34 protein-coding genes, 1 tRNA gene and 2 pseudogenes are annotated in these 47,187 nt (G+C 70.6%); 31 read left to right on the forward strand and 6 right to left on the reverse strand.

What is annotated here, in order from left to right; translation table 11 throughout:
- The 6 genes and pseudogenes from A949_RS0106755 to A949_RS32715 all read left to right on the forward strand — a co-directional run.
- On the forward strand, positions 1 to 641 hold a 641-nt coding region (locus A949_RS0106755), incomplete at its 5' end, for a sensor histidine kinase (RefSeq protein WP_019355240.1).
- Positions 641 to 1,276 carry a response regulator transcription factor gene (locus tag A949_RS0106760; RefSeq protein WP_019355241.1) on the forward strand — a complete coding sequence of 212 codons (636 nt, stop codon included), beginning with the start codon at positions 641 to 643 and terminating at the stop codon, positions 1,274 to 1,276. The genes A949_RS0106755 and A949_RS0106760, both read left to right, overlap by 1 nt.
- 148 nt (positions 1,277 to 1,424) lie before the next feature.
- A complete protein-coding gene (locus A949_RS32710; protein ID WP_019355242.1) occupies positions 1,425 to 1,826 on the forward strand; it encodes a protein-tyrosine phosphatase family protein in 402 nt (133 codons plus the stop codon).
- A 324-nt stretch (positions 1,827 to 2,150) separates the two neighbouring features.
- Positions 2,151 to 3,309, forward strand: a pseudogene (locus A949_RS36230) (IS3 family transposase).
- Positions 3,310 to 3,493: 184 nt separating this feature from the next.
- Entirely contained in the window at positions 3,494 to 4,870 is a 1,377-nt protein-coding gene (locus A949_RS0106785) for a hypothetical protein (RefSeq protein WP_019355246.1), read from the forward strand.
- 8 nt (positions 4,871 to 4,878) lie between these two features.
- On the forward strand, positions 4,879 to 5,655 hold the full coding sequence (locus tag A949_RS32715; RefSeq protein WP_237735762.1) for a 2'-5' RNA ligase family protein: 777 nt from the start codon (positions 4,879 to 4,881) through the stop codon (positions 5,653 to 5,655).
- 186 nt (positions 5,656 to 5,841) lie between these two features.
- Here the strand turns inward: A949_RS32715 and A949_RS0106795 are convergent, their stop codons facing one another.
- Positions 5,842 to 6,327, reverse strand: coding sequence for an ATP-binding protein (locus A949_RS0106795; protein ID WP_019355248.1), 486 nt, complete (start codon positions 6,325 to 6,327; stop codon positions 5,842 to 5,844).
- Between the two features lie 441 nt (positions 6,328 to 6,768).
- On the opposite strand from A949_RS0106795, the pseudogene A949_RS0106800 reads away from it, so the two are divergent.
- From A949_RS0106800 to A949_RS0106835, 8 genes and pseudogenes are all read left to right on the forward strand, one after another.
- Positions 6,769 to 7,224 (forward strand): annotated as a pseudogene (locus A949_RS0106800) (methyltransferase, FxLD system); the annotation flags it as partial.
- Positions 7,225 to 7,365: 141 nt separating this feature from the next.
- The gene (locus A949_RS0106805; protein ID WP_051019406.1) at positions 7,366 to 8,118 is read left to right on the forward strand and encodes a TnsA-like heteromeric transposase endonuclease subunit; all 753 of its coding nucleotides are present in this window, start codon (positions 7,366 to 7,368) and stop codon (positions 8,116 to 8,118) included.
- Entirely contained in the window at positions 8,115 to 10,292 is a 2,178-nt protein-coding gene (locus A949_RS0106810) for a Mu transposase C-terminal domain-containing protein (protein WP_019355251.1), read from the forward strand. Before A949_RS0106805 ends, A949_RS0106810 begins: the two co-directional genes overlap by 4 nt.
- Positions 10,289 to 11,431, forward strand: a complete 1,143-nt coding sequence (locus tag A949_RS0106815) for an ATP-binding protein (RefSeq protein WP_026004407.1) — start codon at positions 10,289 to 10,291, stop codon at positions 11,429 to 11,431. Before A949_RS0106810 ends, A949_RS0106815 begins: the two co-directional genes overlap by 4 nt.
- Positions 11,428 to 14,091: a TniQ family protein gene (locus tag A949_RS0106820; protein WP_019355253.1), complete on the forward strand. Its 2,664-nt coding sequence runs from the start codon at positions 11,428 to 11,430 to the stop codon at positions 14,089 to 14,091. Before A949_RS0106815 ends, A949_RS0106820 begins: the two co-directional genes overlap by 4 nt.
- A gap of 187 nt (positions 14,092 to 14,278) precedes the next feature.
- A complete protein-coding gene (locus tag A949_RS0106825) occupies positions 14,279 to 15,637 on the forward strand; it encodes a dsDNA nuclease domain-containing protein (RefSeq protein ID WP_019355254.1) in 1,359 nt (452 codons plus the stop codon).
- On the forward strand, positions 15,634 to 16,206 hold the full coding sequence (locus tag A949_RS0106830) for a hypothetical protein (RefSeq protein ID WP_019355255.1): 573 nt from the start codon (positions 15,634 to 15,636) through the stop codon (positions 16,204 to 16,206). Before A949_RS0106825 ends, A949_RS0106830 begins: the two co-directional genes overlap by 4 nt.
- Positions 16,206 to 18,143, forward strand: a complete 1,938-nt coding sequence (locus A949_RS0106835; protein ID WP_019355256.1) for an AAA family ATPase — start codon at positions 16,206 to 16,208, stop codon at positions 18,141 to 18,143. Before A949_RS0106830 ends, A949_RS0106835 begins: the two co-directional genes overlap by 1 nt.
- Before the next feature lie 123 nt (positions 18,144 to 18,266).
- On the opposite strand, the gene A949_RS0106840 is transcribed toward A949_RS0106835, so the two are convergent.
- Complete coding sequence (locus A949_RS0106840) at positions 18,267 to 19,064, reverse strand: DUF5677 domain-containing protein (protein WP_019355257.1); 798 nt, start codon at positions 19,062 to 19,064, stop codon at positions 18,267 to 18,269.
- A gap of 397 nt (positions 19,065 to 19,461) precedes the next feature.
- Here A949_RS0106840 and fxlM point away from each other — a divergent pair, with 397 nt between their 5' ends.
- The 5 genes from fxlM (at position 19,462) to A949_RS0106865 (ending at position 25,962) form a co-directional block, all read left to right on the forward strand.
- Positions 19,462 to 20,343: a methyltransferase, FxLD system gene (fxlM, locus tag A949_RS32720; protein WP_078565357.1), complete on the forward strand. Its 882-nt coding sequence runs from the start codon at positions 19,462 to 19,464 to the stop codon at positions 20,341 to 20,343.
- A 55-nt stretch (positions 20,344 to 20,398) separates the two neighbouring features.
- Entirely contained in the window at positions 20,399 to 20,590 is a 192-nt protein-coding gene (locus A949_RS0106850; RefSeq protein WP_019355259.1) for an FxLD family lanthipeptide, read from the forward strand.
- Positions 20,591 to 20,684: 94 nt separating this feature from the next.
- On the forward strand, positions 20,685 to 23,744 hold the full coding sequence (locus A949_RS0106855; RefSeq protein WP_026004409.1) for a lantibiotic dehydratase: 3,060 nt from the start codon (positions 20,685 to 20,687) through the stop codon (positions 23,742 to 23,744).
- Complete coding sequence (locus A949_RS0106860) at positions 23,741 to 24,964, forward strand: lanthionine synthetase C family protein (RefSeq protein WP_019355262.1); 1,224 nt, start codon at positions 23,741 to 23,743, stop codon at positions 24,962 to 24,964. Before A949_RS0106855 ends, A949_RS0106860 begins: the two co-directional genes overlap by 4 nt.
- Positions 24,946 to 25,962, forward strand: coding sequence for a thiopeptide-type bacteriocin biosynthesis protein (locus A949_RS0106865; RefSeq protein WP_037705968.1), 1,017 nt, complete (start codon positions 24,946 to 24,948; stop codon positions 25,960 to 25,962). Before A949_RS0106860 ends, A949_RS0106865 begins: the two co-directional genes overlap by 19 nt.
- Positions 25,963 to 26,251: 289 nt before the next feature.
- Here A949_RS0106865 and A949_RS0106870 read toward each other — a convergent pair.
- A tRNA-Arg gene (locus tag A949_RS0106870) sits at positions 26,252 to 26,324 on the reverse strand.
- A 340-nt stretch (positions 26,325 to 26,664) separates the two neighbouring features.
- On the opposite strand from A949_RS0106870, the gene A949_RS0106875 reads away from it, so the two are divergent.
- The 8 genes from A949_RS0106875 (at position 26,665) to A949_RS0106905 (ending at position 38,330) form a co-directional block, all read left to right on the forward strand.
- A complete protein-coding gene (locus tag A949_RS0106875) occupies positions 26,665 to 28,710 on the forward strand; it encodes a GTPase domain-containing protein (RefSeq protein WP_078565359.1) in 2,046 nt (681 codons plus the stop codon).
- Positions 28,711 to 28,715: 5 nt separating this feature from the next.
- Complete coding sequence (locus tag A949_RS38915) at positions 28,716 to 32,801, forward strand: GTPase (RefSeq protein ID WP_019355265.1); 4,086 nt, start codon at positions 28,716 to 28,718, stop codon at positions 32,799 to 32,801.
- Between the two features lie 238 nt (positions 32,802 to 33,039).
- Complete coding sequence (locus A949_RS35460) at positions 33,040 to 33,600, forward strand: single-stranded DNA-binding protein (protein WP_019355266.1); 561 nt, start codon at positions 33,040 to 33,042, stop codon at positions 33,598 to 33,600.
- A 192-nt stretch (positions 33,601 to 33,792) separates the two neighbouring features.
- The gene (locus tag A949_RS39590) at positions 33,793 to 34,530 is read left to right on the forward strand and encodes a thioester domain-containing protein (protein ID WP_337463069.1); all 738 of its coding nucleotides are present in this window, start codon (positions 33,793 to 33,795) and stop codon (positions 34,528 to 34,530) included.
- Complete coding sequence (locus A949_RS39595) at positions 34,452 to 35,285, forward strand: LAETG motif-containing sortase-dependent surface protein (RefSeq protein ID WP_019355268.1); 834 nt, start codon at positions 34,452 to 34,454, stop codon at positions 35,283 to 35,285. Before A949_RS39590 ends, A949_RS39595 begins: the two co-directional genes overlap by 79 nt.
- Positions 35,286 to 35,580: 295 nt before the next feature.
- Positions 35,581 to 37,245 (forward strand): energy-dependent translational throttle protein EttA, encoded by a 1,665-nt coding sequence (ettA, locus tag A949_RS0106895; protein WP_019355269.1) that lies wholly within the window; start codon positions 35,581 to 35,583, stop codon positions 37,243 to 37,245.
- Between the two features lie 4 nt (positions 37,246 to 37,249).
- Positions 37,250 to 37,675, forward strand: a complete 426-nt coding sequence (locus A949_RS0106900; protein WP_019355270.1) for an acyl-CoA thioesterase — start codon at positions 37,250 to 37,252, stop codon at positions 37,673 to 37,675.
- Positions 37,656 to 38,330 (forward strand): hypothetical protein, encoded by a 675-nt coding sequence (locus A949_RS0106905; RefSeq protein ID WP_019355271.1) that lies wholly within the window; start codon positions 37,656 to 37,658, stop codon positions 38,328 to 38,330. Before A949_RS0106900 ends, A949_RS0106905 begins: the two co-directional genes overlap by 20 nt.
- A 203-nt stretch (positions 38,331 to 38,533) precedes the next feature.
- On the opposite strand, the gene A949_RS0106910 is transcribed toward A949_RS0106905, so the two are convergent.
- The 3 genes from A949_RS0106910 to A949_RS0106920 all read right to left on the reverse strand — a co-directional run bounded on the left by A949_RS0106910 (position 38,534) and on the right by A949_RS0106920 (position 40,832).
- Complete coding sequence (locus A949_RS0106910) at positions 38,534 to 38,938, reverse strand: globin (RefSeq protein WP_026004411.1); 405 nt, start codon at positions 38,936 to 38,938, stop codon at positions 38,534 to 38,536.
- 95 nt (positions 38,939 to 39,033) lie between these two features.
- The gene (locus tag A949_RS0106915) at positions 39,034 to 40,110 is read right to left on the reverse strand and encodes an ABC transporter permease (protein WP_019355273.1); all 1,077 of its coding nucleotides are present in this window, start codon (positions 40,108 to 40,110) and stop codon (positions 39,034 to 39,036) included.
- Complete coding sequence (locus A949_RS0106920; protein WP_019355274.1) at positions 40,107 to 40,832, reverse strand: ABC transporter ATP-binding protein; 726 nt, start codon at positions 40,830 to 40,832, stop codon at positions 40,107 to 40,109. Before A949_RS0106920 ends, A949_RS0106915 begins: the two co-directional genes overlap by 4 nt.
- 472 nt (positions 40,833 to 41,304) lie before the next feature.
- On the opposite strand from A949_RS0106920, the gene A949_RS0106930 reads away from it, so the two are divergent.
- The 4 genes from A949_RS0106930 to A949_RS32745 form a co-directional block, all read left to right on the forward strand.
- On the forward strand, positions 41,305 to 42,744 hold the full coding sequence (locus A949_RS0106930) for a hypothetical protein (RefSeq protein WP_192817125.1): 1,440 nt from the start codon (positions 41,305 to 41,307) through the stop codon (positions 42,742 to 42,744).
- A 14-nt stretch (positions 42,745 to 42,758) separates the two neighbouring features.
- Entirely contained in the window at positions 42,759 to 44,066 is a 1,308-nt protein-coding gene (locus A949_RS32740; protein ID WP_019355277.1) for a transporter substrate-binding domain-containing protein, read from the forward strand.
- Between the two features lie 116 nt (positions 44,067 to 44,182).
- Entirely contained in the window at positions 44,183 to 45,508 is a 1,326-nt protein-coding gene (locus A949_RS0106940) for a hypothetical protein (protein ID WP_026004412.1), read from the forward strand.
- Positions 45,505 to 47,187, forward strand: a 1,683-nt coding sequence (locus tag A949_RS32745) for a serine/threonine protein kinase (RefSeq protein ID WP_019355279.1), incomplete at its 3' end; no start/stop codon positions are given. The genes A949_RS0106940 and A949_RS32745, both read left to right, overlap by 4 nt.

Genomic DNA, 47,187 nt, shown 5'->3' on the forward strand with positions numbered 1-47,187 from the left:
GCGAACACGAAGTCCTGCAGCGCCGTATCGGCGAACTGGCCGCCAGCCGCGCCGGGGTGGTCGAGGCGGTGCACGACGAACGGAGACGAATCGAACGCGATCTGCACGACGGCGTGCAGCAGCGTCTCGTGGCGCTCGGCATGCTGCTGGGCCGGGCACGCCGCGACACGGACCCGGCCAGAGCCCGGGAACTGGTGCTCCAGGCGCACGCCGAGTCCCAGCAGGCGCTGACGGAACTCCGGGAGGTCGCCTGGCGCGTGTACCCCGCGGTACTGGACGAGGACGGGTTGCCCGAGGCGCTGGAGACCGTCGCCGCGCGCGCGGGTATCCCGGTGCGGCTCTCCGCGCGCGTGGGCGACGGCCTGCCCCGGACCGTACGGACGGTGGCGTACTTCGTCGTGGCCGAGTGCGTCACCAACGCGGTCAAGCATTCCGGGGCTTCCTCCGCGTCGGTGCACGTCGAGCAGCGGGGCGACGGGCTGGAGGTGCGTGTGGAGGACGACGGCCGCGGCGGCGCCGACCCTTCGGGCGGCGGTCTGCTCGGCTTGGCCCGGCGCGTGGCCGCCCTCGACGGGCACCTCACCGTCCACAGCCCCGCCGGCGGCCCGACCCGCATCACCGCGGAGCTGCCGTGCGACTGATGATCGCGGAGGACTCGACACTGCTGCGCGAGGGTCTGGTGCGGCTCTTGGCCGACGAGGGGCACGAGATCACCGCCTCGGTCGGCACCGCGACCGAACTGCTGGCCGCGGTGGAGAGCGGACCACCCGACACGGTGATCCTCGACGTCCGGATGCCCCCCACCCACACCGACGAAGGGCTGCGGGCCGCCCTGGAGATCCGGCGCCGCCTGCCGGGGACCGGCGTGCTCATCCTGTCGCAGTACGTCGAGCACCGCTACGCGACCGAGCTGTTGACCACCGATGCCACCGGCGTGGGCTACCTGCTCAAGGACCGGGTCGTCCAGGTCGACGAATTCCTGGACGCACTGGAACGCGTCGGCTCCGGCCGCACCGCCTTCGACTCCGAGGTGGTGCGGCAACTCCTCGCCCGCAGCAGCCATTCCGACCCTCTGCAACGGCTCACGCCGCGGGAGAGCGAAGTCCTGGCCGCCATGGCACAGGGGCACACGAACGCGGCCATCGCCGCCCAGTTGTACGTCTCGCAGAGCGCGGTCGAGAAATACGTCAACGCCATCTTCGACAAACTCGATCTCGACCGTTCCACTGCCTACAGCCGCCGAGTCCTGGCAGTGCTGCGCTATCTCGGGTCGTGACGGCCGCGACCCCGACCGCCATGGCCGCGGTGCGCGGCGACCCGCATTCCGTGGCCGTCGATCCAGGGGAGGGGAAACAAGGGAAATCATGAGCAGTGACGTGTGGGAATCCGGAGCCCCAGGGGTGCTGAGGCTCCCCTCGGGACGAATGGTCAGGGGACGGGGCCTGCGGTACGACCTGCCGGCCGGTCGGACACCGGCACTCACCGTGCACCTCACCGGCCGGCGGCCGCCCGAGCCGTCCTGGGAGTCCCTGTGGATTCCCTGGCGCGACTTCTGGCTCCCCACCGACCCCGATACCGCGCTGCGCACACTCCGCCTCGCTCACCGGCGGGCCGCGAGTGAGCGTGTCGAGGTGTGTTGCGGCGGAGGAGTCGGACGGACCGGAACGGCACTGTCGGCGATGTGCGTCCTCGAGGGCCTGAACCCCGAGGAGGCCGTCGCCTGGGTACGGGAGAAGTACCACGCCCGCGCGGTCGAGGTGCCCTGGCAACGACGGTTCATCCGCCGTGCCCTGGCCCCCCGGGTGCCCGACCCGCAGGGGCCGTGAACCGGTCCCCTTCCCGCCACGCCGGAGGCCGCTCGCCGGATGACGCCGGGCCGGGGGCCGGCTCCCCATTCGGAGGAAGACGGGCGAGCCGGACCGACTCCCGCGGCCGACCTCGGTACGGGGCCGGCCCGGCGGGCTGCGGCACCGGGCGCCCGGCCGGGCGCTGAGTGGGTGCCCCCGGTAGGAGCCGCACGCAAGGGCTGGTGGTGATGCAGCCGCTGGGGCCGGGTCTGCCGCACGATCGGGTGACATCTTGACCTGCCCCACGTCCTGGGTTCCAGATGTGGTCGCTGACTGGCAGCCCTTCACGGAAGGCTGTCAGTCATGCCTCGTCCCTGTCCTCCGGAGTTCCGGGCGCGTGCCGTCGCGCTGGTCCGTGCCGGCAAGCGGGCCAAGCAGACCGCGGTCGAGCTCGGTGTCCATCCCGTCACGCTGTCGAAGTGGTTGCGGCAGGACGACGTGGACAACGGGCGGCGACCGGGAACTCCGTCGAGCGAGTCCACTGAGCTACGGGCTGCCCGTCGGCGGATCCGCGAGCTCGAGACCGAGCTGGGCATCGTCCGGCAGGCGGCGAAGTTCCTCGGCGAGGACACACCCCGCCCAAAAGGCTCTACCCGGTGATCGACCGACTCGTCGACGCCGGGGCTCCCCTCGACAGGTGCTGCCGGATCCCCGGGGTCGCCCGGCAGTTCCTACTACAAGCACAAGCGCACCCCCAGCACGCCCCGGCAACTGCGCCGCGAGTGGCTCACGGGCCTCATCCGCGAAGTCCACATGGCATCCCGGGGCACCTACGGCTACCGCAGGATCCACGCCGAGCTCACCATGGCCATGGGAATCCAGGTCTGCGAGCGGACCGTCTCGGTCCTGATGACACAGGCCGGGATCCACGGGCTCCCCGGGCCGCCAGGGTCAGACGCCTGCGGAGCGTCGCCACGGCCGAGGACCTGGTCAACCGCACCTTCCACCGCATCCGCCCCAACGAACCATGGATCACCGACATCACCCAGCACCGGACCGGGAAGGGCGGCTCCACTGCGCCGCGGTACTCGACGCCTACAGCCGCAGGATCGTCGGCTGGTCCATCGACTCCCGCCAGGACTCAACACTCGTGGCCAACGCCCTCGACATGGCCATCCGCAACCGCCGGCCCGAACCCGGCGGCATCGTCCACGCCGACCACGGAACCCAGTTCACCTCCTGGGTCTTCGGAGAGAAGATCCGCTCCGCCGGCCTCCTGCCCTCCTTCGGCACAGTCGGCGACGGCCTGGACAACGCCATGATGGAGAGCTTCTGGTCCCCAATGCAGACCGAGCTCCTCAACCGCAAACGGTGGAAGACCAGAGTCGAGCTGGCCAACGCGATCTTCGAGTACATCGAGATCTTCCACAACCGCCAGAGGCGACACTCGGCACTGGGCTACCGCACCCCTACCGAATACGAACTACGCTCCGACAACAACCCCATCCCGGCTGCCAGTTAGCCACCGAGACTGGAGCCCAAACGGTGGGGCAGGTCAAGAAAGTGGCGGACAAGCAGCAAGAGAGCGCATAGCCTCAGGGTGCTGCTGGCGGCGCTGATCAACGCTCGTCCAGCCTTCTGCGATGTGCTGTCGCGATTGTTCGGTGACCGATGGCGGTACTCGGGCGGCAGGGGAGCTTGTGCCGATGCAGATGACGCTCTTTCGTCAGCTCGTCCATGAGCGTGGCTGGACGACGGTGGAGACCTTCGCCGTGCACTTCGCCAGAGCCGCTCGGGAGCTCGCGGAGCAGTCGAAGGAACCGTGGTTGGCGAGCGTCAGCGTGGCTCGCCGCAGCTTTGACCGCTGGGTGGCCGGGAACCTGAAGACGATGCCACAGCGGGACACCCGGAGAGTCCTGGAGCATCTGTTCCAGACCCCCGCCGCGCGGCTCTTCGCTCCGCTCGACGGTGATCAGTCGGCGGACTTCTCCATCCCGCCCCAGGAATCCGTTGGTTCTCCAGCGCCCCTGGCTCTGCCATCGCCCCCTCCCCATCAGGGCTTCGACTCTCCGTTCGAGGTTGCCACCCAGGCTCAGAACTTAGCCCGTTCCAATGCCGACAGCGCGCTCCTGAGTCAGGTACAGGTTTCGCTCGACAGCATCGTCGGCCGGTACGAAGCTCTTGGGCCTCAGCACTTGGTCGGAGAGACCCGGCTACTGCGAACCATGTTGCACACCTTGCTGGGCGGACAGCAGCCGCCCCGAGTGCGCGCCGAGCTGTTCGGGCTGGCAGGACGTGCCTCGGGCCTCTTGGCCTACATGGCGGTCAACGCCGGCGCGGGACTGCAGGTGGCGGAGGCGTACTGCGGAGAAACCGAGACCCTCGCGCGAGAAATCGGGGACACTCGCCTGCAGATGTGGGCTGCCGGGACGCGGTCGCTCGGTCTGTACTACCACCGGCACTACGCGGACGCGGACGCCGCGGCAGCAGCGGGTATTGCTCTGGCTCCCAACAGCGGACAGGCCATCCGCCTGCTTGCCAACGGGCGAGCGCGCGCCCAAGCGCGCTCGGGGGACAGAAGCGGGGCGGAGAAGTCGATCGGGCGAGCGCTGGAGCTCTCCGACCGTCGGCCCTCGCTTCCTGCGGGTCTTACTCCCTGCATCGCTTTCACTGAATACAGCCCAGCCCGCACACTGGCCAACGTGATCACTGCCCGGCTTTCCCTCAACGACACACGCGACGTGTTGTCCTGCGCCGCGGAGATCGAGGGCTTGGTCGAGCAGTCGGATTCCGAATGGAGTCGTGCCCTGGTGCGCCTCGATGTCGCCACAGCGCTCCTCCAGCAGCAGCGGCCCGAGGTGGAGCACTCCATGGAGCTCGGTCGTAGCGCTCTGCGGGCAGGCACCACCGCGCCGATCAAATCGGTGTGGCAGCGTGCGAACGAGCTGTACGAACGCGCCCAACGCTGGCACACCGAATCCGCGGTAGGGGACTATGCCGATGAACTGCGAGCTTGGCGCTCCAAGCCCCAAGCTGAGCTGGTCGTCTCCGGGCCGGGCGGGGTGTCCGTGCCGGAGAAATGAGGAGACACGTGGCAACACCGTTGGAGGTCGACCCAAGGGCATTCCCTTCCAGCCCGCCGGCCGATCTGGACGACCCTGAACTGATCGTCAAGAACGACTGGCACGCCTTCGCTGCCTTGGAGCGAATGACCGACCACTGGGCCCGTCCTGGTTGGTCCGATGGCAGCCGGGCGTACTACTGGATGCTCACGTTCTCCGACTGCCCGCGCTTGCTCAGCCACGCCCAACGCTGCCAGAACGAACTGGCCGACCTGGGCATGGACCCGGTGCCAGACGGTGGTCTGCACGTGACCATGGTGCGTATAGGGGACACCTCACAGGTCACCAACGGCCAACTGCACCGTCTCACCGACTTGGCGGCACAGCTTCCCCTCGCACCGTTTCGCATTCGCGCGACGCCCCTTGCCGGCTCCCGGGGCGCGATCCGCTACTCGCTCTCACCCTGGATGGCGCTGATACGCCTGCACGCAGCCCTGAGCGCGATCGGCCGCCAGACGGGCGTTCCCGGAGGGAAGCCCACCGCCGCCTTCCGGCCACACCTCGGTATTCAGTACAACAACCGCGACCGACCCGCAGCGCCTGTGATCGCCAGCGTTGCGCACTTGCGTACACTCCCGCCCGTGCATCTCGACATCACCTCGGTCCACCTCGTTGAACTGCGCCGGACGAAGGGACAGCAGCGGGCCTACCGATGGGATGTGCAACGGACGATCCCCTTGGGCCACCGCCACGGCCCTGCCGCTCAGGGAGGCGTCGTGCCCTTCCTGTCGGCGGGGGAGCAGTAGGCCTGGGGCTGTTTCCCCAGTGCCCAGCCTTCTGACGATCGCGCGGACAGCGGGCGGATACCGTGCCGATGGTCGTCTCGCCTCTGTCCGGATGGCCGGGATCACCGAATGTGAGAGCCCCATGACCGAGTCCCTTGGCCTCACGCAAGCGCAACCGGCAACTCCGTAGGCCGTTGCGGTTCGTGGTCACGTGGCCCTACTGGGCAGAACGAATACGGCAATCGAGGCCTTGCCGATCTCGACTCGCTTGTCCCTCCAGGCTGTGGCGCACTGCGCAACGATGAACAGACCATGGCCGGTCTCGGGCAGCGAATCCACGTCGATTGCGTTGAGCCTCAGCTTGTCCTGACCGACGAGTGGGGTGGATGGCGCTGAGGGGATGACCGCGGTGTCAGTTCCTCGATCGGTGACCTCGATCATGGCCCCGTGTTCGTAGACGCCGAGGGCGAGGGACACTGCGCCTCCGGCATGGCGAACAGCGTTACCCACGATTTCGTCAGTGACCAGAACGGCGTCGTCGACCCGGCCCTTCTCAGCCCGGCCGTTCAGCGCTTCCCGTACTGCTCGCCGGGCCAGCGATTCGGGTGTGGCGAGGTGGCTGAGGTTGAACTGGCGAGTGTCGACCAGCCTCCCCAGGGCCGGCTCCTCGATCAGCTTGGTTGTCGGAGTCATTTCTCGTATCCCCATGTCGATACGCCTGTGGCGCGGGTCGTGAGACCGACCCGGCCGCCACTGTCTCCGGATCACCGGTGGCACCGGTACGCCAGAGCGCTGCCGCATTGAGGCCGTCTCCGGGAGCTGGCATGCGACAGCACGGTCTCTCACAAACCGCTCACCCCCGCCCAGGGCCGTGTTGCTCCTCCCGTAGGCGAGTCGCTGTTCCGCGATGAAAGTGGCTCCGCATCGAAGTGGCGCAGTTATGGCTGCGCTTTGGCGTACTGGTGCCGTCGGATCGCGGCCATGGTTGGGGTCGTCCAGGGGGCTGATGCGGCTCCGCGCGGCGCGTAGCCGCCCTTAAGGGAGACGTCCTGGCTAGCGTCGCAGCCGACCGATGGGCCAACGCGCCTGCTTGATCGACCAGTTGCCACCGAAAGAACTGAAGGTAGCTCTTCCATGACCGATGTGACCGTGGACCCCGACGAGGCCGCACAGCTCCGCGCCAAGATCATCGACCAGTTGCGCGGCGAGGACTGGATCACCTCCCCTGAGGTCGAGACGGTGATGAAGAAGGTGCCCCGCGAGCGGTTCTGTCCCGCGGACACTCCGCTGGAGAAGGTCTACGACCCGTACTCGGCAGTCTTCACCAAGGTCGACGAGCACGGCGTCCAGCTCAGCAGTGTCTCCGCGCCGCAGATCCAGGCGCTGATGCTGGAACAGGCCGAAGTGCGTCGCGGCATGAGTGTCCTGGAGATCGGCTCGGGCGGCCTCAATGCTGCGTACCTGGCCGAGCTCGTCGGCCCCGACGGCGAGGTGACGACCGTCGACATCGACCCAGATGTCACCGGTCGCGCAGCGCGACTCCTCGCCGAGAATGGCTACGACCACGTGCGTCTAGGATCCGCGAGCGCGTGAGCATTTCCGCGTGACCATGAGCAGGGTCCGAGCAGATTCGGGCGATTGTGAGCACTGGTTACGTTCAGTAGTGAACACTTGTCGGCTCCTGTGGTCTTTCGACTGGGGCGGGGCGGCTTCCCTCGTACGGTCCAGTCCATGGCGGTAATGAGTTCAGGCAAGGAACGAAGTTGGGGCCGGGTACCCATGGTGTCGGTCCGGTACGTGGACGGGTCGACGCGCGACATCCCGTTCGCGCGGCTGCGGGCGGCGGACTTCGCGGAGTCCCAGCCGTGGCGTCGGGTACGGTCCGTTCACGGCATGCTGCACCACTCGGGGGATTACGCGTCGGCGACGACCGGCGGGCAGGTCGTACATGAGAGCCGGTTGGAGCTGGCCCGGCTGCTGCTGGCGGACTTTGACCCGGGCGTAGCGGATATCTTCGCGCAGCCGTGCCGCGTGGTAGCCCATGTTAACGGTCGTGTGCGCAGCCATGTGCCGGACTTCTTGCTGATCATGCGGTCGGGGACGGTGCGCGTGGTCAACGTCAAACCGGCGGAGCGCGCTCAGAATCCGACGATCGCCGAGGCGCTGGCGTGGCCGGGGCGGCTGGTCGAGCGGCACGGCTGGGAATACGAGGTCTGGACCGGCGCGGATTCGGTGCTGATGGAGAACGTGCGGTTCCTGGCCGGCTATCGGCATCCCGGCATCGTGCCCGCCGAAGAGATCGAGCGGGCCTGGCGTGAGGTCGTTGACGGCGAGGAGTTGGCCGTCGCGGAGCGGCGCCTGGCGGGCGGCGGCCCGAGGGAAGCGGCGCGGCCGCCATTGATGGCCCTGTTGTGGTCTGGGCGGCTGACTACGGACCTGGCTAGGCCGCTGTCCGGTGAGTCCCTCCTGCGGAGGTGCGGATGAACGAGTGGACTACGTCGCTGCGGACGGGGCTGCCGATCGCCTACGACGGTGAGCAGTTCACCGTGGCGGAGATCGAGGGCCGTCGGATCCTGTTGCGGCAGACCGGGGTGGTTGGGGCACCGAAGCTGCGGCAGGTGGATATCTCGGCGCTGCTGGCCCACCCCAGCACGGAGATCCTCGTGGCGGCCCCGGCCGAGGAAGCAGCGCCGGCGGCTGTTCTGGGTGGCCTGACCGACGACGAGGACGACGAGCTGACGCAGAAGGTCCGGCACGTGCAGGAGGTGCTGACCGGATACCGCTTTGGGGATGCCGTCCTCGCCCTGGACGGGGAACCGCGGGGGGACTACGCGCCGGGGACCCCGATGCTGCATCGCTATGCCGCCAAAGCCGCAGAGCTCAAGGTCGGGGAGAGCACGATTCGCCGCTGGATTACCGCTTTTCGCACGGCTGGTCCGGCTGGGCTGGTGCACTACCGCCCGACGCGCAGTGTCGTGGAGCGGGCCGATGCGCGCTGGGTGGAGATGGCCCGGTCGGTTCTGGACAAGCGGGTCAAGTCGAGTCGGCCGGTGCGAAATCTGATCCTGGCCGAGATCGCGGAACGCCTGGTGAAGGAGTACGGGAAGGGCACGGTCCCGCTGCCTGGCCGCACCACCGGCTATGAGTTGCTGAAGCAGCTTTCCAAGGGGACGAATGCGTTCGAGGGCAGCACGAAGGGCAAGCGGTCGATCGCTAACGCTCCACAGGGTACGTACGGGCGGCTGCGGGCAACCCGCCCGGGCGAGTACGTGGTGCTGGATACCACCCCGCTGGACGTGTTCGCGATGGAGCCGGTCACCTGCCGCTGGGTGCGCTGTGAACTCACCGTCGCCATGGATCTGTACAGCCGCTGCATCGTCGGCCTGCGGCTGACTCCGGTGTCCACGAAGTCGGTGGATGTCGCCGGGGTGCTGTTCGAGACGGTGCGGCCGCGCGAGGGGCATGAGGCCGGTCCGTTGCCGTACTGCGGGGTGCCGTCCACCGTGGTGCTGCAGGCGGAGAAGCTCGTCGACCGGGACGGGCAGCCGCTGTTGCCGTCGGTGGCGGCCGAGACGATCGTCTTCGACCACGGCAAGATCTACGTGTCGAACCACATCCAGAGCGTGTGCGCCAAGTTTCGGATCTCGCTGCAGCCGGCGCGGCCGATGACTCCAACCGACAAGCCGGTGGAGCGCTGGTTCCGCACGATCAGCCAGGGGCTGCTGGCCGCGCTGCCGGGATACAAGGGCTCCGACGTCTACAGCCGCGGCGAGAGCGTCGAGGACGAGGCGTACTTCTTCATCGATGAGCTTGAGATGATCATCCGCGAGTGGATCACGTTGGTGTATCACCAACGTCACCACCGCGGGCTGTGTGTGCCGGAGGTGCCGGGGCTGAAGCTGAGCCCGTTGGAGATGTTCGAGCACGGCGTCACCCGTGCCGGGCCGCTGAGGATCCCCGCCCGTCCCCATCTGGCGCTGGAGTTCCTCGAAGAGATCCGCACCACCATCCAGCACTACGGCGTGGAGGTCGAGGGCCTGCGCTACAACGGCGACGGTCTCAACGACTACCGCAACCAGCCCAGTCCGTATCGCGGCGTCGAGGCCGGGAAGTGGCCGATCGCCGTCGATCCTGGCGACATCACCAAGGTGTACTTCCAGGATCCGAAGAGCCGAAAGTGGCATGTGCTCGACTGGGAGCACGGCCCGGCCGTGAACGGACCGGTCAGCCGCGAGGCGTTGGTCTACGCGCGCAAGCTCGCAAAGCGCACTCATCGGTTTCCAGACACCCAGCGGGCGTTGATCGAGTTGCTGGACCGCTGGGGGGTGGGACTGACGCGCGATGGTACCGAGCGCCGTATGGCGCTGCGACTCTCCCAGCAGCGGCTGCGTCTCGTGGGCGAAGACGACGCGCCCGCCGACGAGGACGTGACCGCCGCGCTCCCGTCCTTGCGGCGGTTGGCGGAAGCCGGCGGGCCGGGAGCCCCGACCGCGGAGGAAGCAGCGTGCCCGGCCTTGCACGTCATCGACGACGTCGCCGTGCCGCCCGGCGGGGATGACGACGAGAGCGATGAGATCGACGCCGCCTTCCCCGGGGACGACATCAAGGTCGTGCCCGACGAAGAGGACTACTACGCCGATGTGTGGGAGACGCGTTGACCGCACCAGAGGAGGACACCGGCAGCGAGCCGCTCGAGGGTGATGACCGGCAGTACAGCCCGACCCGGCTGTCCGGCTGGCTGGTGGAGGTCTTCGCCCCGGACCGCGTCCAACCCGATCAGCTGACCCGGGCCCAGCTCGGCGAGCTGTCGTCGCGGGCGCTGCTGGAGCACAATGACCGGCGTGAGGTGTGGCACGCCAACATCGGCCCGATCGACACGCCGCAGATGCTCGCGCTGCACGCAGACCTTGCCGAGATCGTCGAAGCCAACCGCCAGGACGGCGACAAGACCAAGCCGGCCGCCCTCGTGGACGCCTATCCCGGGCTCGGCAAGAGCACGGCGGTGCGCGCCTACGGCCGCGCTCTGTACCGCAAGCAGGTCATGTTGCGCGGCGAGACCACAGCGGCCGGGGACCGCCGCGTTCCGGTCATCTACATCGCTCTCACCGGGAACACCTCCGTCCGCGGCCTGAACGCCTCCATCTGCCGCTTCTACGGGCTGCCGACGTCCGGGAACGCGGACATGCTCGCCGAGCGGGCCGTGGACGCGGTGCTGAGCATGAACACCATCGCGATCATCATCGACGACGTGCACTTCATGTCCGGCTCGAACAGCAACGCGGTACGGATGGCCAACCAGCTAAAATACCTCTCCAACGTTTTCCCCGTCACCCTGCTCCACATCGGCGTCGGGGTACAGCAGCGCGGCCTGCTGCGCGAGGGCCTGTCCCCACAGCAAGCGCTGCTGGCGCAGTTCGGCCGCCGCACCACCCCGCTGACGCTGCTGCCCTTCCAGGTCGAGGACAACACCGGGCGCCGCCAGTGGCGCACGCTGTTAAAGACGATCGAGAAGCAGCTGGTGCTGGCGGACAAGTACCCCGGGATGCTGGCAAGGGACCTCTCCGACTACCTCTACTCCCGCTCCACGGGCCACTTCGCCTCCCTGATGACGTTGATCAATCGCGGCTGCCTGCGCGCGATCCGCTCCGGGCACGAGCGCCTGGATGAGAACCTGATGGACCAGGTCAAGAACGACGCCGCCGCCGAAGACGCACGACGTGAACTCCAGGCGGCGATCGAGGCCGGACTGCTGACCACCGACCCGGACGACGGCGAGCAGCCCCGGAAGTCGGCATGAGCACCTGGACGCCGGACAGGATGCCGATCGCCCTCGCGCCGCTGCCTGGCGAGGCTCTGGACAGCTGGATCAGCAGTTACGCGCGCCGGCTGCGCACGACAGACCGGGGCTTTTTGAACCACATCGGGTTGCCCGCCGCTCGCGTCGACCACATGCTGCTGCGGCCGACCGAGCCGGAGACGCACGCGCTACACAAGAGCACTGGCGTTTCTGTCGAAGCCCTTCGGGCCATGACGCTCGACTCCTACGACAAGTTCGCCGTCAACATCCCGCCGGGCCGCCGCCAGCTTGAGCGGCCGCCGACTTGGGCCTTCCGCAGCAGCCGTACCCGCTACTGCCCCGCCTGCCTGCGCGAAAGCGGTGGCCGCGGGCCGCTGCTGTGGCGACTGCCGTGGGCCTTCGCCTGCACGCAACACCAGCTGCTCCTAGCCGACTTCTGCCCCAACTGCGGCCGCCCGCCCCACCCGTGGAAGACCAGCTTTACGGGGCCTCGCGGCATCGGCGCCTGCACGCGCGACCAACTCGATCACGCAGTCAAGGGCAGCAGGCGCCCCTGTGCCACCGACCTGTTCCACGCCCCGGCGATCGCCCTTCCCCCCAACGGTCTGGTACTCCGCGCACAGCTCCGCGTGGCCGGACTGCTGGCGGTCGCGCCGGACCAGAGGCCACAAGCCCTGATCGAACTCAAACAGCTCTACGCCCTGGCCTGGCGGGCGCTGCGCGGCCTGCTGACCAACCGCGACCAAGCGCCCGACCTCGTCCACACCGTCCTTGACGAATGCGGCGGCACGTTCCCATCCTCCTTCCCGGACGGCAGCGGACAGTCGGCCTACCACCTGTCCGGCAACAGCGGCAGCCGCCGCCGTAGAGATGCTGCCAGCCTTCAGACCCACCACGTCGCCGCAGGTTCGGCCCTGGCCCAGGTGGCGCTCCGCGGCGGACACCCCGAGCATCAGCGGCTCTTCGAATGGATCGTGCAATCGGACCACCCGTCGGGCGCGCGCGACCTCAACCTCGGACAACTGGCCGTCCGGTGGCGCGACAGCGGCCCGGACCTGTTCGCCCGCGTGATGTCCTACCAGGATCCGCACACGCTCTTGCATAATCGGCTGCGCTACGCCAGCGCCACAGCAATCCCCCGACGGCCCGACCGCAGCACAGCGGACATCCACCGCCGCGCCACCATGATCCCCGCGATGCTCTGGCCTGGATGGGCCCTGCGCCTGCTGCCTGTCGACCGCCTGCGATCACCAGGCCGCGTTTTCCGTGTCGACGCGTTCCGCCATGGCTGCTCCAGCCTCCTCCTCGTCCCGGGCGGCCCGTCCGACCTGCCCTACGTACGCGCCGCTCCGCTGCTGGGCAACGTCCGCGCCACCCGCGACCGCGAAAGCCTCGAGCAGCGCGTATACCGCGACCAGGACCTCACCCCGCTCGCCTCCACGCTCGCTCAGCTCGCCCGCGCGCTCGACGAACATGGCTCACCCATCGACTACGCCCGCCGGCGCACCACGTTCACCGAGACCACCGTCGAGCTGAACCCTGACGCTTACCGGCGCTTGATCCTCCAGCACGGCTGGCTTGCCGGTGGCGAGCATCGCCAGCAGGTCATGCGCTGGTACCTGCTGCTGTTGCTGACCGGGCACAGCCCGCCCCCGCCACAGGGAGCCGCCACCCGCTTCGCCTGGAGCTGCACCGAATTCCGTTACCGCGCACCACTGCCCCTGCGCGCCTTCCTACACGAACAGGCAGAACAGAACCTGGCGGCCCGCGGCATCGACGAGCCGGTGACCTGGGAGCCACCAGCCCACTGGGTCCGCGACGTCAACTGGCCGGGCATCGCACCCGAACAGGTCGACACCACCGCGCTCCGTGCCGCCCTCGACTGCAACGACACGATCGCCCCGGTCACCGAGGCCACAGGGATGACCGCAGAGCATCTCCGCCTCTACTTCGAGATCGACGACACCGTCACCGGCCCGCCGGACCAGCTTCTGGGTAAGATCCGCTCGCCAGACCCCGCCACCCGAGCCGCGGTACTTACGCCCCGCCGGCTGCGTGAGCTGTACGTCACCGACCGGAAAACCACAGTGGAGATCGCCGCCATGGCCAGGTGCGCGGCCACCACCGTCCGCAACCTCCTCGCCCTCGACAATATCCCCCTGCGTACGGCCGCCCCGCCCGAGTCCTTTCGCGCCTGGTTTCGACGTGAGCACGTCGAAAAGCGGCGGCCTATGAGGGAACTGGCACACGAAGCTGGCATAAGCACCGGGAGCCTGTCGCGGAAGGCGCGCCGGTGCCGCATCGCCATCCACTCCCCGGGCGGCTACAACGGCCTCGGCCACCTCGACCTGCCCCCGCGGCTCTCACTGGCGATGCAAGCGGTCACCGACGGCCGCGAAGCCCTGGATCGGCTGCGAACCATCGTCCAGCTCGCTGGCCACGACAGCATTCCCGCGGCCGCCGACAGCTTCTACGGAGGCAGGCACACCGCCCTCGCCGCCCGCATCCGCGCGATCGAGCACAGAGCCGGCTTCCGCATCATCGACCGCGACACCCGCCCCCTCGCCCCCACACCCCGCGGGCGCGACTTCCTGCGAGAAGCACAACATCTCCTGCGCATTGCAGCCGCCGCCGAACCAAGCCGTCCCGATCCAGCTTGAGCACAGGGCCGAGTGCCGCGCTGAAGCAGGCAAACATCCCGCTGCGACCCCGCCGAGCACCGGGTTGTCTGATCGTTCTAGATTTATGTCATCACTCGGTTACGTCACGCATCCGGACTGTGATACGCCTAAGGATCTTCGGCTCACCGACACCCTTCAGGGCTCGCGGTGCGCGTACGGCTTGGGGGTGGCTGTGGTCGACGTGACAGCGGACGCGGTGGATGACGCCGACGACTTCGTGCATCCGATCTTTCAGCGGGCGCCAGGCGAGGACGGTGGAACCGACACCTCACGGCTGTATCGATACCAAGCCGAAGTGGCGGCTCAGGCATGCCTGGCCATGCTTACACGGGACGAGATCGAGTACGTCGTCTGCGAGTGGCACGAGGACTTTGCCATCGCCTTCAAGGACGGCGCCGTCGAGCTGGTGTCGGTGAAGCACCGCCAGTACCACCGGACCCTGTGGAATGTCGGCGATCTGTGCAAGGACGGGGGCCTGGCACACCTGTTTAACAGCTGGCGCGCGTGTGGTTGCGCAGACAACGTTCGGTTGCGCCTCACCACGAACGGCGCCTTGAACACCGGCAAGGGCAATGCCGCTGTGCTCGCGAGAATGTGCGGCCCAGACCCAGAGATCACTGCGGACGTCGACGCGATGGCAACGACCATCGCGCGGTACTTCCTGAAGATTCGATGGAAGCAGCCGTACCCGCACATCCCCGAAGTGCCGGAGACCAAGGCGATGGCTGACATCGCCATACCCGACGGCTTCGTCGCCACGATCAAACGGTTCCTGGCCGTGCTGCACATCGACTACAAGAGCGTGCCTTCGTCCAGGTTCATCACCGACCATAACCTGCAGCAGCTCCTCCGGCCGGCCGTCCTGGCTCTGGAGCTGGACCACGTGGACGACGAAGCCACCTACCGTCAGATCGTCGAGCGCATCGAGCAGGCCAACCGCGGAGAGGGCGAGCGTGGCCAGTTGGCCGAGTACATCGTGACGCCGAGCAGGGTCCTCCAGAACGTGCAGATGCAGCAGCGCATCGCCCGCCGGACATTGTACGCCCGCACCGTGCGCGAGCAGTTCGTCTACCGCGAACTCACCGTTCCGACCTTCGCTCCTGGTCGACTCCCCATGGTCGCTCCCGGAGGAGTGAATCTCCGCAAGAAGCTGGTGCAGGGGCAGGTTCCCGAAGATGAGGTCGTGCACGCGGAGAGTTTGCGCTCGGCCTGGTACGTCGCCTGGAAACAGCACCAGTCGGGATTGCCAGGAGACAGTTCCGACCTCGCCAATATGCGCTTGGAGGTCTTGGACACCGCCTTCGACTGCCGTGCGGACGCCCAGAGCGAGACGGCAGAGGGCAAGCCGTACGGGGCGCGGATGAACCGGCTCCTGAGGCAGCGACTGACGCCTGAAGCGATGTCGGCGACCCTGCCGTTCAAGATCAACAGCAAGCACCTTCGTGGCCTGGCGTATCAGCTGTGCGACGACTGCGACTACTACTTCTCCGACGTCTTCACGATCTCCGACGAGGAGGCATCGTGAGCAACGCCTCTGAGCGTTTGACTTCCGAGAAGCGCATCAAGGTGCAGGCTCGTAGCGAGGAGCGCCGTGAAGCTCACTACCACGAGGCGAGAGTCCTGCTGCTGATCGGACGCTTCACCACGGCACGCACGGGCCTTGCGGGACTCACCAAACTGGCCAAACTCGACTTCCTACTTCGCTATCCGGCGATGCTGGAGCGACTGCTCGACGAGAACGGCTTCAGCTGGCCCCGCGGCATCGAGCCCACAGCCGCCGAGCGACGGGCCGTCGAGAGTCGCATGACCCGCTACAAGTACGGGCCATGGGATCAGCGCTACTACAGCATCCTCGGCTCGCTGGCGGCCCGTGACCTCATCACGTACACGGGTGGCGCCCGGACTGAGTTCCGCGTCACGTCCAGAGGCGCTGAGGCCACGGCGGCTCTGGCCGAGACACCTGACTGGGTGCTCGTCTCGCAACGCACGGTGCTCTTGAAGAAGCACTTCGACAAGTCGGGGTCAGCCCTGAAGAACCTCATCTATGAGCGCCTGCCCGACGCGGTGGACAGGCCCTGGCGGACGGAAATCTGATGGCGGTCAACCTGAAGTTCCTCGCCCTGACTCTCACCACTGCAGACGCGGAGCAGACGTACCGATTCGACCAGCCAGCCACCGTGATCAGCGGACCGAGCGGCAGCGGCAAGTCCAGCCTTCTCATGCTGCTCAAGCACGCTGTCGGCGGTGACGCCATCCTCACTCCTGCCGTGCGCGATCATGTCCACTCGGTGTGTGCGGAGGTCCTCGTCGGCGACGAGCACTTGGCGCTCCGGAGGCTGATCGGCGAAGCTGGCAGCAACCGGGTGGACGTGCTCGACCCCGTCACACTGGAACTCCGCCAAAGCCTCATCATCCGCGCTGAGGCCGGTCAGACAACCCTGTCCGACCGGCTGCTGAGCGCCTTGAGGTTCCCTCGTGCGTCAATTCCCGTGCGTCGGGAAGGCAAAGCAGCCAAGGCCAACGTGACCTTCCAGGCCCTGTTCGCCTACGTCTACCTCGAAGCGATCTACATCGACACCCAGATCGTTCGCCACCAGCAGACCTACTTCGACGGGATGCGCCGAGCCCTTTTCGAGATCATCTTCGGGCTGACGGACAGCGTGCTCCTGGATCTGAAGCAGCGCTCGGCACAGCTCCTGACGGACATGAAGACGAAAACCTCTGAGCACGACAACGTCAGCAACTTCCTCCGAGAGTCGGACTCGCGAAGTGATGACGCGCTCCGTGCGGAACTCGTTCAGCTACGCGAGATGCTGTCCCTCGCCGAACGTGCCCTCAGTGATCTGCGCTCAGAGCTGGAGGAGAGCAGCGCGGCCGATGCCGTTCTGCGGCAGGAGCTCCGTCGGGCCGTCGCTGGCGCGAGGGACGCCAACCAAGAGGTCGAAGCCGCACGCGAGTTGCTCGAAGCCCGTGAATCAGTCGTCGCTCAGGTCGAACTGGATCTCCTGCGCCTGGAGCGCTCCGCGTCCGCGATCGAAAAGCTGTCTCCATTCGACTTCGTCGTCTGCCCTCGCTGCATGCAGCGGTTGGAAGGACGGCCGGTCCAAGAGGACCACTGCATTGTCTGCCTGCAACACGATCCCCCGGACGAGTCCGTCGACCCTGCAGCCATCCAGCAGACCCGGGAGGCCCTTGAGAGGCAGCTCCAGGACGCACAAGCTGTTCGCGAAGCTGATGCGCAGGTTCTTGCAGCTGCGCGCGACCGCGTCCAGCAAGCCGACTTCCTCACCGCTACCCTGCGACGGGAGCTGGACGTGCAGACCCGGGACATCGTCGCGCCCCGGTTCGACGCGATCGCCAGTTCCAGCGCTCGCGTAGCCTCGCTCGGAGCGAGCATCGACGCCGTCACCCAGCTGCGTGATGCATGGGCTCGCGCGCGGTCCATCAACCAAGAGGTCAAGGACCTCAAGGCGACCCGCACGCGTGTCCAGGCCGACGTCAAGAGTCGCACCCTGGCCCTCGCAGCCCGCGGCCAACTCGTAGACGACCTGAGCCAGGAGTTCTTCACCCTGCTCGCCGAGCTGCACCTGCCTTGGGTACAAACGGCGGTCATCGACCCGAAGACCTATCTGCCGGTGATCGACGGCAACCCCTTCGAGAGCCTGCAGGCTTCCGGCGGCGGCATCACGACATGCGTGAGCATCGCCTACAGCCTCGCCCTACTGGAATTCGGGCTCACCCACCCTGATGTCCTCATCCCCTCCCTGCTGATCATCGACTCCCCGCGCAAGGCACTGGGCAACAACCCAGACGACCAGGAACGCGGAAACCGCATCTACGACCGCTTCAAGGCACTCGCAGACGCCTACGGCGACCGGGTACAGCTGATCATCGCTGACAACGACACCGCTCCCATCCCTAGCGACACCTTCAGCACCATCCCCCTCGACTACAACCGCCCCATGGTCCCCGGCGTAGCACACCCTGGGCCTGAGCATGTCCACCGTGCCGAACACGGCTATGAGGCATAGGCCCGCGGCCAACCGTCGGCCGTTCCTAGTGGTCGGGCTGGTAGCAGTAATCCTGGACACGGCCCACTTGGACCTGTCCGCGTCGCTTGTCAAACGCGGATGCGGACTGGTTCTCGCTGCATGTCACTGAGGCGCCGCAGCAACCGGGACAGCACCCCGCTTCAGGTTAAGAATCTCAGCGGGAAGGCCCAAGTCGTTCATAACCTTCTCAATGGTCTTCTTCATCGGGTGGCCCTCGATATAAGGGCTGATCGCGTTGGCAGCCTGCAGAAGTGCGACCGGGACCCACAATCGCTCGACGATCACCTCCGCGTCCTGCGGCTCCGTCGCGAAGTACAACTTGTCGTCCTTCTCGACCACGAACGGGTTCGCCGTGTACGCAGTCGTGTGGGACAAGGCAGAGTGGTGCCGGTACACCGGATATATCTCCGGAGTCCCGTACGCCTTGGCGAGGTTGTCAAAGTTCGAAAGCTCGCCGAGTAGCCGCTTGTGCAGCTTCTCGTCGGCCTCGTCCGCGAACTCAAGTGGCGCTGTCTCGACCGTTACGGGGTCGGGCAGGTTCCATGTCGAATTAACGTTGTTGGCTAGCTTGGTGCGGTGTTCGTCGGAGTACGCGCGGATAGCCCTCAGCGCCGGCCACCCGTTGTCGACGAGCCAGTTCATCGCGTACGCGTGGCCGATCAGGTTCCTCATCAGGGGCGCGGCTTCCACGCTGAAGCCGTCGTCGTAGAGCCGGACGACCGCCTTCGCCGTGCGGTTGGTGAACTGCCACCAGCCCATCAGCATCGGCATCATCGGCATGTCGCGGACAGCGACGGTCACGCCGGTACCGACAACCTTATCCGCTTCGGCGAGCAACAGCGGGACGACTGCACGGCAGCGCCTCAGACACTGCTCATTCGGTCCGAACTTGTAGGTCATGATCCTGAATTTAGCTTGCGAGCCAGTCCCGTGGCCTGCACGCTTGCGCCTACTGATGCTCTTTCGGCCGCCCACCGCTGGGCGGCCGGCAGGATCGGCGCAGTTCCCTGCGGAACATGAGCGAAGCCGCCCCACGGCTCAAGGGTTCTCGGCTTCTCGGGCCGCAGGTTCCTGGGCCCTGCCGCACATGGGGCCATGCCGCTGGTAGACATCCACCGGCGCGCGCCGCCGCTTGTACAGGGCGAGCCGATCGTCGGGGTCGATGCGTCCCGGATCGCCTGGGACGGCTGGTCCGGGGGTCCGGGATGGCTGTGCCTGCCCACGGTCTCCCCGGGGCGAGTCGGCCTTCCCGTACTCACCGTCACGACACCGACGTCACGTAAGTGCCCGAGTGCTCATGATCAGCGACCTCCGCTTCTGCTCATTTCGCGCGGATTTCGGCGTTTGTCCAGCGCCGAGTGTTCGGGAAGTGACGGATCCTAGAGTGCGTGTCGTCACTGCCGACGCGGCCGAGCCCATCCCGGACCTCGGCAAGGTCGACGTCATCATGGTCACCGCAGGGGCCTGGGACATTCCGCCTGCCTGGATGGATCAGCTCAAGCCCGGCGGTCGCCTCGTGGCGCCGTTGCGTATGCGGGGCCTGACCCGCTCGGTCGCTTTCGCTCTCGTAGGCGATCACCTGGAGTCGGAGTCCGCGAAAATCTGCGGCTTCGTCCCGATGCAGGGCTCCACCGGGCATCAGGAGCAGCTACTCCTGGTCCATGGCACGCCAGAGATCGGGCTGCGCTTCGATGACGGACTGCCGGCCGAGCCCAGCAAGCTCGACAACGCCGTGACGATGCCGCGCTACGAGAGGTGGACCGGCGTGACCATCGGTCTCCGGGAACTGCTGGACACGCTCCAGATGCACTTGGCGATCTCACTGCCCGGCTTCTGCATCATGGCCGTCGACGAGGACCTGGACACCGGCATCGTCGCCCCGGTGAACAAGGGCTACGCGCTGGCGGCCGTCGAAGACGACACCTTCGCCTACCTCGTCACCCGCCGCACGGAGGACAACAAGCACGTCGAGTACGGCGTGCATGCCCTGGGCCCCCACGCGCAGTCGTTCGCCGAGAAGATCGTCGACCACCTGCGCGACTGGGAGGCCAACCGGCGCGGAGGACCCAGCCCGGTCATCCGTGTCCATCCGGCCGACACCCCTGATGACCAGATCGGTGGAGACCAGGTCATCGACAAGGTGCACAGCCGGATCTCCCTCTCCTGGCCCGCGGCGTGACCGTCGCCTGCCAGGCCGTCCTGCAGCACACCATCGAGCAAGGAGAGTGATCAATATGAGCCCCACCGCCGCGTTGGCCGAGAGGCCCGAGGTCGTCGATGAGGATGACTTCGCCCCGTTGGACGTCAAGGTGGTAGTCGCCACTCATCCGATCGGCAAGCTCATGTGCTCCACGGGGGATGGCTGCGGAAGCACTTGCTCAGGTGGCTCGTCCGCCTGCAGCTCCTTCGTCGAGGACCCGGCCTGATTCACCGCCGGTGGAGCGGGGGCGTCGAACGGTGGTGTTCGGCGCCCCCTCGCCCGCCTCAGCTTTCACGACTGGCTGGAAGGAAGGAGCGCCCATGGCCGACACTCTCAGGTACCAATGGACGGGCACAGCCATGCTCCGTGCCACTACAACGCCGAGTCCCGCCGATGTGCCGCACGCCCTCGATCTGGACGATGGGGCGACCATCCGCGCCTGGCTCGTGAAGATCTGGGCGCGGCCCGACGTACGCAACGCCCTGTTCGCCGCCAGCCCGGTGCTCACCCGATCTGTCGAGAACATCGTCCGTGGCCGGACCATGTCGACTCGGCAGATTCGCCGGGCCGCTCTGTCCGTCGTGTCCTATCTCCTGCGCTGGCAACGACGGCCGACGCCCTTCGGTCTGTTCGCCGGCACAGCGCCACTCACGCTTGCAACGACAGCACACGTACATTGGGGCGCTGAGCACCAGGTGCTCCTACGGGCGGACGGCGAGTGGATCAGTGACATCGTCCAGGGCTTGGAGCAGCAGCCCGAACTCCTCGAACGTCTCTCGCTGGTCGCCAACAACACCGCCCAGGTCCGAGGCGATCGACTCACCGCGCCCGGCCCGCCCGCTGACGGTCACGCCCGCCTCATGGCTCCCGTCGAGATATCCATGCGGCTGTCCCGACCGGTCAACGCGGCAATGCGCGCCGCTCGCTCGCCGATTCGCTATCAGGACCTACGCGGCCACCTGACCACCATGTTCCCGGCCGGGGCGGGTGGGGAGATCGACCAGGTTCTGCGGGAACTCATCGCACAGAACCTCCTGATCACCAGCCTGCGCCCGCCCATGACGGCCCCTGACGCGCTGGACCATGTGTGCACCGAGCTCAAGAAGGCCGACGCACACTCCTTCCCTGACATCGGTGCGCAGGCGCGCGACCTGTACGAGCTGCGCGACGACCTTGCCGCGCACGCCGAGTCGTCAGCCAGCACCGACCTGCGCACCATGACCGCCCGGATGGCCGCCCACTCGACCGTCGCCCCCGCCCCGATGCTCGTGGACACCGTCCTGGACTGCGACGTGCGGCTCCCTGCGGTGGTCGTCGCCGAAGCGCAGAAGGCCGTCGAGGTCCTGCATCGCGTCAGCCCGCTGCCGTACGGCTATCAACAGTGGCGCGACTACCACCGCCGCTTCCGTGCCCAGTACGGCGTCGGCGCAGCCGTGCCCGTCCTCGACCTCGTTGCCGACAGCGGCCTGGGCCGGCCCGCCGAATACGTCGGCGCCGAGCGGGGCAAGACCCCCAAACCCGTCACCGAGCGCGACGCGCTGATTCTCAAGCTCCTCCAGCGGATGCACATGGAAGGCCGGAGCGAACTCCTCCTCGACGACGCCACGATCACCGAGCTCGCACAGGCCGCGGGAACCGACGAACCTCTGTACGGAGAGCGCAGCGAAATCGCCTTCGAGGTCCACTCACCCTCCACTCGCGCCCTGGCCAGCGGTGCGTTCAGTCTCGAAGTCACCGGCGTTCCCCGCCCTGCCAGCAGCATGCTCGGCCGCTTCGCGCACCTGATGCCCGCCGAGCAACGGCGCCTGCTCGCGGATTCCTACACGGCGCGCACCGACGCTGTCACCGCACAGCTCTCCTTCGGACCGCGCCGACGCCGCAACGAGAACGTGGCGCGCACCGACCAGCTCCTTCCGTACGTGATCCCCCTCGCCGAGCACCCTGCAGAGGAGGGCGAGCCGATCGGCTTGGAGGACGTCGCTGTCACCGCGGACGCCCGCAATCTGCACCTCGTGCAGCTCTCCACAGGCCGCCCGATCGACGTACGGGTGACACACGCGCTGGAGGCGGGCGTCCAGACCCCGCCCCTGGCTCGATTCCTCTCCGAGGTCGCAGGCGCCCGACGCGCGGTCTACAAGAAGTTCGACTTCGGCGCCGCCGCCCACCTGCCGTATCTGCCGCGAGTCCGCTACGGCCGTACCACCTTGACCCCGGCCCGCTGGCTGCTCAACGCCAAGGACCTGGCCGGCCGACGGGCTCCGTACAAGGAGTGGGAGAAGGCATTCGCCGCATGGCGCGTACGCCTGAACGTCCCGAAGCGCGTCTCCCTGACCGAGTTCGACCAACGGCTTCCCGTCGATCTCGATCACCCTGTGCAGCGCCACCTCGTTCGCACCCGACTCCACGATGTCCACGAACTGGAACTGCGCGAGGTCGCTGACGACGACCAGTACGGCTGGATCGGCCGGGCCCACGAGATCCTGCTCGCCTTCGTGCGGACCGCACCCGCGGCCTCCACCACGCCGCTGCTCCCACCCCGCGCTCATCAGCCCGCTCCGCCTGTGCAGCTCCCCGGCGACGGCGAGGTGTTGCGGATGCATCTGCACACCCACCCCAACCGGTACGACGAAATCCTCGACCGGCACCTTCCGCGCCTGCTTGCTGCACTCGACCAGCCGATGTGGTGGTTCACCCGACACCGGGAACTCGCCCGCCCAGAGACCGGACAACATCTCGCCCTCACTCTGCACCTCACTGGCGACTACGGGACAGCGGCCGCCGCAGTGAACAGCTGGGCGACCGACCTTCACCATCAGCGCCTGCTGTCCAGCCTCGCCTTCGAGCCCTACCGGCCCCAGACCGGCCGATACGGGACGGGGCAGGCAATGGACGCCGCGCACCGCGTGTTCGCCGCCGACTCCACCGCAGCCCTCGCGCAGATCCGGTTCACCTCCGGTTGCGACATCGCGCCCCAGGCGCTCACGGCCGTGAGCCTCGTCGACATCGCCGCGCATCTGCTCGCGGTCCGCGACGACGCATGGACCTGGTTGATCGAACACGCCCCGGCCCATGGGCGACCCGACCGGACGCTGCGGGAACAGGCCATCCAGTTCTACGACGCTGAACCGCAAACGCTCGCTCTTCACTACGGTGCAGAGATCGTCGAGTCAGTCGAGGCATGGGAACAGCGCGCCAGAGCCCTCACCGCATACCGCCAGGCCCTTGTCGAGACGGAGCACGACCCGACGACGGTCCTGCGGTCGCTGCTCCACCACCATCAGGTGCGCGTGCTCGGGGTCGGACCCACTGCGGAAGCCGCCACCCTCCACCTCGCCCGCACCATCGCCCTGCGCCACCGGCCGATCAGGGCCGAACGATGACGACAGAGCTTGAACAGGCCCAGGCCCTCACACAGGAGCTCGCCGCACACCTGGCGCAGCCTGCGGCACCACCCGGGGACGAACCCTGGGCCGGGCAGTCCCTCGCCGAGGGCGCCGCCGGCATCGGCCTGTTCCACATCGAGTACGCCACGCAAGGCCGATCACCCTGGTCGCCCGCGCACCGCTGGATCGCTCAGGCCGCGGTGGGGGACGTCAGCGCAGCCGACACCACCGGCCTCTACCTCGGTGCCCCGGCCCTGGCCTTCGTCCTGAACACCGTCCCTGACACCGTGCGCCATCTCTACCAGGATGCTTACTCCGCCCTGCACGACAACGTCATCGCCCTGGCGCACCGCCGCGCCGACGCCGCTCTCACCCGGCTGCATCGCGGCACCCTGGCTGCCTTCGGCGAATACGACACCTTCTTCGGGCTCACCGGGATCGGCGCCTACCTGCTGGGCAGCGCTCCCGACAGCAGCGCGATGGAACGCGTTCTCAGCTACCTTGTCGCGCTGACCCGTCCCCTCGACAGCAACCACCCCACCCCTGGCTGGTGGGTAGACCATGATCCTCACCGCGAACACACCATGCCGGGCGGACACGGAAACCTCGGCGCGGCGCACGGCATCACAGGCCCCCTACTGCTGCTGGCCCAGGCCGAGCGCCACGGCGTCCGCGTCGAGGGGCAGGCGGGCGCGATCCGTGCGATCTGCGACCACCTCGACACCTGGCGGCAGGAGGGCGAAGCAGGCCCGTGGTGGCCAGAGCACCTCACGCTCGCCGATCTCGAATCCGGCCGCTCCCACCAGCGTGCGCCCAGCCGGCCGAGCTGGTGCTATGGCACGCCCGGCATTGCGCGAGCGGGGCAGCTCGCCGGAATCGCACTGAACGACCCGGCACTCCAGCTCACCTACGAGGACGCATTGCACCAGTGCCTCAGCGATACCGGGCAGCTCGCCCAGATCACTGACACGAGCCTGTGCCACGGCTGGGCGGGCCTGTATCAAACGGCCTTCCGGGCAGCCCGCGACGCCCGTACGCCCCATCTGGCTGCCCTCCTCCCGGCTCTCCGCAAAGACCTGGTTACCCACACCCGCCCGGCGGTGGCCAAAGGACTCGGCCTCCTGGAGGGCGATGCCGGATGCGCTTTGGCCCTCACAACGGTCTCCGCCGACGAGGCACCAACCACTGGATGGGATGCATGTCTGCTGATCAACTGACGTCTGCGGCCTCGCCCTCGCCCTCTGGGCCGGTGGGTCGTGCCGTCCTCGACGTCATCGCCGGGCAGTCCGTCGACGATGTCGCGCACAAGGCGGGCTTGGAGCCCGTAGCACTCGCCGACGCGGTCGAGGTCTTCGAACAGGCCGGGCACACTGCACTCGCCCGCCAAGAGCTGCTGCGCACGAGCTGGTGGCAGTTCTACGTGGAGTTCCCCGACTGGGCGCACGCCGAGCAGACGGCAGCGACGCACCTCGCACCCCTGCTCGCCCGCCTGGAGAAGCGCGGTGTGATCTCGCTGTGGTGGTTCATCCGCAAGCAGCCCTGCTGGCGCCTGCGCCTCCACGGCGGCCCGGAGTCCCAGGTGTGCACGGAACTCGGTGCCCAGCTCGACGAACTGGTCGAGGTTGGTCCCCTCAGCCGCTGGTGGCCGGGCATCTACGAGCCGGAGACTGCCGCTTTCGGTGGCGCCGTCGGCATGCTCAACGCGCACCACCTCTTCGCCGCCGACAGCCATCACATCCTGTCGCGCGACGGCCGCACCGACGTGCCCCTCGGCCGCCGTGAACTGTCCGTGCTCCTGTGCACGGTCATGATGCAGGCCGCGGCCTTGGAGTGGCAGGAGCAAGGGGACGTCTGGGACCGCGTCATCAACGAGGAGCACCGCTCTGCCTCGGTAAGGGTCCTCGAGGACCGCCTTGAGGGAATGACTCGGCAGACCCGGCAACTCCTGGTCAGCGACACCAGCCCGGATGGTCCGGTATTCGGCAAAGGGGCCCTTCTTCACCCGGTGGCCGAATGGGCCGTGGCCTTCCGGCGCGCGGGAAACGCACTCAAGGAAGGCGTAAGGGCAGGTGTTCTCGATCGAGGTATCCGTCGGGTCTTGGCCTACCACGTCATCTTCCACTGGAATCGGATCGGACTGTCCCTCGGCGCTCAGAGCGCTCTCGCGCTCGCAGCCCGCAACGCCGTCCTCGATCCGCCTCCGGCCGCGGGCTGAGTACCCCTCCCGGCCGTGATCGCTCACGTCCGGTCTGCGGTTCGGCCAGCTGTCCGAGATGCCGGTGCGTGTCATGGCAGGGCCGGGGCCGATCTCCTGGCTGCGGAACCCGGGTGTCATCCGTTCGGTGGATTGGATGTCTTTCGGCTCGACGGACCGGTGCCGGCGGCAGGGGGCCGCCCCTGCGGGGAGGAGAGGGGGAGAGCTGTGCCGACTCCGCGCCGGGCCGAGTCGGGGTGGCCGGCCCGGCGGGCTGCGGCACCGGGCGCCCGGCCGGGCGCTGAGTGGGTGCCCCCGGTAGGACTCGAACCTACGGCCAAGCGCTTAGAAGGCGCCTGCTCTATCCACTGAGCTACGGGGGCCGTCCTCCGTCGCGGGTGGGCGGGCTCGCCGCCCCCCGTGACCGGCGGTGTCAAGGATAGGGGGCCTGGCGGCTCGTCCTGTTCGCTTCACGGCCGCGACGCTATGTGGAGGTTCCGTGAAGCGGTCCCGATAATCGCAGGCGGGTGCGATTCACGCAGCGGTTTTGGCCGTGTGGGTTGCGGGTGTTGCGTAGTCGTTATGGGGGCGGCGGGGTGGCAGGTGGGTCATGCGGGGTGAACGGGTTCAAAGACCTCTTTCAGTGCTGAAACTACACATTTTCCTCGCTCGCAACCGTGGATAAGCTTCAAAACTGCCGCAAAATTGGGCATTCTGCACTATGTGGCGATCTTGGACGTACGGCTTGAACTGCTCGACGCGCTCACCGCACTGCGTGAGCGCGTCGCAGCCGCGCGCTTTCCTCTCCCGCTGCCGGGCGCCGAGCGCGCCCGGCAGTCCCGGGACGAGCTGCTGGCCCAGCTCGACGACTACCTCGTCCCCCGCGTGCGCACCCCCGAGGCACCGCTCCTCGCGGTGATCGGCGGTTCGACGGGCGCGGGCAAGTCGACGCTGGTCAACTCCCTGGTGGGGCGCAAGGTCAGCGAGGCGGGCGTGCTGCGGCCCACGACCCGCACACCTGTGCTGGTCTGTCATCCGGACGACCGGGGCTGGTTCGTCGGGCAGCGGGTGCTGCCCCGGCTGGAGCGGGCCTGGACGCCCCGGCAGGACCCGCCCGGGACGCCCGCCGCGCCCGGTATGGGCGCCGCTCCCGGCGCATTCGGCGGACCGAGCGCCCCGGGCCCGCGCGACACGCCCGGCAGCCACGGCGACCCGGTCGGTGGCCTGGACGGCGGCGACCGGTTCGCCGACCGGCCCACTGACCGTGCCGCCGACTGGGACAGCGGCTGGGCCACCGACTGGGACCCCCGCCGGAGCCCGGGCCCGGACACCGCGGCCGAAGCGGAATGGGGGCACGAGTGGGACGCCGACCCGGACGCAGGACGACGCGTCCTCCGGGTCGAGACCGACAGCGGCCTGCCTCCCGGCCTCGCCCTGCTCGACGCGCCCGACATCGACTCCCTCGTCGCGCACAACCGGGACCTGGCCGCCGAACTGGTCTGCGCCGCCGACATCTGGGTGCTCGTCACCACCGCCGCCCGCTACGGCGACGCCATCCCCTGGCACCTGCTGCGCACCGCCAAGGAGTACGACGTCACCCTCGTCACCGTCCTCGACCGGGTGCCGCACCAGATGGCCGCCGAGATCACGACGCAGTACGGGCTGCTCCTCGACCGGGCGGGGCTCGGGAGGATCCCCTGCTTCACCATCCCGGAGCTGCCCGAATCGGCGGGCGGATCCGGGCTGCTGCCCGTCTCCGCCGTCAGCGGACTGCGCGACTGGCTGCAGGAGCACGCACAGGACGCCGACGCCCGGTACGCAGCCGCCAGCCGCACCGCCGACGGGACACTCGCCTCGCTGCGTCCCCGCATCACGGCCCTGGCCGGCTCCTCCGCGGCGCAGCACGCGGCAGCCGAACGGCTCACCCGGTACGTCGAGAACGCCTACGGGACCGCCGGGCAGCGGCTGCGCACCCGTATCGCCGACGGGGAACTGCTGGCGGGCGATGTCGCCGAGCACTGGCGCAGCTTCCCCACCGACAGCGACGGCGAAGAACTGTTCGACGCCTTCGCCGAGGGCCTGACCGCACTGCTGTCCGGCGCGGTCGCCGCCGCCGACGAACGGATCGCCGAACTGCGCCGGGGCGTACCGGGCCTGGAGGGCTGCGGCCGGCTCCTCCCCGGCGGCCAGAGCGAACGCGACGAGGCCGTCGGCCGGATCGGCGTGATGGTGCGCAGATGGCGCCGCTGCGTCGAGGAACTGGCCGAGGAGGAGACCCGAGCGGCGGGCCGCGCCTCGTGCGGCGAGGAGGACGCCGAGCACGTCGCCGGCCTGCTGGCCGCCTCCCTGCTCGGCGGGGTGCGGGTCGCGGGCGCCGACGACGCACTCGAGGACCTGCTCGGCGAGGAGGGCGCCCACGAACTGCGCGAGCAGGGCGCGGAGCTGCTGGAGCACTGCGTGGAGCGCGTCCTGGACGGGGAGCGCGACCTGCGCCTCACCCCCCTGGCAGAGCTCGACGCCGGTCCCGGACCGCAGATGGAACTGATCGCCGCGTTCTCGGTGCTGGACAAGCTCACCAGAACGCACGGGCTCCACGAGCCGCACCGGTTGCGGGAACTCCACCGGCCGCAGCGGTCGGAGGACGCGCCGGGCGGCCCCGAGGAGCAGAGCAGGACGGACGTGACCGCCCGCGACTTCCCGCCGACGCGCGTACCGCACGGCACGGAGAACGGCGCGCGCGGTCTGCAGAGCGCGCACATGGAGAGGTGACAGCAGTGACATCCACCGATGCCACCAACCCCGGAGCGGGTGAGCCGCCCGAGCGCTGGTCCGGCCGCTGGCCCGACGACTGGAGCAGCCCGCACAGCGAGCCCGTCGAAGGGCAACTGGAGCTGAGCCTGGACGAGCAGCCGCCGCCCCAGGACCCTCCCGCGCGCGGCGGCCCGGACGGACCGGAGGCCCACGGCCACGTCGCGGCGGCGGAACTGCCGCGCCAGCAGTCGGAGGCTTCGGTCGACGGCCCGCCCGAGGGCGGACGCGTACCCGGCCGGCCCGAAGGACCGGATGTGCCGGGAGGACGGGAGGCGCCGGGAGGACGGGAGGCGCCGGGAGGACCGGACGCGCCGGGCGTGCAGGGCGTGCCGGGCCCTGGGCCGGGCGAAGCGGACGGCGGGGCCGGTGCGTCCGGCGTGTCCGCCGTGGCCGGCGGGCCTGGCGCGGCCGACGGACCTGGCGGACCCGGCGGTTCGGTGGACTGGGGAGACCAGGCGGCTCCTGATCCCCGGGAAGCGGTGGCTGTCCCGGTGGCGCAGGCGCAACCGGCCCCGGTCCCCGAGGCGGCGGCCGCAGAGCACTGTCCTGGCCACGACTGGCATGACGTGTCCGGCGACAGCGGCACCGCCCGCTGCGAGGACGAGCCGCAGGACGCGCACGCCTATGCCGTCGCACCGGATTGCGGATGGGACGACGGCGTCATCGCCCGCCGGGCCCGCGCGGAACGCGCCGCCCCACCGGTCGCGCAGGCCGAGGCGCCCGCCCCCGCCGCACCTGCCCCGCCCACAGCGCCCGCGCCCCCGGCCCAGCAGACCCACCCGGCCCAGCAGATCCAGCCGGCTGCGCCGGGCGGACCGGTCGGCGGCACCGAGCCCGCCGGAGCCGCCGAACCGACCGGGCACACGGCGCCGGCCGGAGCCGCCGAGCCGGCCCCACCTGTCGCGCGCCCCGAGCCCTCCGCGCCGCCCGGCCACACCGCCCGCCCCGAGCGCGCCGTCGAACCGGAGACCGGTCCGCGGGCCCCCAACCCCCGCAGTCACATCTCCGCGGCGGAGGTTCCGGCCCGCGCAGCGGAACACCCCCGGCCGGGATTCGCCGCGACCCCGCCCTGGCGCGGCACGCCCTGGCCGGAACCCCCGCGCGGCACCGATCCCGGCGCCGCCCCCGAGACCCACCCGGCCGACGCCGAGCGGCCGCCCGCACCAGCCGTACCCGAGCCCGCTCCTGCCGCACCCGAGCCCGCACCAGCCGTACCGGAGCCCGCTCCTGCCGTACCGGCGACGCCGTCCTCCTCGACCGCGCCCGCAGCGCAGATGCCCCGCGCGACCGCCGAGGACGTCCCGGTCCCCTCGCACGCGCGGCCGGAAGCCACTGGTCCCGCATCCGAGGGGCACCCGCACCCGGTCCGGCCGCACCCGGAACCGGACGGTGCCGCGGCGGCCGCCGCGCCCCGAGGCGGCCTCGGGGACTCCACCCGGCGTGTCGAAGGGAACTGCGCCCCGGACCGCGCGGGACTCGCGGGACGTGCTCTCCACGACATCGGAGGCGCCGGAGGTGCTGCGCGGCGGGACACGGACCGGGACACGGACACGGTTCCGCTGCGGAACCCCCGGAACGAGCAGCCCGACCGCTACGAGCGGAAGGACGCCGGCCGGGACCTCCGCGGCGACATCCGGCGGGACCCGCGCCGCGACGCGGGGGAGAGCGTGCTGCGCCGGCGGCTCGGCGCCCTGCGCGAACTCGTCGGGCTGTCGCGCACCCGGCTGGACGCCGACGTGCTCGCCGAGGCGGGCACCGTGCTGGACGAGGCGGCGACCCGCAGGGGACTGCCCCGCTCCTACACGACCGTCGCCCTGGCGGGTGCGACGGGCAGCGGGAAGTCGTCCCTGTTCAACGCGCTCACCGGCGGCCGGCTCTCCGAGGTGGGGATGCGTCGCCCCACCACAGCCGCTCCGGTGGCCTGCACCTGGGAAGCGGGACGCTACAGCGACGGCAGTCCCGACGGGCTCCTCGACAGGCTCGGCATCCCGCAGCACGCACGGCACCGCACGCACGACGGCACGCTGAGCGGCCTCGTCCTCGTCGACCTGCCCGACCACGACTCCGCCGCCCCGGGCCACCGCGAGCAGGTGGACCGGATGCTGGAGCTGGTCGACGCGGTGGTGTGGGTGGTGGACCCGGAGAAGTACGCGGACGCGCTGCTGCACGAGGACTACCTGCGCCGCCTCGCCGGGCACGCCGAGGTCACGTTCATCGTCCTCAACCAGACCGACCGGCTCACCCGCGACTCCGCGGACGCCGTGCTGGACGATCTGCGGCGGCTGCTGGACGAGGACGGCATGGCACTGGGCGAGCACGGCGAACCGGGCGCGGTCGTGCTGTCCGCCTCGGCGCTGACCCACGAGGGCATCGACGTGCTGCGCGAGGAGCTCGGCGAGTTCGTCGCGCAGCAGCGGGCGGCGGTCCTGCGGCTGACCGCCGATCTGGACGGTGCCATGGACCGGCTGCGTCCCGTCTACACCGAGCCCGGACCGGGCGCCGAGGGCGGCCCCGTCGGGCTGAGCGAGCGCGCCCGCGAGGACTTCGAGGACCGGCTCGCCGTCGCCGTCGGTGCGGCGGCGGCCGGCCAGGCCGCGGAGCGGGCGTGGCTGCGGCAGGCCGAGCACTCCTCGGGCATCCCCTGGGTGCGCGGGCTGCGCTGGTACGCCTCCCGGCCGACTTCGGACCGCGGCGAGCGGCCCGGCGCGGAAGCCGAGGAGCATCCGGACGGCCCCACCGCAGGGGGCCGCGTCCGCCGCGACACCCTCCAGCAGCCGCTGGCCGCACGGCCGGTGGTCGCCCAGGCCGTGCGGGAGCTGGCGGACGCGGCGGCGAGCGGTCTGCCCGACGCGTGGGGACACACCGTCCGCGAATCGGCCCGCCGCGGGGCCGCGGGGCTTCCCGAGGCGCTGGACGAGGTCATGGAAGCCTGCTCCGCCGGGCCGGACGCGGAGCGGACCGCCGCCCTCACGGCGTCGCTGACGGACTTCCCCTACGGAGGGGAGACGCCTCAGGCGGCCAAGCCCGCAACCGCCGCCGCAGCCGCCGTGCCCGGTCAGCAGTCCGCCCCCGGCGCTCCGGGTCCTCGCGGTGCGAGCGACCCCGGGCGGGCCCGCGGCCCCGAGTTCGGCGGTGGCGCTCCGGCGGACGGTCCGGACTGCGGCTCCGGCTCCGGCTCCGGGTCCGGGTCCGGGTCCGGATCCGGCCTGGGCTCCGGCTTCGGGCCCGGCTCGCCGGGACCGGTCCCGGCGGGGCTCGACGGGGCACCCGAGGAGACGGCCGCGGCGCCCGACGGATCCGCGCGGGACACGGACGGGGTGTCCCGGGACACGGGCGGGGCGTCGCCGGACGCGGACCGGACCGCGGGTTCCGGGCCACGGGTGCCGCGTCCGACCTGGCACACCGCCGCCTTCGCCGGGCAGTGGCTGCTGTTCGCCCTCCAGGCGGCCGGAGCCGTGTGGGTGGCTGTCGTCGCCGTCGTGGCCCACGGGTTCGACCGGACCGCGCTGCTGCCCTGCGTTCTCCTCGCGGCCGCCACCCTCGCCGGCCCGGGGCTCGCCTGGGCGTGTCGCCGCGCCGCGCGCGGACCGGCCCGGACCTACGGGCTGGAGGAGGAGCGGCGCCTGCGCCAGTTGGCGGCCTGCTGCGGCGGGACGCGGGTGCTGGAGCCGGTGGCCGCCGAGCTGCTGCGGTACCGGCAGGTGCGGGAGCAGTACGCCATCGCCGCCGGCGCGGTCGACTCGGCCGCGGAGGAGCGGCCGGTGGACCCCTGGATCGGTTCGCAGGCCGCTGCTGCGGTCGGAGCCCAGGGCGGTGCTGCCGTTGCCGGAGGCCCGGTCGGGGTCGACGGTCCCGGAGCCGGAGCGTTCGCGGGCGGCCGAGGCTCGTCCGGAACGGGTGGCCGGGGTGGCCCGGGCGGTCCGGGCGGTTCCGGCGACCCGGTCGCGTCGGATGTCGCGGGCCGGGAGACCGGCGTCGGTGCCGGTACCGGCACCGACGCTGCCGCGTCACCCACCGGTGTGACCGAGCTGTGCACAACTTCCGAGTAATCCACAGCTGAGAGCCTCTTTCCCCACGCCCGCCGTCCTCCCCCCCACGCTGGAATCCGCACGACGGCACCGAGACGACAACCTGCGGCGGCCCCGACAGGGCCACGGCACGCCGGTCGCCTCGGGGTCGCCGCGCGCTCGGGCACCTGCCGGTGCTCCGCCGGACCGCAGCCGTCCTCGTGCGGCGGTCCGGCGGCGTCCACCGGCGGCAATCGGCAGCGACCAGGGGGAGACGCACATGAACGAGACCTATGTGACGGTGACCGGCAACGTGGCGACGAAAGTCGACCACTGGACCTCGCCGTCCGGACTTCCGGTCGCCAGGTTCCGGCTGGCCAGCACGGTCCGGCGGTTCGACCGGCAGAGCCGGCGCTGGGCGGACGCCTCCACCAGCTTCTACACGGTCTGGGCCTGGCGAGGACTGGCCGGACATCTCGCCTCGTCCGTAGCCCGCGGTGAACCCGTCATCGTCCGCGGCCAGTTGCGCGTCGTGGAGGACGAGCGGGACGGACGCCGGTATCTGTCGGCCGAATTGCTCGCGACGACGGTGGGGCACGATCTGACACGCGGCACCTCGGCGTTCGTGCGGACGCCCCGCGCGAACCCGGAGTCCACCCGTGGCCCCGCCCCGGCCTGGCCCCCGGTGGCCGCGGCAGGACCACCGCCCTTCGGAGCGCCGGGTGACGGGGCGGGCACACCGGGTTCCGATCCTGTTCCGGAAGAGGCCGTGCCAGGTGGTGAACTCCTGCCCGGGGCGCTGGCGGAGGACGGTGTTCCAGGTCAGCGCGGTGCGTCGTGATCGTCCCGGTCCGTCGGATTCGGCGATAACGATTCCGAGTCGGAATGTGTGGCCACGGTGAATCGTGGGGATCGCGTGGCGTTTTGCTCCTTACCATCCCACGCGTACTGACCAGGGGGTTCAGAGCTTTGCGGTGGGCCGGCGGCTCGCGGACGACGCGGCCGGGGGAGAGTCCGCCAAGAGGGGAAGACCATGACTTCTGTACGGGCGCGGGCGGCCCGTCGGCTCACCGTCGTCGCGGCGGCCACCGCGCTGTGCGCGACAGGCCCGGCAGGCGCCGCCGGGCAAGCGGCCGCGGCTCCGGCGACGGCCGGAGCCGGCGCGGGCGGGGCATTCGCCGACGGGGGGCCCGAGCAGCGCAGCGGAGCGGTGGCCACGCTCGACGGCCTCCGCACGCACGGCCGAGCGGTGGTGGCCGCGGACGGCGAGAGACAGACGGTCGGCGCCGGGCTCTTCGAGATGTCCGTCGACGGAGGCGGCACGCTGCAGACGTACGGACTCGACGTGCTCAACCCGACGCAGGAGCAGTCGCGTTACGCCGAAGGGGAGTGGAAGACCTCGTCGCTGTCCGGGAACCGCAACGCGGGGAAGATCCGCTGGACGGTCGAGCACTCCTATCCGCGGCGCAACGACCTCCAGGCGCTGGCGAAGTCCGCGGGCGCCAAGCGGCTCACCCCGCAGACCGCGGCAGCGGGCACCCAGGTCGCGATCTGGCGGCTGGCCGAGAGCGGCGCGAGCGGGGCTTCGAGGGGCGGGGGGAGGGGGAGGGCCCCCCGGAGCCGCCCGACATCACCCCCACCGACCCCGCCGCCCAGAAGCTGGCCGACCATCTCGTGCAGAAGGCGCGTTCGATGTCCGAGCCGGGTGCCTCCCTCACCTTCGACAAGGCGGAGGTCTCCGGCCGCACCGCCGAGCGCCCCGGCCCGGTGACCGTGCGCACGAACGCCGCCGCCGTGAGCGTGGCGCCCGGACCGCACGCCGCCTCCCAGGGGATGCGGATCGTCGACCGGGAGGGGAAGCGGGTCCGTACGGCGCGCGACGGGACGAAGCTCTACTTCGAGTTGCCCGAGGGGGTGGAGTCCGGCAAGGGGTCGCTGACCGCGCAAGTCGCCACCAAGGTGCCGCTGGGCCGGGTGTTCACCGGCACCGGTGAGCGCGGCCGGGGGCAGGCGCAGATCCTGGCCGGGTCGAGCCAGTCGACCGTCTCCGCCACCGCCACGGTCAACTGGGCCGAGCGCGGGCCCGCCCCCGCCACCACGGCGAGGGAGAACTGCGCCGACTCCGGGGTGGACATCACCGTCTCCAACGGCGGCGACTCCTCCTTCCCGCTGCGGGTCGGCAAGCAGCGCGAGGACATCGCGGGAGGCGGGCACGGCACCGTGACGGTCCCGGTGGCGGAGGACCAGCCGTACCGGATCCCGGTGCGCGGACCGCACGGGTACCGGAAGACGTTCAGCGGCGTCCTCGACTGCACGACAGCCGCCGCCGGTGGTGGAGTGACGCGGCAGAACGCGCCCGCGACGGTCGAGCGGCCCGCGACCGTGGGCGGTGGCGGTGTCCCGGCATCGGACGGTGACCTGGCGGAGACCGGCGGCGGTGCGGGCACCCGCTTGTTCGCCGCCGTGGCCATCGCGCTGCTGGCCGTGGGAGTGACCACGCTCCGGATCGTGCGTCGCCGCGGCTGAGACGGCCGCCGGCCGCCCGGCTGCGGCCTGGGTCGCGTCCCGGCCCGGGGACCGCGGTCGGCCCGCCGCGGCTCCCGAGCTCCCCGTGTCGTGGGGAGACGCGTGCGGCCGGATCCGGTGTGCTGCGCGGTGCCGGGCACAGGTGCGGTTTCCGGCCCGGGGCCCGGGTGCGGCAAGATGGGGAGCGTATGCCTTAGCTGGAGCGGCCGCACCTCAACCCTGCGGCCCGCTGCCGCATGACGACCCGCGCGGCCTGGCCGCGTACGACTACCTACAGATTGCCGGACGGTTCCTCTTGGCTGAGTACATCTACACCATGCGCAAGGCGCGCAAGGCGCACGGCGACAAGGTGATCCTCGACGACGTCACCTTGAGCTTCCTGCCCGGCGCGAAGATCGGTGTCGTGGGCCCCAACGGCGCGGGCAAGTCCACCGTGCTCAAGATCATGGCGGGTCTGGAGCAGCCCTCCAACGGCGACGCGATGCTCTCGCCCGGCTACACCGTGGGCATCCTGCTGCAGGAGCCGCCGCTGGACGAGTCCAAGACGGTGCTGGAGAACGTCCAGGACGGTGTCGCGGAGATCAAGCAGCAGCTCGACCGGTTCAACCAGATCGCCGAGCAGATGGCGACCGAGTACACCGACGAGCTGATGGAGGAGATGGGCAAGCTCCAGGAGAAGCTCGACCACGCGAACGCCTGGGATCTGGACGCGCAGCTGGAGCAGGCCATGGACGCGCTGGGCTGCCCGCCCGGCGACTGGCCGGTCACCAACCTCTCCGGTGGCGAGAAGCGCCGTGTCGCGCTCTGCAAGCTGCTGCTGGAGCAGCCCGATCTGCTGCTGCTGGACGAGCCGACCAACCACCTGGACGCCGAGTCGGTGCAGTGGCTTGAGCAGCACCTGGCCAAGTACCCGGGCACCGTCGTGGCCATCACCCACGACCGCTACTTCCTGGACAACGTGGCCGGCTGGATCATGGAGCTGGACCGCGGCCGTGCCATCGGCTACGAGGGCAACTACTCCACGTACCTGGAGAAGAAGCAGTCCCGCCTCAAGGTGGAGGGCCAGAAGGACGCCAAGCGGCAGAAGCGCCTCAAGGAGGAGCTGGAGTGGGTCCGCTCCAACGCCAAGGGGCGGCAGGCCAAGTCGCGGGCGCGGCTGACCCGGTACGAGGAGATGGCCGCCGAGGCGGAGAAGACCCGGAAGCTGGACTTCGAGGAGATCCAGATCCCGCCGGGGCCGCGGCTGGGCAATGTGGTCGTCGAGGTGGAGAACCTCAGCAAGGCGTTCGGTGACAAGGTGCTCATCGACGACCTGTCCTTCACGCTGCCGCGGAACGGGATCGTGGGCGTGATCGGCCCGAACGGTGCGGGCAAGACCACGCTGTTCAAGATGATCCAGGGGCTGGAGGAGGCCGACTCCGGCTCGATCAAGGTCGGTGACACGGTCAAGATCTCCTACGTCGACCAGAGCCGCGCGAACATCGACGCGAAGAAGACGCTGTGGGCGGTCGTCTCCGACGAACTGGACTACATCAACGTCGGTCAGGTCGAGATGCCGTCGCGCGCCTACGTGAGCGCGTTCGGGTTCAAGGGCCCGGACCAGCAGAAGCCGGCGGGCGTGCTCTCCGGCGGTGAGCGCAACCGGCTGAACCTGGCGCTCACCCTCAAGCAGGGCGGCAACCTGCTGCTGCTGGACGAGCCGACCAACGACCTGGACGTGGAGACGCTCTCCTCGCTGGAGAACGCGCTGCTGGACTTCCCGGGCTGTGCGGTGGTCGTCTCCCACGACCGCTGGTTCCTGGACCGGGTGGCCACCCACATCCTCGCCTACGAGGGCGAGAGCAAGTGGTTCTGGTTCGAGGGCAACTTCGAGTCCTACGAGAAGAACAAGATCGAGCGGCTGGGGGCGGACGCGGCGCGTCCGCACCGGGCGACGTACAAGAAGCTCACCCGGAGCTGAGCGCGTGCGGCACAGCTACCGGTGTCCGCTGCGCTGGTCGGACATGGACGCCTTCGGGCACGTCAACAACGTCGTCTACCTCCGCTATCTGGAGGAGGCCAGGATCGATTTCCTGACCCGGGCGGCGCGGGAGACGGACCCGGAGGCGTTCACGGGCGGCACCGTCGTGGCGCGGCACGAGATCGACTATCTGCGGCAGTTGGTCCACCAGGCGGATCCGGTCACGGTGGAGACGTGGGTGGTGAAGCTGACCGCGGCGTCGGTGACGTTCGGCTACGAGATCAGGGACCCCGAGTCCGAGGGTCGCCCGTTCGTGCGGGCGCGGACGGTCGTGGTGCCGTACAACCTGGAGGAGGGCTATCCGCGGCGGCTGTCGGCCGCGGAGCGCTCCTTCCTGGAGGGGTACATCGATGACAGCCACAGCGGCTGACCGGCTGGTCTTCGCCGACCCCGGGGAGGCGGCGGGGCTCGCCGCCTTCCTGGAGCGGCTGGTGCGCTGGGAGAAGAACGCCGCGGTGCGCATCCAGGCGGGTGGCGGGGTGGCCGGGGTGTTCGCCAGGCCCGCCCGCTTCGAGGTGCTGGCCGTGCGCACCGGGCGGTTGCTGGAGCCGGTGGAGCTCGATGTCACCGTGGCCGCGGGTGAGCTGCTGGAACTCGTCGAGGAGGACCGGGAGGCCGTCGCTGTTCCGAAGGCCGTGACCGGTCCGTCCTGGGCGGGTGTGCTGCCGCCGCGCGGCGGCTGGCGGGAGTTCGCCCGGGTGCCGGTGGACGCGGTGGGGTCGGTGGCGGCCGCCGCGGTCGGTGAGTTCCGGGAGCGGGCCGAGAAGCTGCCGCCGGAGCGCCGGGGCAGGCAGACCCTGGACGCGCTCGCGGAGGAGATCTGGTCCCGCCCGCTGGGGCGCACGCAGTTGCCGCTGCGCGCCGCGCACGCGGCGCATGCGCTCGGTTTCCTGCGCGGGACGGATCCGGCGGCGCTGCTGGAGTCCGGGCCGTGGCTGCGGCTGCGGACGGTCTACGGGTCGGTGGCCGTGCGCCGCCGGGAGCGTCCGGGAGCGGGCGGCGGGCTGAGCGTCACGCCTGTATGAGCCGTACGTCGGTGACCGTCGGTTTCCGGTCGCCGGAGGCGGCCCGCCGGGAGCGGACCGCCGGAGCAGGCCCGCCGGGAGCACCGCCGACGACGTTCCGCCCCACGTGTGCGGCCCTTCCGGCGGAGGGGCCGCAGCAGGGCGGGTGCCGGCGGCGCCCCGGCAGGACCGTCCCGGCGCCGGCGAGCGGTCCGCGGTGCCGGTCAGTCCGCGGTGTTGATCAGCGAGCCGGCGGCGTAGACGAGGTAGTCCCAGAGCTTGGCCTCCAGCGGGGCGGGCAGCTCCAGGCTGTCGACGGCGTCCCGCATGTGCCGCAGCCAGGCGTCGTGCGCGGCCCGGTCGACCGTGAAGGGCGCGTGCCGCATCCGCAGCCGCGGGTGGCCCCGCGCGTCGCTGTAGGTGCGGGGGCCGCCCCAGTACTGCATCAGGAAGAGCGCCAGCCGCTCCTCGGCCGGTCCCAGGTCCTCCTCCGGGTACATGGGCCGCAGCAGGGGGTCCTCGGCGACACCCTGGTAGAAGCGGTGCACCAGCCGCCGAAACGTCTCCTCGCCACCGACCTGTTCGTAGAAGGTCTGCGTTTCCAGACTGCCGCGCGGAATCTCCATCACCCGTCCATGGTCGCAGACGGCCCGGAGGAGGTCCGCGGACCTAGGACCGGCCCTCCTCGGTTCCTCCCCCGGGCCCCGCACCCCACCGGTTCCGGTCAGCCGGCGTCCCAGCGGAAGACCCGCGCGGCGATCGCCGTCAGCACCGCGGCGAACAGCAGCAGTCCGCCCATCACGGGCAGCGCGGTGCCCCAGCTCTCCCCGCGGGTGAGGACGTCCTGCATGGCCGAGGCCAGGTGCTTGAGCGGCAGGAACTCGCTGACCGCGCGGATCCACCCCGGTGCGTTGTCCAGCGGGAAGAAGGTGCCGGAGAGGAACGCCATGGGCAGGATGATCAGCTGCGCCATCCCGTTGGCCGCCTCCTCGGTCCTGGCGAACGAGCCGACCAGCAGCCCGATGGACATGAACGCCAGCGTGCCGCACACCACCAGCGGCAGGCACAGCCACCAGTCGCCGGTGAGTTTCAGCCCGTAGTAGGGCAGCGAGGCCACCGCCAGGAAGATCGCCGTCTGTGCGAAGGCGGTCAACAGGTTCACGCCGACCCGGGCGCCGACCACGCTGCGCGCACTGATCGGGGCGAGCCACAGACGGCGCAGGATGCGCTTGCGGCGCCAGCTCACCAGGTTGAAGGCGGAGCCGAAGACGCCGCCCATCGCCACCGCCCAGCCCAGCAGCCCCGGCGTGAGGTACTGGATCGGTTTGGTGGTCTCGTCCTCGACGGTGCCGGTCCGCAGCGCGAAGGCGGGCGGCTGCCCGGTCGCACGCTGGTTGGCCTGCTGGACGATGCTGTCGAGCACACCCCGTACGCTGCCCGAGCGCACCTGGTCGGCCGCCGAGTAGCGCAGCTCCACCTTGCCGTCCCGCTGGAAGACGGCGGCGTCGGCGTCACCCTTGCGGACCTTCTCCAGGGCCTCGCGGCGGGCCGCGGCCGAACCGTCGGTCTTCTCGATCTCCAGGACGTCCCGCAGCCCGGCGCGCTCCTTGTCGGGCATGCCGTCGAGCACCTTGACGTTGCCGACCTGCACGATGTCGGACTTGTCGGCCCCCTGGTCCTTGAACAGCGCGCCGAAGAGCATCAGGAACATCAGCGGGAAGATCAGTGTGAAGAAGACCGCCGCACGGTCGCGGGCCAGCCCGCGTGCCATCGCCAGCGACAGATTGAGGAACGCTCTCACTCCCGGTACTCCCGCCCCGTCAACTGGAGGAAGACGTCCTCCAGGGTGTCGACTTCCAGCTCCCGCACGAGCGAGCGCGGCGGCCCCACCCGCAGCACCTTCCCGTGGTCCATGACGGCGACCCGGTCGCACAGCGTCTCGGCCTCGTCCATGTAGTGCGTGGTGAGCACCACGGTGCGGCCGGAGGAGTTGAGGGTGCGCAGCAGATCCCACAGGTTGCGCCGGGCCTGCGGGTCCAGGCCGGTGGTGGGCTCGTCCAGGAAGACCAGCTCCGGATCGTGGACCAGGGCGCAGGCGATGGACAGCCGCTGCGCCTGGCCGCCGGAGAGCTTGTCCTCCCGGGTGTCCGCCTTCTCGGCGAGTCCCACGGTCTCCAGCATCCGGTCGGCGTGCGACTCCGCGATGCCGTAGAGCGCGGCGAAGGTGCGTATCTGCTCCCGGGCGGTCAGCCGCTCGAAGAACGCGGACGCCTGGAGCTGCACGCCTATCCGGCGCAGCAGTGCCGGGTCGCGCGGCCAGGAGGGCGATCCCAGCAGGTGTGCGGTTCCCTCGTCGGGTTCGCGGAGTCCTTCCAGGAGCTCCATGGTGGTCGTCTTGCCGGCTCCGTTCGGCCCGAGGATGCCGTAGAACTCGCCGCGCCGCACTTCGAGGGAGACACCGTCGACGGCCTGCGTCTCCCCGTAGCGTTTGCGCAGCCCGTCGGCTGTGATCGCGTTGGACATGCGCGGAGGCTAATGGCTGAATCCGGTATTCCGGTCTCGTGCGGTCATCTGTTCCGTCTCACCTGGCCATCGGACGGATCGCGCTGGGGTGACGTCCGGATGCGGCCGGACCGCCCGCGCCCCGCACACCTCGTGTGCCCCCGTCCGCGGCAGCCGGGAACCGGGCGGCCCGCGGCACGCGTGAGGGAGGGCAGGAGCGGGCGCGGCGGCAGCGCCCGGCAGGCGGAGACGCCGCGCCGGGAGGTGCCGGGGGACCGGCCCGGGTCGGGCATTCGGTCGCGATCCGAACAAGATCCCGGCCAACTCCCTGCCACCGCTGCCCGCGGCGGCCATACTGCTGGCCTGGGCACCACGGCCGGGGCGTCCCGACGCTCGCGGTCCCGGGCAGGGGAGCCGGGGGCCGCGCGGAACGGAGCGGAGGGCACGTACGCGGCGGGGTGCCGGCCAGCGACCGAGGGGGAGGGCTCCAGCCGTGACTCAGCAGCCGACCGTGCCACCGGCCCCGCCGCCGCTGTCCGCGGCGTCGCCGGACGGGCCCGCGGGACCGGATCCGGCCGCGGCGGGCGGCGGGCCGCGGTCCGCGGCGCCGCCGGCTTCGCGCCGTACGGCCTGGTCCGAGGGGATGCGGCGGCTGCGCGCGGCCGCGACCACCGAGCCGGGCAGGCTGCGGGTGATCGGTGCGGCCCTGGTCGCGCTCGTGCTGCTGTCCGGGGCCGTGTCGGCGTGGCAGGTCTCGGACCGGGTGGCGGCGGCGGACGCCGTCGTCGACCACAGCCAGCCGCTGAGCGCGGACGCCGCGCACATCTACCGCTCGCTGGCCGATGCCGACACCTCGGCCTCCAGCGGCTTCCTCGCGGGCGGTGACGAGCCCCGCTCGGAGCGCCGCCGCTACGAGAAGGACATCCGCGAGGCGTCCGAACTGCTCGCCGAGGCGGCGGCCGCCTCCGGCGGGTCGCCGACCGCGGAGCGGCAGATCGCCGTACTCAACCGCGGGCTGCCCGTCTACACGGGCCTGGTGGAGTCCGCACGCGCCGACAACCGGCAGGGCCTGCCGCTGGGCGGCGCCTATCTGCGGTACGCCAACGAGAAGATGCGCGGCGAGCTGCTGCCCGCCGCCCGCAAGCTGTACACGGCCGAGACGGAGCAGTTGGGCGGCGACTACGCGGAGGCCGAGAGCTGGCCGCTGCTCGGGCTCGGCACCGGCGTGCTGGCGCTCGCCGCGTTGGGCTGGGCGCAGCGCCGCAACTACCGCCGCACCAACCGGGTCTTCGACCGCGGCCTGCTCGGTGCGACCGCCGCGGTGCTCGCGCTGCTGGTGTGGCTCGGAGCGGGGCACGCACTGGCGCGCTCGGGTCTGCACGAGTCCGACACCAAGGGCGCGCGTTCGCTGCAGGCCCTCAACGAGGCGTGGATAGGCACCCTCCAGGCGCGCGGTGACGAGAACATGACGCTCGTCGCGCGCGGTGGCGGCGCGGCGTACGAGAAGAGCTACCGCAAGCAGATGGCCGCGGTCGCGGGCACCGGTGAACGGCGCGTCGGGGGCGGGCTGCTGGGGGAGGCCCGCCGGGTCGCGGACGACCGCACCGGCGGTGACGCGGTGCGGGACGCGCAGCGGGCCGTGCGGACCTGGCAGGAGCGGCACCGGCAGGCGCGGGCCGAGGACGACGGCGGCCACTACGAGGACGCGGTCGCGCGGGTGATCGGTGCCGAGGACAGCACGCGGGAGAGCTTCGACGCGGCGGACGCGAGCCTGGGCAGGGCCGCGGCGCACGAGCAGCGCCAGTTCGAGGAGGCCGCCGCGCAGGGCCGCGGCCGGTTCGGCGGGCTGCTGGTGGGCGCGCTGCTGCTGGCCGTGCTCGGCGCGGTGGGCACGGTGTCGGGTATCGGGCGGCGGCTCGCGGAGTACAGGTGAGGAGGGGGGACGCCATGTCGGAGACGGGAGCGACGGGTGCGACCGGAGCGGGCGCACCGGATGCGCCGGGGGCCCGGGATGCGGCAGACGCCGCGGGTGCCGCAGGCGCAGCGGACGGGCGGCGCGCCGGGGACCCCCGGGCGGCCGCCCGCGCCGCGGCCACCGGCGTACGCGAGGGGGCCGTCGGCGGTGCGACCGGCCGCGACCCCCGCGGTGCGACGGACCGGAGCCCCGGCCGCCGGCCGGAGCCGGGCCGCCGGAGCCGCCGGGTGCTCGCACGGGGGCGGCCGGGCGGCGCCTCCCGCGGGCCGTCGGCCGCCGCGGGCGGTCTGGCCGTGGCAGCGGCGGTGCTGGTCGCCGCGGTCGCGGGCACCGGAGTCCCGGGCGGCGCCTCGGCGGATCGCGGAGCGGCGCGCCCGGGTCCGGGCCCGGGCGCGGCGGTGGTGCGGCCCGCCTCCGCCACCGAGCCCGGGGCCGAGCCGCGGCCGGAGAAGTGCGCGGACGGCAGCAATCCCGCGGAGAGCCTCAAGCCGTCCGGCGCCTCGGGGAAGGCGGTCGAGCGGATCAAGAAGAAGGACAAGTTGGTTGTCGGTGTCGACCAGAACAGCTATCTGTGGGGCTACCGGGACCCGTCCACCGGCACCATCGAGGGCTTCGACATCGACCTGGTCAAGGCCATCGCGCGCGATCTGCTGGGGAAGGACGGTGCCGACCGGATCGTCTACCGCACCATCCCCACCGACCAGCGTGTCCCTGCCATCCAGAGCGGTGATGTGGACATGGTCGTGCGGACGATGACCATCAACTGCTCCCGGCGCGCGCAGGTCGCCTTCTCCACCGCCTACTTCCAGGCGGGCCAGCAGTTGGTCGTGCCCAAGAAGCACGCCCGCGTCAAGGGCTTCGACAGCAGCATGCGCGGCAAACACGTGTGCTACGCCGCGGGTTCCACGGCGGAGAGGATGATGAAGACCCCCGCCTACGCGGAACTGGGCGCGCGCCCCGTCGTCGTGCCCAACCAGCTCGACTGCCTGGTGCGCATGCAGCTCGGCGAGGCGGACGCGACGGTCACCGACAGCGCCCTGGGCGCCGGGCAGGCCGCACAGGACCCCTCGGTCGAACTCGTGGGGGAGCCCGAGACGCTGGAGCCGTACGGCGTCGCGATGAACCTGGAGGACGAGGATCTGGTCCGCAGGGTCAACAAGGTGCTGGAGGACTACCGCGAGCACAAGTGGAAGTCTTCCTACGACCGCTGGCTGGCCGACGACATGATGGGTACGGAAGGGAAGAAGCCCGCACCGCCCGAGCCGCTCTACCGCGACTGAACCGGACGCGGCGGTCGCGCTGTGGACGCGGCCGCCGAGGCGGCTGCCGAAGTGGCCGCCGCGTACCGGTTCGTGGGAACGGGTCCGTGAGTACGAGTCGAACAGCGAGGTGATCGATGGGGTCCGCGGGAGCCGCCGGAGAGGTGATGAGCCGGGAGGAGACCGACCGGGTGCTGGAGCGGCTCGACGCCGAGCACGAGGCGGTGGAGTCCTCCCTGCTGGCGCTCCAGGACCACGCCGGGCGCCGGCTCCTGGAGGGCGCCGAGCTCGCCGGGACGACCGCGCACCGCTGGGCCCGGGCCGAGGCCGCCGTCACCGCGCTGTGGAACGGGTTCGAGGTCTACGCGCGCACCCTGCGCCAGGCCCGCGAGCTGCGGGAGCGCCGCCGCTGGCCCAGCCGCGACGACCTGGTCGAGCTGACCCGGCTGCTGCGCGGCACCCTCACCGTCCCCGGCGCGGGGCTGCCCGGTGCCGCGGGAGTTGGCCTGTCCGGGGCGCCGAAGCTGGCCGAGGAGCTGACCCTCGGACAGCTCGTCGAGCGGATGAACGGGTGGTACGCGCAGGCACTCGACGTGGTGGCGGCGGCCGACTCCGTGTGGTCCGCGCTGCCGGCGCGGATCGACATGCTCGCCGCCGAACTGGGCCGCGTGCGCTCCCTGGCGCACTCGGTGGGCATGCGCCCCGGTGAGCACCCGTCCGCCGACGACCTGGAGCGCATCACGGCCGAACTCACCGCACTGCGCGAGGAGGTCGTCCGGGACCCGCTCGCCTTCTGGACCCCGACCGGCGGCAGCGGCGCACCGGGCGGCGGCAGGCCCGACACCACCCGCTACGACAGTGCCGCCCGCGCGCTGGAGGAGATACGGCGCGAGATCGACGCCGTGCTCGCCGTGCGGCAGGACGCCGAACAGCGGCTGATGAAGCTGCGCGACCTGCTCACCCGCGCCGACCGCACCCTGGCCGAGGCCCGCGCGGCGCGCGGCGAGGTGCTGGCCAAGATCGCCGCCTGCGAGGTGCCCGCCGTCAGTGGCCCGCCCGCGGCGCTGCACAGCCGGCTCGCCGAAGCCGTCGAGCACCGCAGGTACGCGCAGTGGCACCGGCTCTCACCGCTGCTGGAGGAGCTGGAGGTGAGCGCCGAGGACGAGCTGGAGCGGGCCCGCGCCCAACTCTCCGCCGTCACCGCGCCACTGGCCGTGCGGGCGGAACTGCGCGGCCGCTTGGACGCGTACAAGGCAAAGGTGGCCCAGCACGGTCTGGCCGAGGACAGTCTGCTCATCGAGCGCTACGACACGGCGCGCCGGATGCTGTGGAGCGCCCCCTGCGACCTGCGGGCCGCGGAGGACGCCGTACTGCGCTACCAGCGGGCCGTACAGGAGGCACTGCAGCACCGGCGGCAGACCCGGGACGCCGCGGGCGGAGCGATGAACATGGGGGCGGAGTGAGCGAGCAGACCAGCGCACCGGAGCGGCCGTGCCAGCGGCCGCAGTGCGACGGCGTGTACGAGGACATGGGAGGGGGCGAGCTGTACTGCGGCACCTGCGGGCTCGCGCCCGTGGTGGCACCCGGCGGGATGCTGGGCGCGGCGCCCACCGGGATGACCGGCCCGGCGCGGGACAGCCGCTCCTCCGGCTCCGGGCGCTCGGGCTCCGCGCGGACCTCCTCCCGCGGCTCGGCGCGCTCGCGCTCCTCGCGCCGTTCCGTCTCCGGGCGGCTCTCCCGCTCGCTGTCCGGGCGCGGCACCGAGCGCTCGGTCTCGGTGCGCAGCTCCAGCTCCTCCGCCGAGAGTTCCGGGCGGAGCAGGCTGGGCGCCGGACTGGTGCAGATCCCGCAGGTGCCCCGGCCGGATCCGGCCGGGGTCGTCCTGACGGACCCGGAGGTGCCCGAGCGCAAGCGCTTCTGCAGCAACGGGGAGTGCGGCGCGGCGGTGGGCCGGGCGCGCGGCGACCGGCCGGGTCGCACCGAGGGGTTCTGCACCAAGTGCGGCCACCCCTACTCGTTCGTGCCCAAGCTGCGTCCCGGCGACATCGTGCACGGCCAGTACGAGGTCGCGGGCTGCCTGGCGCACGGCGGGCTGGGCTGGGTCTACCTGGCCGTCGACCGGGCCGTCTCGGACCGCTGGGTGGTCCTCAAGGGGCTGCTGGACACCGGTGACCAGGACGCGATGGCGGCGGCGATCGCCGAGCGCCGCTTCCTGGCGGAGATCGAGCACTCCAACATCGTCCGCATCTACAACTTCGTCGAACACCTCGACCAGCGCACCGGCAGCCTCGACGGCTACATCGTGATGGAGTACGTCGGCGGCAGCTCCCTCAAGCAGATCGCCAACGACCGGCGCACCCCGGCGGGCAAGCGCGACCCGCTGCCCGTGGAGCAGGCGTGCGCCTACGGCATCGAGGCCCTGGAGGCCCTGGGGCATCTGCACAGCCGCAACCTGCTCTACTGCGACTTCAAGGTCGACAACGCGATACAGCAGGGCGACCAGCTCAAGCTGATCGACCTGGGCGCGGTGCGCCGGATGGACGACGACGAGAGCGCCATCTACGGGACCGTCGGGTACCAGGCGCCCGAGGTCGCCGAGGAGGGCCCCTCGGTCGCCTCCGACCTGTACACCGTGGCGCGCACCCTCGCCGTGCTGACCTTCGACTTCCAGGGCTACACCAACGTCTACGTCGACAGCCTGCCCAACCCGGAGAACATCGGGGTCTTCCAGCGGTACGAGTCCTTCTACCGGTTCCTGGTGCGGGCGACCGACCCCGACCCGCGCCGCAGGTTCGCCTCCGCGCAGGAGATGGCCGACCAGCTGCTCGGGGTGCTCCGGGAGGTCGTCGCGCTGCAGACCGGGAAGCCGCGCCCCGCCCTGTCCACCCTCTTCGGCCCGGAACCGCGGGTCGTGGACACCGAGCTGTTCGCACCGCAGACCGGCGACGCCTCCCTGCTGGGGGCGCGCGATCCCGCGGCGGGCAAGCGCCGCGCCCGGCGGGCCGCGCTCGCGGGCGCGGGCCGTTCCGCGTCCGGGGGAGCGGCCGCCGCTCCGGAGACACCGCAGGCGGCGGGCGGCATCGCCGCGCCGCCCGCCCCCGCCGGAGCGCCGGAGGTGCCGCCGGCCCGCACCGCGTCGCCC

Source organism: Streptomyces sp. AA1529 (assembly GCF_000280905.1).
Lineage (GTDB): Bacteria > Actinomycetota > Actinomycetes > Streptomycetales > Streptomycetaceae > Streptomyces.

What these genes read in the sequence shown, in the direction of transcription:
- A949_RS32710 (WP_019355242.1), top strand. Translation starts at nt 1,425, where the DNA reads ATGGTCAGGGGACGGGGCCTGCGGTACGACCTGCCGGCCGGTCGGACA.
- A949_RS32740 (WP_019355277.1), top strand. Translation starts at nt 42,759, where the DNA reads ATGTCGGAGACGGGAGCGACGGGTGCGACCGGAGCGGGCGCACCGGAT.
- A949_RS0106920 (WP_019355274.1), bottom strand. Translation starts at nt 40,832, where the DNA reads ATGTCCAACGCGATCACAGCCGACGGGCTGCGCAAACGCTACGGGGAG.
- A949_RS0106855 (WP_026004409.1), top strand. Translation starts at nt 20,685, where the DNA reads ATGGCCGACACTCTCAGGTACCAATGGACGGGCACAGCCATGCTCCGT.
- A949_RS0106835 (WP_019355256.1), top strand. Translation starts at nt 16,206, where the DNA reads ATGGCGGTCAACCTGAAGTTCCTCGCCCTGACTCTCACCACTGCAGAC.
- A949_RS35460 (WP_019355266.1), top strand. Translation starts at nt 33,040, where the DNA reads ATGAACGAGACCTATGTGACGGTGACCGGCAACGTGGCGACGAAAGTC.
- fxlM (WP_078565357.1), top strand. Translation starts at nt 19,462, where the DNA reads ATGATCAGCGACCTCCGCTTCTGCTCATTTCGCGCGGATTTCGGCGTT.
- A949_RS0106810 (WP_019355251.1), top strand. Translation starts at nt 8,115, where the DNA reads ATGAACGAGTGGACTACGTCGCTGCGGACGGGGCTGCCGATCGCCTAC.
- A949_RS0106905 (WP_019355271.1), top strand. Translation starts at nt 37,656, where the DNA reads ATGACAGCCACAGCGGCTGACCGGCTGGTCTTCGCCGACCCCGGGGAG.
- A949_RS0106820 (WP_019355253.1), top strand. Translation starts at nt 11,428, where the DNA reads ATGAGCACCTGGACGCCGGACAGGATGCCGATCGCCCTCGCGCCGCTG.
- A949_RS0106865 (WP_037705968.1), top strand. Translation starts at nt 24,946, where the DNA reads ATGTCTGCTGATCAACTGACGTCTGCGGCCTCGCCCTCGCCCTCTGGG.
- A949_RS39595 (WP_019355268.1), top strand. Translation starts at nt 34,452, where the DNA reads ATGTCCGAGCCGGGTGCCTCCCTCACCTTCGACAAGGCGGAGGTCTCC.
- A949_RS0106860 (WP_019355262.1), top strand. Translation starts at nt 23,741, where the DNA reads ATGACGACAGAGCTTGAACAGGCCCAGGCCCTCACACAGGAGCTCGCC.
- A949_RS39590 (WP_337463069.1), top strand. Translation starts at nt 33,793, where the DNA reads ATGACTTCTGTACGGGCGCGGGCGGCCCGTCGGCTCACCGTCGTCGCG.
- A949_RS0106795 (WP_019355248.1), bottom strand. Translation starts at nt 6,327, where the DNA reads ATGACTCCGACAACCAAGCTGATCGAGGAGCCGGCCCTGGGGAGGCTG.
- A949_RS0106785 (WP_019355246.1), top strand. Translation starts at nt 3,494, where the DNA reads ATGCAGATGACGCTCTTTCGTCAGCTCGTCCATGAGCGTGGCTGGACG.
- A949_RS0106940 (WP_026004412.1), top strand. Translation starts at nt 44,183, where the DNA reads ATGGGGTCCGCGGGAGCCGCCGGAGAGGTGATGAGCCGGGAGGAGACC.
- A949_RS0106840 (WP_019355257.1), bottom strand. Translation starts at nt 19,064, where the DNA reads ATGACCTACAAGTTCGGACCGAATGAGCAGTGTCTGAGGCGCTGCCGT.
- A949_RS0106850 (WP_019355259.1), top strand. Translation starts at nt 20,399, where the DNA reads ATGAGCCCCACCGCCGCGTTGGCCGAGAGGCCCGAGGTCGTCGATGAG.
- A949_RS0106805 (WP_051019406.1), top strand. Translation starts at nt 7,366, where the DNA reads ATGGCGGTAATGAGTTCAGGCAAGGAACGAAGTTGGGGCCGGGTACCC.
- A949_RS0106760 (WP_019355241.1), top strand. Translation starts at nt 641, where the DNA reads ATGATCGCGGAGGACTCGACACTGCTGCGCGAGGGTCTGGTGCGGCTC.